The following is a 57,671-nucleotide window of genomic DNA, read 5'->3' on the forward strand; positions in this document are numbered from 1 at the left end:
GCAAGAGTTAGAAGTTTACGCAAAACAAAAAGGTGTTACCAATATTGTGTTTTTGGGTTTTAGAGATGATATACAAAATTACCTGGCTGCATTTGATTTGTTTGTAATATCATCCCAAAACGAAGGTATATGCTCAAGCATACTTCAGGCATTTTTATTTAAAATACCTGTTGTTGCAACAAATGCTGGTGGAGTAAGTGAGCTTATTGGTGATAACTATAGGGGTTTGTTGGTACCAATCAAAGATTCTCAAAAATTAGCTTTTGCAATTAAAAAATTGCTTTCAGAAAAAGATTTTTCGCAAACACTTGTTAATCGAGCATTCGATTTTGTAAAAGATTTTAACTATAAGATTACATCTAAAAATTATCTTAATATATACAAAATGCTTGTAAATAGAGTTTGATTTTAAAAGAAATTTTGTATAGAATGCCTTTTGGAGGAAAATTTGCTTATTGATGATTTAAAATTGCCTGTATCTTACTTTAAAAGCATAGAATTTACAATGCAAGTAGGGTGTTCTGTAGGATGTAACTTTTGTCCCCAAGGCGTGTTTGTAAAAAACTACAGATCAAATATAAAAAGCTTTACACTTGAGAGTTTCAAAAAGGCACTAAATAATATAAAAAATTCTACCATAGAAGAAATAAAGTTTAGTGGCTTTAGTGAACCTTTGGAAAATGCATATATTTATGATTGTATCTTAGAAGCTTACAAAGAAGGATTTCGTGTTGAGTTAATAACAACATTAAAAAACTTTTCCAAGGCAGGCTTTGAAACAATCAAGAATTTGCCTATAAAATGTCACATAAGTATTCAGCCTCCCAATTTAAACAACAGGAAGGGTCTAAGCGATGCGACAGCGTGGAATAATGTAGAGCAATTATTGTCTTTGGACCCAAAATGCTATCTTGTATTTGGGTGTTTGGATAACGGACTGACACAATCAATGAAAAATGACTTAAAAAGCATTGAAAATAAATTCAATATATCAATAAAATATGAAAGATACACAACAAGAGCAGGATACATGGGCTCTATTTTGAAGACAAATCCACATAAAAAGCTTATTTGTAAACACAATTTAGGTCAAGTTGCTCTGCCAAATGGTGATTTAGCTTTATGCTGTATGGATTTTGGCTTAAAACATATTGTTGGAAATATCTTTGAGGAGCATTATTTAAATATTTTAAACGGCGAAAAACTCAAGGAAATACTACTTATAATGCTTGGTCAAAAAGAAGGCGAAATTTTGTGCCAAACCTGCGAGTATGCAAAAGCAATACCAGGCTTCTTAAGTCCTAAATGCTATGTAAACGCGCGAGAGACTTTTAAAAATCTCCGCGATAAACTTGTACCCAAAAATAGTTCAACCAGAAAAAAGCTTGATGCGCTATTTAGATAATTAAACCAGATTTAAAGAGGCTTTTGCATCTATTAAATCAAAATCAAATGTGGCAAGATCCATCCTGAATTGAGCAGCTTTTGCTATCATCAAAGCATTATCAGTACAAAGACTAATTGAAGGCAAATATAAATTTAAATTATTTTCCGTGGCAAGTTGACTCATCTGTTGTCTAAGTAATGAATTTGCACTAACACCACCTGCCAATACAAGTCTACTTATTTTATATTTTTTTAATGCTAAAAGTGTTTTTTCACACAATACATCAACACAAGCCTTTTGAAACGAAGCTGCTACATCGCATATAAAAGTTTTTGACAGGTCTTTTGATTTTTCGACAAGGTTTTTGACATATGTCTTAACACCACTAAAGCTAAAATTAAGCGTGTTCTTTTGAGACAAACCCTTTGGAATTCTGAAACTATAAGGGTTGCCATTTTTTGACAATTTGTCAATTATTGGGCCACCAGGATAGCCAAGCCCAAGAATCCTTGCTACTTTATCAAAGGCCTCCCCGACCGCATCATCTAAGGTTTTCCCAAGTAACTTGTATTTACCAAAATTTTCTACTAAAAAAAGATGCGTATGCGCACCAGAAACAACAAGAACAATAAATGGAAAGTCTATATCATTTTCTATAAAGTTTGCAAAAATATGACCTTCTATGTGATTTATCGGTATTATGGGCAAATGGTACCTATAAGCTAAACCTTTTGCATAACTTACACCTACAAGTAATGATGGCAAAAGCCCAGGCCCAATCGTAACTGCAATAAAATCTATATCTTTTATATTACACTGAGCTTGCTTTAAAGCTTCCTTTGTAGCCTGGTCAATATTTTCAAAATGGGTTCTAGCAGCCTGTTCGGGCATTATGCCCCCATATGCTTCGTGGACAAAATTTTGCGATATAACTATGTTTGATTTTTTGCCTTCACCCAAAATTGCACAAGATGTATCATCGCAAGATGTATCAAACGCCAAAATTATCGACATTGAATCAAATTCTCCTTAATATCTTTAAGGTATGGCTTGAGCCTAGCTTTTAAATGAACAATAGCTTCATAATCAACAATATTGTCATGTCCAATAACTATAACATTTCTACCTTGTTTTGCAAGATTAATAGCTGTAAGTAAATTTCGCTTTACATAATTGAAACGTTTCTTATTATCAATAAAAATATATCGCACTGCGTAAGGCACTTTATAATCACAAGCAAGCTTGTAGCCTACACTATTGGGTGTTGTTAGACTATCCACAAAAAAAAGGTTATGTTGTTTCAAAAACTCCATAACATCACTCATTTTAGCTGTGCTTTGTAAGAATTTCGAGCCCATATGGTTATTAAAACCGCTTGCACAAGGGATATTGCGCATAGCCTTGTCTAATTGTTCAAATATATCTTTTTTTGAGTCAGTCACTCTTAGAAAAAGTGGATAATTTGTATTTAAATGCTTATCGATAGACTCACTTGGCATATGTAGCATTACAGTATAGCCTTTTTTACAAAAATCACTTGACATATGCACAAAAGGCGTATCCGGTATAAAAGCAAAGGCTAAGGGTAAATTAATGTCTAAAAATTTTTGCATAACATAATGATCATAGCCCATATCGTCGATAATTATAGAAATACTGCCATTTGCAAAAGAAAGTTTAGGAAATAATAAAAAGCTTAGAAAGAGCCATAAAACCAAGCTCTTTCTAAGTAAAATATTTATTTTTTGGGCCATTCTGCAATCTGGGCTTTAAGTATATTGATAGCTGTCAAAAGCTGGAAGTCTTGTGTTGTTTTGGGTTCTTGGATAACTTCCTGTGGTTTTGATTGTTCTGTTTCGTTGCTTGTTAGATGATTAATCAGGTTTTCTTCTCTTAGGGCATAGCCAAAATCTTCTTGTTCTACCTTTGCTGGTTTTACTTCAACATTTGGTACAATTCCAACAGCCTGTATGCTGTGGCCATCTGGTGTGTAGTATTTGGCCGTAGTAAGTCTTAAAGCATAACCATCTTCAAGAGGTATAATGCTTTGAACGCTACCTTTTCCAAAACTCCTTGTACCTACAAGGACAGCCGTTTTATGATCTTTTAAACAGCCTGCTACAATTTCTGCGGCTGAAGCAGTCCCTGAGTTTATAAGAACCGCAATAGGCATATGCGGTACTTTTTCGTCTTTTGCATAAAATAGCTGATCGTCGCTTTTATTTCTGCCTTTAATTGATACAATTATACCCTTATTGACAAAAAGATTTGATACACCTATTGCTTCGGTTAATAAACCGCCTGGGTTGTCCCTTAAATCGATTACTAAACCTTTAATGCCTTTTTTCTCTAGCGTATCAAGTGCATTTTTTACAGCTTTTGTTGTACCTTCTTGAAATTGGATAATTCTAATGTAGCCTATGCCATCTAAATCTTTATAATCCACACTTTTTATGTGTATAATTTCTCGCTTGATATTAAAAATTAAAGGCTTTTTCTCGTTTTTTCTGCCAATAACAAGCCTTACTTCACTACCGGGTTTGCCTCTTAGTAATTTTACTGCTTCATCTAAACTCATACCCAAAGTACTTTTATTATTTATCTGTAATATGATATCTCCCGCTTTAATGCCTGCTTTGTAGGCTGGTGTTCCTTCAATAGGTGTAACTACTGTTATCAGTCCATCTTTTAGTGTAATTGATGTACCAATACCACCAAACTCTCCTGATGTAGATACCTGTAAATCTTTATATTCTTGTGGAGTCATAAATGCTGAGTGTGGATCAAGTGAGCTTACCATGCCTTTTGTGGCATTTATGATAAGCTCAGATGGACTTACTTTATCAACATATTGAGATTGTATTATAGCCAAAACCTGGGAAAACATTTTTAAATCGTTATATTGATTAGAAGTTGCTTCTGTTGGTGTAACACGAAAACTTAAGATGGCAGTAACAATAATAATTAAGCTAAAAACAATGCCTACTAAAAATAAAAAACGGTTTTTCATAAACCTAACCTCCTAAATATCTTCTATTGATAAAATTTAAAGGGTTTACTGGAACTGAACCTCTTCTTAGTTCAAAATGCAAAATATCACCACTTAAATGACCAATAATTTGACCTTCATTAACTACCTGACCTTTTGACACATTTGGATTAACATGCGCATAAATACTATAGTATCCATTTAGGTGATTTATAATGATAACACCACCCAAACCAGGAATTGTCCCGACATAATCTACTTGACCTTTTGCTATAGCCTTAATTGGTGAACCACTTTGAGCTTTTATGTCTATACCATCATTTCTGGTTTGCACATTAAAGACCGGGTTTGTTTTTACACCAAAATTATCAACTATTATACCTTCAACCGGTGGTCTAAGTCCTGTATGCAAATTTTCGAGCTTCATTCTGCTTTCTGCTTCTTCCTGCTGTTTTTTTAGCTCTTGAGCTTTTTTATATTGTTGTAACTTTAGTAGCCTTTGTCGTTCAAGTTCCCTTTGTCGTTTGAGTTCTTCTTGTCTTTTTATTTCTTCTTGTATTATTTTATTTAATACTGACTGCAAATAGTTTCTTTGCCTTTGAAGGTAAACTATATCATTAATGTAAGCTTGTTTCAACCGTGCTGCTTCTTGTGCCAATAAAGCTATTTTGTTTTTTTGCTGGGCAAGAGAATTTTTTTGTTCGTTTATTTTTTGAATCAATTTTAGCTGATTGTTTTTTTTGACTACAAGCTCTTGTTTTTGTTTGTTTAACAACACCTGATGTTGCATGTATGATATTATGCGCTCTTGCAGGTAATGTGCAATTTTTTTGTTCATATACTCAAAATAGAGACCTTGTGGAAAATATTTTTCAACATTATAAAAGTAATAATAAGCTTTAAGAGCCTTTGAGCTTTTGGCTTTTTCTTCGTTTAATTTTTTAGTTAACTCTTCTATACTTTTATTTAAACTCTCGATTTCTGCTGATAATTTTTTTAAATTTTCCTCGTTTTGCGCAAGTTTTTTTTCTAAAACCTGGACTTTAGCGTTAAGATCTTTTAATTGATTAGTATAGATTATATATTTTTTTTCTGCAAGATTGTAGTGATATTGCTTGTTTGAAATCGAAGTATTTATTTGCTTTATTCTATTTTCCAATTCCTGTTTTTGGCTTCCATAAGCTAAAACAGTACAAAGAATGGTTATTAAAACCACAAGAAGTGCATTAAATTTTTTCATCTTCAATAAAAAACACAAATAAACTTAAAACCATAAGTATTATAAATGAAAAAACTATATATAAACCTCCACTTGCACCAAAAGAAATAAGTATATCATTTTGATAAACAGGAACTAAATTTATATAGTTTATATATAAAAACATTATAATAGATCCCAAAATTACTGCGAGCAAGCTAGCAAAAAACCACGATAAAAAAATATGCTTTAGAAACATTAAAAAGATTTTTACCCTTTTTATACCAAGAAGCTTTAACTTATCGTAGCTATCACGCTTATGTTCATATGTAATTTTTAAAAGCAAGGCTAAAATTATAATTTCAAGTAATATAAAAACACCAATCAAAACATATGAAAATTCTTTAAAAGTTAATGTAGTTTGACTAATATTTGCAAATAAACCTTTTGGAATACGCACTTCATCAATTAAGCTATTTGACTTAAATGTTTTTTCTATTGAATTAATATTTGATGGTTCAGCTGCGAACTGAGGTTTTAAAAAAATTTCCAAAGAATAAGGTAGTGGGTTTTCACTGAATTGCTGTTGTGGTAAATTTAATTTTGACAATATATCTAATAAAGCTTGACTCTTATCTATAAATTTAACACTTTTAACACCTGGATGTGTTTTAAGTGAGTTTGCGTACAATAAAGCTTGCTCTTTTGATACATTATCTTTAAAAAAAACAAAAACTGGCACATTTGAACGTTTTGATTCAAGGTAGTTATTTACAGTATACAAAATAGACGTAGAAAGGCTAATAACTAATAAAAAAATCAACATTACAAATGTTATTACAAGTCTTGTTGAATCTTTCTTCATTGCTCACCCACATTACATGAATTAAAAATATCCAAGTGGTCAATACTCTCAATCGGCGCATAACTTGTAAAAATTATCGTCATCTTATAATTTTCATTGAGTGTTTTTAACATATTTATAAGCTCTTGTTTGTTTTTGTAATAAGAAAATGGCTCGTCTAAAAGTACCAAAGGGGTCCTTAAAGCTAAAATCCTAGCCAATGCCAGTCTATATTTTTCCGATAATGATAAATTAAATATTTTAGTATCAAGAAGATTTTGCAGACTAAAAAAATCTATAGCTTCTTCTAAATACTGTTTTCTTTTTAATAATTTTGTTACTAAATACAAATAAGCTTTTACGCTTAAATTTTCTATAAGTCCAAAATCATCAAATACTACACCCATATGGCGCCTAAGATGCATCAATCTTGAATACTTTATACGACTTAACGGTTCGCCAAATATCTTAACATCTCCAGATGTAGGTTTTTCAAGCCTACAAATAAGTTTTAAAAGTGTGGTTTTACCGCAGGCAAAACCACCACTTACTTGGACAAGCTGGCCTTCTTTTACATAAAAATTAATATCTTTAAAAACACACCTATCTTTATAAAACTTGCTAACATCAACAAATTCAATCATCTTCTAAACTCTTTTTTATTTTACTTGCTATATTTTCCACACTAAAGCCATACTCGCAAAATAAATCTGCCGATGTTCCAGATTGACCAAATTTATCATTAATCCCAATCCTTTTAATGCGCTTTGGTAAATTTTCTCCCAAAAACTCACAAATAGCACTTCCAAGACCACCAATAATAGAATGTTCTTCTAATGTAAAAACATGTCCAACATTTTTTGCAGTATTGTAAATCGTATCTGTATCCAATGGTTTTACTGTGCTAATATCAACTACACAAACGCTTATTTTTTCTTTATCAAGCTCCTGCGCAGCTTTAAGTGCAAATTCGATCACTGGGCCACATGCAAATATACAGGCATGTATGCCTTGTCTTAGAATGTGAGCTTTTCCTATTTCGAAATCATGCGTGGTAAAATTAAGCGATTTTTCTCTTGAGGTTCTTAAATAAAAAGGGCCTTTGTTTTTATGTAAAGCCAAAACAGCTCTATATGTTTCATTGTAATCTGCTGGCACAATTACCTGCATATTTGGTAAGCTTCTCATTAATGATATATCACATATTGCCTGGTGTGATCCCCCATCCTCACCTACGCTTATGCCCGCGTGAGAACCACATAGCACTACATCTAAATTTTGGTAACAGATAGATTGTCTTACACCTTCAAAAGCTCTACCTGTAATAAAAACTGCAAAGCTTGATGCAAACACCTTAAAACCTTCGAGTGCAAAACCAGCTGCAATATCTACCATATTCAGCTCTGCTATACCTATATTAAAAAAACGCTCTGGGTATGCTTTTCTAAATTCTGCAGACTTTGTAGAAGAAGAAAGGTCTGCATCAAGCACAACGATATTTTTATCAATACCTATTTCTACAAGAGCTTTACCATACGCATCCCTTGTTGCTTTATATTCCATTTTCTACTCCTAACTCCAAAAGTGCTTTATCAAGCTCTTCATCTGTTGGTGGTTTACCGTGGTATTCGTATTTGTTTTCCATAAAACTTACGCCTTTTCCTTTTATTGTATGTGCAATTAGTGCAAATGGTTTAGAATTCTTTGTATTTTTAAATCGCTCAAATGCATCAAGCAATTGATCATAGTTGTGACCATCTACTTCGTATGTTAAAAAACCAAACGCTTCGAATTTTTCTTTAACAGGACTTATATTCATAACATCGCTAATCGCCCCATCAATCTGCAAACCATTAAAATCCAAAATAACGCATAGATTGTCTAATTTATAATGACTTGCACACATTAAAGCTTCATAAACAAGGCCTTCTTGCATTTCTCCATCGCCAATTAAACAATATACATTTGCAGGACTATTTTTAAGTTTCAGCGCAAGCGCCATACCTACTGCCTGAGATAATCCGTGTCCCAAAGATCCAGTCGAGGCACATACACCGCTTAACTTTTTAGAATCAGGATGACCCTGCAGCGGACTTCCAAGCTTTCTTAAAGTATACAATAAATCCTTATTAAAAAAGCCTTTATAAGCAAGGCACACATAAAGTGCTGGTGCTGCATGTCCTTTTGATAAAACAAACCTATCCTGATTATCATTTCTTGGGTTATTTGGATCTATATTTAAAACACCACCAAAATAGAGTGTATTTAGGATATCGATCGAGCTTAAACTACCACCGCTGTGTCCACTTTTGGCGGCATTGAGAGAAACTAGTATTGCTTTTCTTAGTGTTTTAGAAAACTCTTCTAATTCTTTTGTTTTCAATTTAAATCCTCCAATAATTTAAACATTGCAGGTATTGTAAACTCATGTGGTATTATACAAGAATATCCAATTTTTTCTACTGCTTTTTGCGTAGTGGTACCAATACAGATAATATTTTTTTTAACACGCCCAGGGTAGTCTTTAAAAGTATCTATTAAATACTTAAAAGCAAGTGGGCTGCTGATCAGTGCAAAATCAAAATCACAATCATAAGTATAATAGTCAATATCTTTTGCCATAAGTGTTTGATATACTTCAAGCACTATCGCTTTTTCATCATAGACTCCATGTTCTTTTGGACAAACAACAAGCGTATCTTTTAAATCAAGCTCGCTTGATGTGTAAATTAATGGATGTTTCACGCTAAAGCCAAAGTTTTTTATGTATTCTGCCGTTTGCTTGCCCACTGCAAGCAGTTCTTTGCCACACAAAAAACTCATACCAGCTTTTTTAACAAAAAAGTCAAAAGCTCTTTTGCTTGAAAAAAACACACGCTTTGTGCTAATTTTTGGTAAATCAAAATCAAGCGCAACAAAATCGAATACATTTACAGGACACATATTGTATATATTTTCATATTGAATTGTATATTTAATTAAATCATCTTTATTTGCGCAAAACAGTATTTTTGGAGCATTAGAAAAATTAGTCACTTCGCTTTGCTTATAATGGCATCTTACAATAACCTCAGCTTTATTTATATCTTTTGTTTTATTGTGCGCTTTTAATAAAAACTTTTTTGGCATATTACTTTCAAAATAAGCTAATTTGTAAATATCCGGGAAAAACTCTAAACCAATACTACAATCTATATATAAACTAATTTGTTCTTTGTGTATTCTATACATTCTTTTAAAACCTGTTGTGGCAAACCACACTTAAAACAATCAATTTTTTTAAAGGTTTTTGGGTCTGCGTACATTGTTTTTAAGCAAAATTGATCATTTTCGCTAAAATAAGCATAAGCTCCAATTGGAAAATTGCATGAAGCGTTTAGGGCTTTAACAAATTTCCTTTCTATACTAACACATAAGTGCGTTTGGCTATCATCTAAAAAATTAAGCTCATCAAATTCGTCTAAGCGCGTTTGCACGCCAATTACACCCTGTCCTGCGGAACTTACTATATCCAAATCAAAACAGTATGCGCTATCGTATAAACCAAGTCTTTTTAAACCTGATTTTGATACAACTATAGCATCAACCACACCTTTTTTAAGCTTTTCTAGTCTCGTATCAAGATTGCCTCTAAAATCAACAAATTCTAAATCATTCCTTATGTGTTTTAAACAAACACGCCTTCTTAGAGAAGTCGTGCCAATAAAAGCACCATGTGGTAATTTGTCAATAGGACCTTTAAAGCTAACAAGGCAATCTTGATGGTAGTCTCTTTTTAGTATAAACTTTAATGGTAGCTGATCATTTTCAATAACACTTACATCTTTAACACTATGCACAGCTATATCTATTGTTTTACTTAAAAGTGCTTCTTCTAGTGCGCCCGTAAACAAACCTTTGCCACCAAAATCATACAAAGGTTTTTCTATTTTATCGCCAAGTGTTGTAATACCAATAATTTCGCATATATAGCCATGACTATTTAGCAAGCTTTCCACATATTTTGCCTGCCACATAGCTAATTTTGATTTTCTTGTGCCAATTTTAATTGTTCTTTCCATCTGGATTTTCAGAAAAAAAGCAATTTACAGGTTTGTTTTCGATACTAATATTAAAAAGCCGCCTAATTAATTCAACATACATATCACCTTCTGGTTCTTTGATAAATTGTCTGATTTTTGAAGTAGGCTCATGAAGTGTTTTGTTTAGTATTGAACGAGTTAACTTATCTATAGCATCAAATAATTTTTCATCTATTTTGTATTTTTTTTGAAATTTTTTTAACTCTATTTTTCTTATACGGTCTGCATATTGCCTTAGTGTATCAATTGTTTTATTGTAATCAAGAGCGCTATTTTCTTCTATAAATGCATTTAAATTTTCATCTATAATTTGCTTTGATAATTCAATACTATTTTGTTTTGATAATACTATATCGTTATACATATTTTTTAAATCATCTAAATTAAAAAGAATAATATTTGGATTTTCCTTTACTTTTAAGCTAATTGAAGAAGGCACAGAAAGATCCATAATTAGTAATTTTTTTTCTACCTTAATGTTTTCAATAACAGGTTTTGGTGTATAAATACACGAAACAACAATATCTACTTCAAAAACTTTGTTTTTCAAATCTTCTAAACTTACAATTTTAGCATTGAAATTTTGTGCAAAATCAACAGTTTCACTTCGCCTATTTGCTATGTAGGCAATTTGTGCTCCTTTATCAGAAAAATACTTAGCGCTCAAGCGAGCCATATCACCACTACCAATAATAATTACTTTTTTACTATCAAGACCAAAATGCTCTAAGGCTACGTGACTTGCAAGGCTTGCAATAGATAGATGTCCTTTTTGTATATTTGTCTGACTCCTTACTATTTTTGCAATAGTAAAGGCTTTACGCATAATCCTATTTAGTATAGCACCACTTAGGTTGTATACTACAGTTGTGCGATATGCATCTTTGAGCTGACTCAAAATCTGTGTTTCACCTACAACTTGTGAATCAAGTCCGCTTGAAAGTTCAAATATATGTCGTAGTGCTTCTATAGATTGTTTTTTGTATATATATTTTTTGGCTTGATTCAACTCATACTTTGCATAATCGGATAGATACTTTATTAAAGACTCGCAAGGATCATAATACGAAACTGCTATGATTTCTGTTCTATTACACGTTGAAATTATCATAATTTCTGCTATATCAAATGCTTCTTTGATGTCTTTTGCACGCTCATGAATAGAAGTGTTTTCAAATACAAAAGCTTCTCTCACATTTAACGGTGCAGTTTTCCAGTTTAAACCGACGATATAGACATTATCAATGCTTAAATTTAAATTATGTGTCATTTATTTCTTTCCACAGCATAATCAGCTAAAAATACAAGAATATCTTTATAAATGGAGCCCGGGAGATGTTGTATATTTTGTTTTGCAATTAAAGCCTTTTGTTTTGCTATCTCAAAAGCATCATTAACCCCAAAAGTTTTACAAGCTTGTATACAATAATTTTTATGTTCCTGGTTTTTTGTTTTAAAATATTCAAGAAGGTGGTATTTAACACCTGGATCTTTTTCTAATGTCAAAATTAACGGTAGTGTAACTTTACCTTCGTTTATGTCATTATACGTATCTTTGCCTATATCTGTATTTGAATAATCCATTAAATCATCTTTTATCTGAAAAGCCAAACCAAGATTTTTACCATACTGCCTAAAATGTTCAATTTCATCAGTTTTATTTGAAAGCAAACAACCACTTACACACGCACTTTCTATTAAGCTCGCCGTTTTTTTATAAATTATATCAAAGTAAGTATTTTTATCGATTATATTAAAAAAATTCTCTATTTCTATAATTTCACCTAATGCCAAATTGTAAGCAGCTTTTGATATTTCTTTTGCTACATCCACGCTTACATCCAAAACTTTATTATAAGCTAAAGAATATAAATAATCTCCACTCATTATAGCGACTCTGTTTCCATATGCTTCATTAACGCTTTGTTTGCCTCTTCGCATTTTTGCCTCATCAATGACGTCATCATGAAGCAAACTTGCTATATGTATATATTCGACAATACATGCTGTTAAATGCAGAATTTCTTCATTATCATAGCCTAAGCTTCTTGCGCTTGCAACTACAAGTATTGGTCTTAATCGCTTACCACCCGATATATGCTCAATAACTTTATCAAGTAGCAGACTTTCACTTTTAATATTTAGCAAAAGTGTATCAATATTTTTAATAATACTTTGTATATTAGATATCGCAATATTGGTCTTTTGTAACATTTACTTTTACCACAGAATCATCGCTTTCAAGTTCTATAGCTTTAACACCATAAGCGTACCTTGACATCTCTCTAAATTGATTAGAATCAATTCTAATTAATTTACCCAGTTTTGTTGTAATTAAAATCTCGCTATTATCCTGGAGTCTTTCTGCGTCAACAAGTCTATCTTCACCTTTTAATTTAATAATTTTTACACCTTTTGCGCCCCGAGATACTTTTCTTATAGAATCTGCCAAAATAACTTTTGCTATACCGTTTTGTGTAATAAGTACAATTTTTTCTTCTTTATTTTGAAGCTTGAATCCAGACACAACATAATCATTATCTGCTAGACTAATGCCTTTTACACCATAGGCGTTTCTACCCATCTTGCGAACTTGTTCTATACCAAATCTTACAGATTGACCCAAAGACGTACATATTATAATTTCGTCTTTTTCAGATACATTTGGGATAACACAAACAAGCTGATCATCGTTTAACAAATTAATAATTGTTCTACCATTACTTTTAATGTCTGAAAAATTATCTGAAGATATTCTTTTTATTATCCCTTTTTGAGTAATTAACACGTAATCATTTCCAGGTTTATATGCATTTATTGTTTTTATTTGCTCGTTATTTTTCAAATTCAGAAGATTTACTATTGCTTTTCCTTTTGTATAATTACTTGATTTTGGTATCTCGTAAGCTTTTATGGAATAAATTCTACCATTGTTTGAGAACATTAATACAACATCTAGACTATCTAAAACCAAACAATCTAAAATGTAATCATCTTCCGAATAAACTGCTGCTATTCTACCTTTGCCACCTCGCGATTGAACATTGTAAAATGATAAAGGTATGGATTTTATATAACCTTTATTAGAAAAAGTTATTAAAAGTTTTTCTTGTTTTACCAGGTCTTCTTTGTTTATTTCTTCAAGTTTTGTTACAATTTGCGTTCTTCTTCTGTCAGAGTAATTTTCTTTGATATATATAAGCTCGCTTTTTACTATTGATACTAGCTCATCGTAATTACCCAGAATTTTTTCGTAATTTTTTATCTTTTCTAATATTTCATTGTATTCTTTTTCTAATTTTTCTATTTCCAAACCTGTTAATCGTGATAACCTCATCTCTAAAATAGCGTTTGTTTGTTTGTCACTTAGATTAAATCGTTCTTTGAGTCTATCTTTTGCAATCTGGGGTGTTTGTGATTTTTTTATTATGCTTATTACTTCGTCAATATTTTGCACCGCAATTTTTAAGCCTTCTAGTATATGAATACGTTCTTTTGCAATATTTAATAGGTAAATGGTTCGTCTTTTAATTACCTGTTCTCTAAAATCTAAAAATACATTAAAATATTCTTTTAAAGACAAAACTTTTGGCACATTATCCACAAGGCATAAATTATTTATACTGAAGCTAACTTCTAAGTTACTCATTTTGTAGAGGTTGTTTAAAATGATTTCTGGCTGCTCATTAGACTTAACTTCAATTACAATTCTTATACCTTCTTTGTTTGACTCATCTCTTAAATCACTTATACCTTCAATTTGCTTATCTTTTACAAGTTGCGCTATATCTTTTACAAGATTTGCTTTATTTACCTGATATGGTATTTCTTCTATTATAATTGCATGCTTATTACCAATTTTTTCAATTTTTGCTAATGAGCGTATTTTTATTTTTCCCAGACCTTTTTCATATATTTCTTCTAAAGAATCGCACATTACAATGGCACCGGTTGGAAAATCAGGTCCTTTGATAAAATTAAGTAATTCTTTTGTTTGGGCAGTTCTTTTACTATCTATATAATAAATTAATGCATCTATGACTTCACCTAAATTATGAGGTGCGATGTTTGTTGCCATGCCAACAGCTATACCAGATGAACCATTTACTAAAAGATTTGGTATTAGACTTGGCAAAACTGTTGGTTCTTTTAAGCTTTCATCATAGTTAGGCTGAAAATCCACAGTATCTTTATCAAGGTCTTTTAAAAGCTCTTCAGCAATTTTTGATAATCTAACTTCAGTATATCTCATGGCCGCAGGGCTATCACCGTCAATTGATCCAAAATTTCCCTGACCATCTATTAGAGGGTATCTCATTGTAAATTCTTGACTCATCCTCACCATCGCATCATAAACGCTTGTATCGCCATGTGGATGATACTTACCAATAACATCACCTACTACACGAGCACTTTTTTTGTAAGGTTTATTGTGTAACAAATCAAGCTCACTAGCAGCATATAGTATTCTTCTATGTACTGGTTTTAGGCCATCTCTTGCATCTGGTAGGGCTCTTCCTACAATAACACTCATAGAGTAGTCAATGTAGGATTTTTTCATTGTATCTATAATATTTGTTTTGATAACTCTTTCGAATAAATCTTTCATACTACACATCCAAGTTCGCTAATTTTGCATTTTCTTCAATAAATTTTCTTCTTGGTTCAACTTTATCTCCCATAAGTAGTTCAAATATTTCTTTAGTTTGATTAAAATCGTCAATAGTAACAAGGTGCATTGTACGTGTGGCAGGGTTCATTGTAGTTTCCCATAATTGAGTAGGGTTCATTTCTCCTAAACCTTTATAGCGTTGTATTTCTATATTTTTTTTGGAAATTTCATCTATGTAATTAAATAGTTGTCTTAAATTATTAAATTCAAGTTTATTCTTGTCTTTATCTTCTTGTTTTGTTTGATTTAAAGCTATTATTGGAAATTTAATTTTAGATTCAAGAGTGTAAAGCTCATGTAGCTTTGTGTAAAATTTACTTGAAAATATTGATTTGTCTATATAAAACTCTTTAAGCTGCCTATCTTGGATATAAGAACATTTGATATTTGTATCAAATTCTTCAATTTTTTCTAAATTTAAAGCTTCTTTTATTTTATCCAGGTTATTAGAAAGATTTTGTGCGTCTATCCCATTTGTAATTGTATAGTGTAAAAATTTTTCCTGTTTTTCTTCTTTTTCAAATTGTTCAAAAATGCTTGATAAATTTGCAAAACGCAACAATATATCTTTTAAATTAAAATCTACATCAAAAGAAACTTTTTTTAATGCTCTATCTATTAAAAATGATCTTAAATCAATATCATCTTTAAAATATTTACTTTGAGTATCATACCTTACTCTATAAAGTGGTGGTTGCGCAATATATAAGTAGCCTTTTTCGATAATTGGACGTAAGAAATTATAAAAAAATGTTAAAAGCAATGTTTGTATATGACTTCCATCCACATCTGCATCAGTCATAATAATGATTTTATGGTATCTTATCTCATCTATATTGAAATTTTTATCTATATTACAGCCAATTGCTGCAACAATGCTCTTTATTTCTTCATTTGATAGGATTTTATGCAAGTTTGATTTTTCTGTATTTAAGATTTTACCTTTAATCGGTAAAATTGCCTGAAACTTTCTATCTCTAGCCTGTTTTGCACTGCCCCCTGCAGAATCGCCTTCAACGATAAATATTTCTGTTTTTTCAGGATCTTTTTCTTGACAATCAGCTAACTTTCCGGGCAAATTTTTTGTTTCAAAAACAGTTTTTCTACGAACAAGTTCTCGTGCACTTTTTGCCGCTTCTCTAGCATTGTAAGCTAGTATTGCTTTTTCTAGTATTAATTTGATCACATTTGGATGTTCTTCAAAATAATCACTTATTTTATCGTAAAGCAAACTCTGTAATTGACCTTTTATGTCTAAGTTTCCTAACTTTGTTTTGGTTTGACCTTCAAATTCTGGGTTTGGTAGTTTGATCGAAACTATACCAATTAAACCTTCTCTACAGTCTTCACCACTTAGAGTTATATTTTTGAGTAAGTTATTTTTTTTGGCATAATTATTAATTGCTTTTGTAAGCACAGTTTTAAATATAGAAAGATGCGTTCCTCCTTCTTGAGTTAGTATAGAATTTGCAAACGATAAAATGTTTGATTCATAATTCTTTGTATATACAAAAGCACACTCAAGTTGAGTGTTTTCATAAGTAATATTTATTAAAATTGGATTTTCAAATAAAGGTTCTTTGTTTTTACATAAGTAGTTTATAAAATCTACGATTCCATTTTCATAGCAGAATGTATTTTTTTTACCTGTCCTTTCGTCAGTTAAACTTATAGTTACATTTTTGTTTAAAAAAGCAAGTTCTTGTAATCTTTTTTCAAGTATTTCGTAGTTAAATACAGTTGTGCTAAAAATTAACTCGTCTGGCTTAAATGTAACAATTGTACCTGTATCATTACAAGTATTGACAGTCTTTAAATCATTTATAGCAATGCCTCGTTCAAATTCTTGCTCAAAAATAAAACCATTCCTGTGAATTTCAACTTTTAAGTACGACGATAGAGCATTTACAACACTTATACCAACACCGTGTAGGCCTCCTGAGACTCTATAGCTTTTGTTATCAAACTTACCACCAGAGTGTAATGTGGTTAAAACTAAAGTTACTGCTGGAATGTTTTCTTCTTTGTGTATTTCGGTTGGAATACCTCTTCCATTGTCTTTTACTGTAACAGAATTGTCTTTGTGTATCGTAACTTCAATTTTATCGCAAAAACCTGCCATAGATTCATCTATGGAGTTATCTACTATTTCGTAAATCAGATGGTGAAGACCCTCTGTAGATGTATTTCCGATATACATTGCAGGCCTTTTTCTAACACCATCTAATCCTTTTAATATTTTTATAGATTCTGCTGTATAGTTAGCTGTCATATTGCCTCGCTTAAATTTATTGTATTTGCATTTTTAATATTTATATTGCCAATTGTAGTTATAAATACTTGGTTGTTTAATGTATTTATCATTGAGATCATTTTTTCAAGGTTCGTATTGGATATATCCCCTTCTAAATCATCTATTAATATAATTGGTGATTTATTTAAAGAATTGTAATGTTTAATTAAAGACATTATCAAAGAAAACAAAACCATTTTTTTTTCACCTAATGAAGAATAGCTAAAAATATTGTTTTCGTCAAGAAGTATCTCGATTGTGTCTTTGTATAGCGTAAATATATTATGGTTTGATTGTATTTCAAGGTTGATTATTTTTTCATCAAAAATTAGAGGTTTGTAACTTAATTTTATATTTTTGTTTATTAAGTTTTGGTCTTTGAGGTATAGGTTTATTTTTTGTAAAGATTGTTTTCTATTTTCTTGGATAATTTCTACATTTTTTAGTATGTTTTTATTTATTATTTTAACTGTATTGATGTCTTTCTTTTCAAGTAGGATACGTTTAAGTTTGAGATGTTTTGCTGTGTTTAAAATAATTTGTATTATGTTTGGGTTTTCTATAAATGAAAATTTGTCGATTAGTGATAGTATGTATTTTTTTTCATTGAAGTTTAAAAAATCTTTTATGGAAAATATTATGCTTGGGAACAATATTTTGAAGTCTTTTAGCCCATAAGGTTTTGAGTTTATTAATGATTTTTTGTTCTTTCCTAAGTGTATTGTTATATTGTATGTTATATCTTTTTTTATGGTACCTTTTATTGTAGATTGTTCAATTTTGTTCATGTAATTTTTTCTTATAAAGCTATGTGAATTTAGTAATATATATATTGAGTCAAGTAAATTTGTTTTTCCTGTTGCATTTTCTCCTTTTATTATATTTTTTTGTGGACTGAATGTTTTTGTAAAGTTTTTATAGTTTCTGAAGTTCAGTATTGAAATGTTTTCTAGATACATTGTTTGATTAGTATAAATTTTTTTCTCCTAAATAGTTTAAATAAAAAAATAGCAATAATAATAAAATGTGTTTATTTGTTTAAAATATATTTTTTGTTTATTGTAGTAGTCTAATATTTTATATTTGTTTGTTAAAAACCCTGTTAATAATGTTAAAAAGTATATTGGTTTTGTTTTGAATGTTAAATTTGTATGTGAATTATTGACATATTTTGAAAAATTTTTAGACATTTTTTATATTTTTTTCAATTTTTTCTATTATTTCTTTGAGTTGTGGGGATTTTTCTATTTCTTTTTCAATTTTTGAGCATGCATTTATTATTGTTGCATGAGATTTCATATTAAATTTGGTTTTTATTTCGGATAATGAATGTTGTGTGAGTTTTCTTGATAAAAAAATTGCAATTTCTCTTGGAAGTATGATGTGTTTATCTCTTTTTCCTGACAACATAGTGTCTTTTGTAATATTAAAGTGTTTTGCAACAACTTCTTGTATGTTTTCTATATTAAGCGTGTTTTGTTTTCTTTCTATAACATCTTGGAGTATAGTTTCTACAAATTCTATATCTATTTTTTGTTTAAATAAAGATGAGTATGCATTAATTTTTACTATAATACCTTCAATTTCTCTTACATTTGATTCGAAGTTTTTGGCTAAAAATTCCACTATATCATCTGTCAAAGATAAATTGTAATTTTCAGCTTTTTTCTTAATTATGGCAATTCTTGTTTCTAATTCTGGAGGTTGTATATCTACTATTAATCCCCAACTAAAACGTGATTTTAGTCTTTCTTCTATTTCTCTAATATCACTTGGTGGTTTATCTGAAGTTATAACTATTTGCTTTTGATTTTCATAAAGCGTATTGAATGTATGAAAAAACTCTTCTTCCGTACGCTCTTTTTTTGATATAAATTGTATATCATCTATAAGCAAACAATCAAGTTCTCTAAATTTATTTCTAAATTGTGTCATTTTTTTGTATTGGATTGAATTTATGAGTTCATTTGTAAATTCTTCGCTTGAGATATATAAAACTTTTATTTTTGAACTTTTTTCTTTTATATGGTTTCCTATTGCATGTAATATATGTGTTTTACCAAGTCCCACGCCTCCATATATAAATAGCGGGTTATATGCTTTACCGAGGCTTTCTGCTACTGCATAACTTGCTGCGTATGTTAACTGATTATTTGGACCAACAACAAAATTGGAAAACTTATATCTTGGGTTTAGGTTTGATTTAAACTCTTTTTTTATTATAAACTCAATTTTTGGTGGTTTTTCAAATAATTGTTCTATTGTTTCTTTGAATTCTTTGCGGTATTTCATTTTTAAAAGATGACGTGCTTCTTCGTTTGGTATTATAAGAGATATTAATTCGCTATTAAAACTATTGGCTTCAATTAAAGATATTGTTTCAATATCTTCGATGTCTAATTTTTTTTTAAATGAGTCTAGAAATATATCCCACACAAACTAGATTATATTTTAGATATTTTAAAAAGTCAATGTTGTGATTGAACAGTTGTAAAATTAGTTTTTTTCAAATCTTTCTTGCAAATTTACTCTCGCTTTTTGGCTATAACCTCTATCTTCCCAATAACCATAAGGTTTATCATCCGTAAACTCGATTTTTTCTAAATATTTTACCCATTTGTAAGCATATAAGTTAGGTGCCACAAATCGCATAGGATAGCCTCTTGGTTTGCTTAGAGGTTTCCCATTTATTTTTAGACAAATAAAACTATTAATAATTGAATCATCATTAAATACAAAGCTTTTATAACCACCACTTGATTGCAAAGCGATATACTTAAAATTTACTGCATTTACTAAATAGGCAATTGTATTTATACTTATCCCTTCAAATTCATTATTTGCTACACTCCATCCATCTACACAGTGCATATCAAGAATAACTTTTGTGTCAATTAAATTTAATAGTTCATTGTATGATAGAGTTTTTTTAATATCTTTGTAAATTATTTCAAGCTCGTTTAATTCAGGTATGTTTTTTTCTATTGTTATGTCTATAAAGTCTTTTATTAAATACTGTCCTTTAGGCAAAGGCATCCTGTAGCCATTCTATTTTATTGTTTTCTATTGTAATAACATCAAATCTTATATTATAATCGTTTTCGTTTAAGTTGTTTTTTAACATAAATAATTTTGAGCCTTCTATTATTCTTTTTTGTTTGTTTTGATCAACTGCTTCTTTTGCGCTTCCAAAAGATAGATTACGCCTACCTTTTACCTCTACAAAAATTAAAACATTACCTTTTTTTGCTATTATGTCTATTTCTCCGCCTTTATATTTGAAATTGCGCAAAAGTACTACATACCCTTGCGCTTTCAAATAACTGACAGCTCTATGTTCACAATTTTGGCCAAAAACCAAATTAAGTAATTTTCTTTTTGATTCTTGCAGATTTACCTCTTCTTTCTCTTAAGTAATATAGTTTAGCTCTTCTTACCACACCACGGGATACTATTTCAATTTTTTCAATAGAAGGCGAATACAAAGGAAAAATTTTTTCTACGCCCACGCCATACGATTCTTTTCTAACAGTAAAAGTTTTGTTTATACCAGAACCTCTCCTTGATATAACTATACCGCTAAAAACCTGGATCCTTTCTCTTTTACCTTCTGTTATTTTTATGTGAACATTTACAGTATCGCCTGGCCTTAAGTTTGGTACTTCTTTTTGATTGATTTGTTCTTGCTCAAATAGTCTTAATTTATCCATCACTAACCTCTCTTGTAGTTATTTTTTGCGAATTTTCTTTGCGCCATTTTGCTATCATAGCGTGATTTCCAGAAAGCAACACATCCGGTACTTTTAAACCTCTAAACTCAGCTGGTCTTGTGTATTGAGGATACTCTAAAAAGCCACTTTCAAAACTTTCTTCTTTTAAAGACTCTTTATTGCCAAGCACACCAGGCAAAAGTCTAACAATTGCATCTACCATTATGCTTGCAGCTAACTCTCCCCTACTAATTATAAATTGACCTATAGAGATTTTTTCATCAGCAAGTAATTTAACCCTTTCATCAAACCCTTCGTATCTACCACAAATAAAAGCAATTGATTTTTTCTGGCTATATTCTTTTGCTTTTTGCTGGTTAAATAGCTTTCCTTCAGGTGTTAGTACAACTGTAAATACGTCATTGTCTTTTGATTTAACATAATCAAGTGCCTTATAGATGGGCTCTGGTTTTAATAGCATACCAGGCCCACCACCATAAACACAATCATCAACAGTTCTATGCTTATCGTTTGTAAAATCTCTTATATTGACAAACTCAAATTCTGCTAAATGCATTTTTTTGGCTTTTTTTAAAATCCCATCATCAAATATAGACTCGAATACCTTCGGGTAAATACTCAACAGATAAATCCTCATTTTTTATTCTAAGATTTCTAAAACCGCCTTTTTGCCCATTTTTGTAGAAACTGCATTAAGAAGCGTTCTCATGGCTCTAGCTGTTTTGCCTTGTTTGCCAATTACCTTGCCAAGATCTGAATGATCTACTCTAAGCTCAATAACTGTGGTTTTTTCACCATCAATTTGTTTTACATCAACCTTGTCCGGGTTGTCAACTAAGCGTTTTGCGATGCATGAAATTAGTTCTTTCATTTTGTCACCTCTTTAGTGATTTTACTAAATTTTCAACTGCGGGTGTGGGTATCGCACCTTTTTGAATCCATGCATTATATTTTTCTAAATCAAGTTTAACTTTGTCTTCAGTCTTTAATGGGTCGTAATACCCTAAAATATCCAAGGCACTGCCATCTCTTTTTTTTCTAGAATCCATAGCTACGATTCTAAAGAATGCTCGTTTTTTTCGGCCGAGTCGAGTTAATCTAACAACTACCACTGTTTTACCTCCATTTACATTCTACCAAGATTTTTCATTATATGCAAAGCTTTGTTTTTATCAAGCCCTTTCATCATTTTATTCATTTCTTCAAATTGTTTAAGTAATTTATTCACGCTTTGAACATCTGTACCGCTACCTTTTGCTATGCGCCTTTTTCTGCTTGCATCTATAATTTTATAGTTTTCTTTTTCTTTTTTTGTCATTGATTGTATAATTGCAGTAATTCTTTTAAGCTCAATATCGAATTCATTTGTATCTGCCATTTTAATTTTGTTTAGTCCGGGTATCATTTTTATAATGCTTGTAATTGAACCCATTTTTTGAATTTTTTTAAGCTGGTTTAAAAAATCATCCAGTGTAAATTGATTTTTTTTAAGCTTTTTTTGTAGTTGTTTTTGTTCTTTTTCGTCAATCTGGTTTTTCGCCTGTTCAATAAGCGTTAAGATATCACCCATACCAAGAATTCTAGAAGCTATGCGATCAGGGTAAAATTGCTCTAAATCTGATATTTTTTCTCCAACGCCAATAAATTTTATAGGTTTTCCTACAATGCGTTTTATGGATAAAAGCGCACCACCCCTTGCGTCTGCATCCATTTTAGTGAATATAAGACCACTTATACCTACATTTTCGTCAAATTTTTTAGCAATATTAACGGCTTCCTGGCCTATCATGCTATCTACTACAAGCAAGACTTCGTTTGGCTTTATAGCTTCTTTCATTTCAACTAACTCTTGCATAAGTTGCGTGTCAACTTGAAGCCTTCCAGCTGTATCTACAATAACTATATCGCGACCGTTTGCTTTTGCATACTGTAAACTTTCAAGCGCGATGTCTTGCGGTTTTGTGTTTTCTTTTGAAAATACGGGTATATCAAGCTGTTTACCTAGCGTTTGTAATTGTTTAACCGCAGCCGGCCTGTAAATATCGCAAGCAACAAGTAAAACTTGCCTACCTTTGCTTTTTAAGAGCCTTGCAAGCTTTGCACAGGTGGTTGTTTTGCCACTTCCCTGTATACCAACAAGCATAACAACAAAAGGTTTGGAATTTATAATTAAATTGGAAGATTCATCGCCCAATATTTGAGTTAATTCTTTATGTATGATATCAACTATGGTTTGAAATGGTGTAAGATTTTTTTCGATTTGTTTGCCTATAAGTTTATCTTTTAGTTCTTGTTCAATATCTTTTACTACCTTGTAGTTTACATCAGCTTCAAGTAGCGCAAACTTTATGTTTTTAAGAACTTCAAGCGCGTCTTGCTCAGTAATTAACGCTTGACCTTTGATTTTTTTTAACGCATTTGCTAATTTTGCTTCCAGATCTTCAAACATAAAAACCTCGCCTATAATGTATTGATTTTTTTTGACAATGTCAACATAAAATTAAAAGTAAAAGCGATTTTTTTAAAAAAAGCAATATCTTGACTAAATGCTTATTTGCAATATAATTGTTGCAACAATTTATGCCGAAGTGGCGAAATTGGTATACGCGCTAGATTCAGGGTCTAGTGGAAGCAATTCCATAGGGGTTCGAGTCCCCTCTTCGGCACCAAACAAAAGGAGTGGGTATGAAAAATTCTTTTTATTTTACCTCAGAATCAGTAACAGAAGGACATCCGGATAAATTAGCTGACCAAATATCAGATGCAATCTTAGATGCTATTATTGAAAAGGATAAAAACTGCAGAGTAGCTTGCGAAACGCTTTTAACAACGGGTTTGGTATTGTGTGCAGGTGAGATTACAACAGAAAGTTATGTGGAAATACCCGATGTTGTACGCGATACGATTAAAGAAATAGGATACGTTAATGCTGATTATGGTTTGGATTACAAATCATGCGCTGTAATTACATCAATTCACAGGCAATCACCCGATATTGCAATTGGTGTGACAAAAAAGGGTGGCAGGGTAGGAGCAGGCGACCAAGGTATGATGTTTGGTTATGCATGCAACGAAACTGCGGATTTTATGCCATTAACATTGAGTTTGGCACATAAATTATCAAAAAGATTAGCCGATGTTAGAAAACAAGGTATTTTGCCTTACTTAAGACCAGATGGCAAAACACAAGTTACTGTACGCTACGATGATGGCGTGCCAACAAAGGTTACAGCAGTTGTTGTTTCTGCTCAGCATGAGCCTTATGTAGAGCTTGAGCGATTTAGAAAAGACATTGTAGAAAGCGTTATCGAACATGTTATACCAAAAGACTTATGGGATAAAGATATTAATTTTTATATAAATCCCACAGGAAGGTTTGTTATAGGTGGCCCACAGGGTGACACAGGCTTAACCGGAAGAAAAATTATTGTTGATACATACGGTGGCGCAGCACCCCATGGAGGTGGTGCTTTTAGCGGCAAGGACCCAACAAAAGTTGACAGAAGCGCATCATACATGGCACGCTATATTGCCAAAAATATAGTTGCAAGCAATATAGCTCAAAAATGTCTTGTACAGCTTGCATACGCAATTGGCGTGGAAGAGCCAGTTAGCGTAATGGTGCAAACATACGGTACAAGTAAACTACCAGAATCTTTAATTCAAAAAGCAATTTTAGAAAACCTTGATTTGACTCCAAAGGGAATTATTGATACACTAGATTTATTGCGACCAATATACAAAAAAACTGCAAGCTACGGTCATTTTGGAAGAAAAGAAAAGGAATTTAGCTGGGAAAAAACAGACTTGGTTGAAAAATTTAAAAAATATTTGTGAGGCAATAATGTTTGATGTTAAAGATTTATCATTAGCCGACAAAGGCAAACAGCGCATAGAGTGGGCACGCCAATCAATGCCTGTGCTTAGTTTGATACAAGAAGAGTTTTCCAAAACAAAGCCATTTGAAGGCTTGACAATAGGCGCATGTTTGCATGTTACAACAGAAACAGCAAACCTTATGATTGCACTAAAAGAAGGGGGCGCAAATGTTGCATTGTGTGCCTCAAATCCGCTTTCTACGCAAGATGATGTGGCAGCAAGCCTTGTGGTGCATCACAATATACCAACTTTTGCCATAAAAGGTGAAGACAACAAAACCTATTATTCTCATATCAATGCTGTTTTGGATCACAAACCCAATATAACAATGGATGATGGGGCAGATTTGGTTTCAACTATTCATTCTACACGCAAAGATTTAGCTGCAAATATTTTGGGCTCAACTGAAGAGACCACAACCGGCGTCATTCGCTTAAAGAGTATGGAGCGTGATGGCGTATTGCTGTTTCCTGTTATTGCAGTAAATGATGCTGACACAAAGCATTTATTTGATAACCGCTATGGTACAGGCCAATCTACAATTGACGGCATTATTAGAGCCACAAATAGAATGATAGCAGGCAGCGTGTTTGTGGTAGCAGGATATGGTTGGTGTGGAAAAGGCTTGGCTGAGCGTGCTCGTGGTATGGGTGCAAATGTTATTGTGTGCGAGGTTGACCCAATAAAAGCGCTTGAAGCTGTAATGGATGGCTTTAGAGTTATGCCTATGATTGAAGCCGCAAAGATAGGAGATTTTTTTTGCACAGTAACTGGTGATATTAATGTGATAAGGCTTGAGCACTTTGAAGTAATGAAACAAGGTGCCATTGTTGCAAACTCGGGCCATTTTGATGTAGAGCTTGATGTAAAAAGCTTAGAAGAAGCTGCAATAGAAAAGCGCTACATAAGAGACTATGTGTGTGAGTATACATTGAAAAATACAAAAATTTATGTATTGGCACAAGGCAGGCTTGTAAATTTATCTGCAGCAGAAGGCCACCCAAGTGCAGTTATGGATATGAGTTTTGCAAATCAAGCTTTAAGCGCAAAATTTATTGTTGATAATAAAGGCATCTTAAATAAAAAAGTCTATAAAATACCAGCTGATATTGATAGCCGCATTGCTGCACTAAAACTTAAATCAATGGGTATAAAGTACGATACACTAACGCAAGAGCAGATTGAGTATCTAAAAAGCTGGTCTTTTGGTACTTAAAAAAGGAGGCAATTTCATGATAGATAAGATAAAAGAAGAGCTGAATAAGGTTTTTTATCCGGGAAAAACAAACAGTGTCATAAAAGAAGGTGTAATTGGAAATATTACCACAGAAGACGGTGTTGTAAGCATTGAGCTTTTAATGAAAGAAGACAACCCAAATGTAATACAGTTATTGCAAAAAAGCATACCCAATGCTGTAAAAAAAATTGAAGGCGTAAAGGATGTAAATTTAATTATCAATTTGCCAAAACACGATGAAGAACCACCAAAACTGCAAAATATACGCTACATACTTGCAACCACAAGTGGCAAAGGTGGTGTAGGTAAATCCACAGTAAGCGTTAATCTGGCAATTAGCTTATCTAAGTTTGGATATAAGGTAGGTTTACTTGATGCTGATATTTATGGACCCAATATCCCGCGCATGATGGGTATAGACGGCATCCCTGTTGCACTTGATCCAAAAAATAAAGATAAAATCCTGCCCATTGTAAAATATGGCATAAAGATAATATCAATTGGTAGCATGATACCAAAAGATGCAGCTGTAATCTGGAGAGGTCCATTAATAAACCAGGTAATAAAACAGTTTTTAAACGATGTTACATGGGGTGAGTTAGACTTTTTAATTGTTGATTTACCACCTGGCACAGGTGACGCCCAGCTTACACTTGCCCAAGAAGCAAAGGTAAGTGGCGGTATAATTGTAACTACACCTCAAAATGTTGCTTTGGATGATGCTGCAAAAGCTTATGATTTTTTTGTTAAACTGAAAGTTCCAGTTGTCGGTGTAATCGAAAATATGAGCTACTTTGTGTGCCCAAAATGTGGCTATAGGTCAGATATCTTCTCACACGGTGGCGGAGAGGCTTTTGCTAAAAAGACTAAAATACCATTTTTAGGCGAGATACCAATAGACATACAGATAAGAGAAGGCGGAGACGAAGGAAGTCCAGTTAGTATATCAGCTCCAGACTCAGTTGTAGCAAAAGCTTTTGCAGATGCCGCAAGAAGTATTATAGAAACATTAAAGAATGCATGATAGCTGCAATTGATATAGGTACAAATACAATAAGATTAGCTATTGCTGATGAAAGAACGTGCAAATTAGTTTTGCGCTTGAGCAAGATTGCCCGATTGGGCAAAGGCAGTAATGGCTATTTACAAGAAGAAAATATACAAAAAGCGCTTTATATATTATCCTATTATGAAAATTTAATGAAAAGTTACAATTGTACAGACTACAAAGCTGTAGCAACAAGCGCTATAAGAGAAGCAAAAAACAAAGATGACTTTTTGAATAAAACGCATTTGAATATTGAAGTAATTGATGGTTTAAAAGAAGCATACTTATCTCAAAAAGGTATTTTATATGCGCTTGATTACTTAAAAAACAAACGATGGGTGGGTTTTGATTTAGGCGGTGGAAGCTGTGAGTTTATGTTTTGTGAAAATGAGCGAATTGTTAAATCATTTAGTGTTAAATTAGGCGTTGTTAAATTGCTTGAGCAATTTTGTAAAACTGATCCACCTTCTAAAAAAAACCTGTTTGATGCAGGTTTGGCTTTTAAAGACGAGCTTTTGAAACACAAAGTAACTTTTGATTTTGAATATCTTATAGGTAATGCAGGAACGGTTACAAGTCTTGCTGCTATGGATTTAAACCTTAAAACATACGATTATGAAAAATGTGAAAACTACAAATTAACGCAAAAAAGCATTGAAAAATTATTAAACGAAATGATTTTAATGGATAAAAAATCACGCTTAAAACACTACCCTGTTTTGGAAGAGGGTAGAGAAGATGTAATTGTGGTTGGAGCACAAGTAGTATTGTCCATAATGGAAGTTTTTGGTAAAGACTGCGTTTACACAACAAATGGCAGTTTGCTTGAAGGTTTAATTGTTGAAAATTTTTGTTAATTTCATATTTTTTTTATTGTTTTTTGCCACTTTTTTGAAGCCGGATTCAGTACAGGCTTCATCGTGGCAAATACAATGCAGTCAAAACGTATGTAGCGCTAATTATCTTCATATGAAATTATCGTGGAAAATGAGCGATTCTGTATTAAATGGTACGCTTTTAAGCGTTGAAGGGCTGCCTATAGATAACGAAGAATTTAATCTGGCAATCGAAAAGATAAATTCTACAGAAAACCTTAATATACCAAAAGGTAACTATTTGAATAAATTTATACAATGGCTTGGTGACATAGGATATGCTTCATATAAGAAAAACATAAAGCGCTATCTAGCTGCAGCTGTTCAAACACTTAACATTTATGAACAAAATCAGACGGATGATTATATTTGTGCGTTTTTGGCATACAATTTTCCACAAGAAATATCAAAGTTAGATTTTGATATTAACCCTCCAAATAAAGTAGATGAAACTCTAATGTTTATAAAATATTTAAGTTTTATGGATAAATCAAGCGATTCCACTACACGCTACAAGCAAGCTTCCAAAGCATTTATTTACCTTTTACAAAACCAGAATGAGTTTGATGAGTATTTTGCTAATTTTAAAAATTTTGTTTTGAATTATACGGCAAATCTTTATTATCAATCACTTGTTACTAATTTGAATTTACAGCTTCAAGCGCAAAAACAAGCACTAATGTATAAAAAAATAGCAAGACAACTTCCATTGTTTACAGGACTGCTTGTTATTGTATGGATAATTATAATTGGCTATATAATAATTGACAAAAAAAGAAAAAAAGATTAGTATAACTAATATATAAGGTTAGAATTTTTAATTCGAAAAAATGTTTTTTAAAGATAAATTTTAAGGCGCTATGGCAAAAAGGTTGTTTTTAGTTTTATTATTTTTATGTATACCTGCTTTTTCTTATGCAAATACAATAGCGCAGTGTATAAAACAATTAAAAGAAGGCCGCATTTCTCAAGCAATTGAGCTAGGCAAATTAGCTGTAGTGTTGCATTCGGATAATCCTGTTTCGTATATGTGTCTTGCTGGTGCATATGCAAAAGATGGTAAATATAACTTTGCCAAAGTTGAACTCCAACAAGCTTTAATCCTTGCCAAATCCAATAAATTAAAAAACGATATCGATAAAATGTTAATTTCTATAGATAATTTTAGCTCTACAACAAAGCAACATACAATAGACAATAATCCTGAAAATAGTACTGACAATAGTACTAACTCTGGTTTATAAAATTTTTAAAATACCTCAATAGGCCTTCGAAATTCATATCATCTGGGTTTGCAAGCTTATATAGTTCTCTTACGCTTTGTTTAGAAAAAAAAGAATCAATAAATAAGAGAAATTCTTTATAGTTTTGGTTGCTTTGTATAAAATTTTCGTATTTTTTAATCTGAGAAATAAGTGTATCAAAGTGAGTATCATCCTTAAAGCAACCAAAATGTGTAGGGCAAATAAACTGAGGTGTATATTTTTTTAATTTTTCAATTGACAATACCCACTCTTTTAGATTGATATCCGGTGGTGGCATAGGTGGCATTGTGGGTCCATCTAAAATTCGAATACCACCTGCATCACCCACAAACATATGATCATTTACAAAAAAACATGCATGGTGTTTAGCGTGGCCTGGTGTAAATATAGGCAAAATTTTTTGACCAGATATATTAATTTCTTTTTGATCATCTAAAACAACTACTTTATCTTTATCAATTGGCATAATATTGCCAAAAAGTGTTTTTAATTTATCTTTGTAAACAATTTGTGCTGAAGCTAGAAGACGGGATGGATCAATTAAATGTTTTGCACCAGCTGGATGGACATAAATTTTTGCGTTTGCTTTAGCAAAGCACCAAGCAGCGCCTGAATGATCTAGGTGAATATGTGTTACAAATACATGTTTTATGTCATTTATACTTAAGCCAAGTTCTTTTAATTTGTAAGTTAGATGTTCGAATGTAGATTCAGGGCCTGTTTCAATAAGAATAGGCTCTTTGGCGTCTATTAAAAAACTTGCAATAATATTTTGTGTATTTTGAAAATTTAAATCAATAATTTTCATAAAATTTTCTCCTTAAAGTTTTTTTCTTTGTAAGTTTATTTTTGTTTCGTCAAAATTGTCCATTTTATATATGCGTACCATATGGCTTCTTGGAAACTCAACCCGTTCTGTTGTTTTTAGTGCAGATTTTACATCATCGAGATTATTTAAATATACATCCATATTCCTGAAACCATTTTCAATGAATCTATAAGAATTTTTTAGTTTTACAATTAAAATACTACGGTTTCTTTTGTAACTTCTAATATCTAAATACTCTCCTTCTTTTAAACTTTGTAATTTTTGATATACAATTTTTTTAAAATTTTCTTTTTCTATCATAGATAGTAATTTAACAGCTTTCTTTTTAGATTTCAAGCAATTGCATTGAAATCTAAAAAAACGCCTGTATAATGTAAAGTATTTATGAAAGTCGTTGATTTTTTGATAAAAGTTAGAGATATACTTTATATAAATAAAATTTCGTCATACATTTTCAGTTTGTTTATGAGATTAGTATTGTTTGTATCTATTGTATCTATAATGGTATATAAAGGTGCAAAGATCCTGGGATATAACATAATAAAACCATTTTTTACTACAATTGAGATATTTACTATTTCGGTTATCGCTTTAGAATTTATTATAAATTATACTACTTTTTTTGCAGTTTTAATAAAAAAGAAAGAATATTCTTTTAAAGCTTTTCTAAATCAGGCTTTAAATACACTTTTTTTAGCTAATATTGTTGCTATGATACCTTTTTATGTTTTGCCATACCCTTATACTTTGCTTGTTGTACTGGCAAGGCTTTTGCAATTTGGTAGATTTAGCAAAAAAATAATGGAACTTTTGAATGTGATAAAGAGCAGTTTTTATGAGTTGACCTGGTTTTTTGCAATTTTTGCATTTTTTTTGTTTGTTTCATCAATCAGTATTTACATGGCAGAAAGTCCTTATAATCCTGCTTTTCGATCTTTATTTAATGCCTTTTGGTGGTCTATTGTTACAGCTACAACTGTAGGCTATGGTGATATAGTACCAATTACGCAAACGGGTAAAATAATAGCCTCGTTTTTGATGATATTTGGTATTGTTAGTATTGCAATGCTTACAAGTATTATAACTTCTGCTTTTACACGCAGAATTATAGAGTCAAAATTAGATAAGGAGGCACTTGTGCAAAAAAAGATAGACGAACTTGTTAATCACTATATCATTTGTGGTTTTGGCAAAATTACAAGTCTAGTTGCACAGCAGCTTAGATCAAACAATTTAAGTTTTGTTATAATAGAAAAGGATAGGGATAAAGCAAATGAAGCCATAAAGGAAGGTTATTTAACAATAAATGCAGATGCTGCAGACGAAAAGGTGCTTTTGCAAGCAGGAATTATGCGTGCCAAAGGCCTTGCTATTTTAACAAATTCTGATGCTGAAAATCTATATATTCTTATTTCTGCAAAAGAACTAAACAAGGAAATTTTTTCCATAGCAAGGGTAAATGCTAGAGAAAACGAAGAAGAAGCCATTAAGAGATTTAAAAGACTTGGGGCAACAACTATTTCGCCATATCATACATCTGCTACCAGAGTTGCAAGAATGATTTTAGCACCTAACGCTGCTGATGCGTTATTTAGTATTGCAGGTGCAAAAGAAGCCATAGAGATTGACGAAATTAGGATACCAAAAAACAGCCCCTACGATGGGAAAATGATAAAACAAACAAATATAAGATCATTTTATAATTTAATGATTATAGCTTTAGTAAAAGAATTTTTTAATAAAAATGAGCAAAAAATAGAAAAAAAATTGAAATTTAATCCAAGTGGTGATGACATAATAAGCTCATCTACTATTTTAATTTGTGTGGGTTTAACTCAAGATTTACAAAGATTTAAAAGAGATTTAGGCTCAAGCTGAGCCTAAATCTTAGTATCCTTTGTGAGCAGCAGGACTTGGTATTGCTCTTTGTGCAGGTATTGTTCCAGCGGGTGTATGTATTGCAGGGCGAGCCGGTGTTGCTGCATTGTAGTTTGCCCTTCTGTGTACCAGTCTGTGGTTTTCATGTCGATAAAACTTGTGGTTATAAGCTTTGTGATGATAAATTGCGTGGTTATTTGGATGGTGGATCTTTGGTGGTTTATGCGGTGGTTGTGCAAATGCATTTACACAAAAAGCTAGCAAAAGTGTACTTGTAAGAAGAAATTTTTTTACCATAACATACCTCCTTTATTTATTTTTTAAATTATCACAAGACACAGTAAAATTAAAGTCAATTTTTGTTATATACATTTGAATTTTGAAATTTTTTTTGTTATTATAAAAATAAATAGAAAAGGAGGGTACACAATGAAATTTATAAAGTGGCTAGATGAAGTATCAATGAGTGATGTTGGTTTGGTTGGCGGCAAAAACGCATCTTTGGGTGAAATGATTAGAGAATTAAAAAGCGAAGGCGTAAATGTGCCTTATGGTTTTGCTTTAACTGCCCAATCATATTGGTATCTTTTGGAAAGCTCTAAGATTAAAGATAAAATACAATCAACTCTGGAAAATTTAAATACGCATGATATTAATGATTTACGCTCAAAATGTGCTTTAGTTAGGCAAATGATAGAACAAGCCCCGCTACCTGATGATTTATTAAAAGAAATAAAAGAAGCTTACATAAAATTATCGAGTATGTATTCTACTCAAAATACAGATGTTGCAGTAAGGTCATCTGCAACAGCAGAAGACTTGCCAGATGCCTCATTTGCAGGCCAGCAAGATACATACCTTAATGTAAAAGGCTTAGACGATGTTGTAAAGTATGTCAAAAAATGCTATGCATCTATTTTTACAGATAGAGCTACATCTTATAGGCACGATAAAGGTTTTAACCATTTTGATATAGCTTTATCCGTTACTGTCCAAAAAATGGTTCGCTCAGATAAAGCCGCAAGCGGTGTTATGTTTAGTATTGATACAGAAAGTGGTTTTGATAAAGTAGTTATTATAAATGCAAGCTACGGTCTTGGAGAATTGATTGTAGGAGGTAAAGTTAATCCTGATGAATTTATGGTTTTTAAACCAACATTTGAAAAAGGTTACAAGTCAATTATTAAAAAGAATTTAGGTTCAAAACTATTAAAAGCTGTATATGACGAAAATGGTGGCATAAAAGAGATAGAAACCACAAGCCAAGAAAGATTATCATACTCTTTAAGTGATGATGATATTCTAAAATTAGCTTCATGGGCTATCAAAATTGAAAATCACTATACAAATAAACGTGGTGTTTATTCACCTATGGATATAGAGTGGGCAAAAGATGGCGAACTTAATGAATTATTTATTGTTCAGGCACGACCGGAAACGGTACACTCACAGAAAAATTTAAGCATTATGGAAACTTACAAACTTAAAGAAAAAGGCGAAATTATAACAAAAGGCGTAGCAGTTGGAAATAAAATTGCAAGTGGTGTAGCTCGCGTACTATTAGATGCAAGCAAAATATCTGAGTTTAAAGAAGGAGAAGTGCTTGTAACGGATATGACAGATCCAGATTGGGAACCAATAATGAAAAAAGCTAAAGCAATTGTAACAAACCGTGGTGGCAGGACATGCCATGCTGCAATTATTTCTAGAGAGTTAGGCGTACCTGCTATTGTTGGTTGTGCAAATGCAACAAGCACTATTAAAACGGGCGATTATATTACAGTTTCATGCGCAGAAGGTGATGAAGGTTATGTTTACAAAGGAAAGCTTGAGTTTGAAGTAGAAACACTTGACTTATCATCACTACAAAGGCCAAAAACGCAGATTAAGCTTAATTTGGGAAATCCAGCTTTGGCCCTATCATCTGCAAATATACCAAACGATGGCATTGGTCTTGCAAGGATGGAATTTATCATAAGCTCATTTATACAGGTTCATCCCCTTGCCTTAATACATTTTGATAAGTTAAAAGATGAACAAGCAAAGAAAACCATTGAAGAGCTAACGCAAGGCTATAGCTTTAAACCCGACTACTTTGTTGACAAATTGGCGCAAGGTGTTGCACTTTTGGCTGCAAGTGTTTATCCAAAACCTATACTTGTTAGGATGAGTGATTTTAAAACAAATGAATATGCTAATTTAATTGGCGGCTCTGAATTCGAGCCTGAAGAAGAAAATCCAATGATTGGCTGGAGAGGCGCTTCAAGATATTATTCGGACAATTATAAAGAAGGTTTTGCACTTGAGTGCCTTGCTATGAAAAAAGCTCGCGATGAGTTTGGACTTACGAATATCCAGCTTATGATACCATTTTGCAGGACGCCAGAAGAAGGTAAAAAGGTTATTGAAGAAATGAAAAAAAATGGTTTAGTTCAAGGCGAAAATGGACTTGAAATATACGTTATGGCTGAAATTCCAAGTAATGTTATTTGTGCCGATGAGTATGCGCAAATTTTTGATGGTTTTTCAATTGGCTCAAACGATTTAACTCAGCTTACATTAGGAATTGATAGGGATTCGGGCCTAATTGCTCATCTTTTTGATGAAAGACATATTGCAGTAAAGCGAATGATTTCAATGCTTATAAAAACTGCCCATAAATATAACAAAAGTGTAGGTATATGTGGTCAAGCCCCAAGTGATTTTCCTGATTTTGCCGAATTTTTAGTAGAAGAAGGCATTGATTCAATGAGTTTGAATCCAGATAGTATAATGTCAACTACACTTAAAGTACTTGAAGTAGAAAAAAGGTTGGGTAGATAAATGTACGAAGACTCCTTTAGATTGTTTAAAGGTTCTGATTTTGATTTTTTTGATATTTATTTAGAAGAGTCATTTACACGCACTATAGAATCTAAAAACAAACAAATAGAAAACGTTAATTTTAGTACAGACAAAGGTGTAGGCATAAGAGGTGTGAAAGGCTTTTCTGTACTGTTTGCATCAACCAATGATATTTCAGAAAAAAGTGTTTACGAAAAAACAAAGTTTATATGCGATACTGCAAACCCTAAAGAAGGCATTAATATAATAGAAATGCCACAGATGAGCATTTATTCTTATAAAGGGTATCCTGTAGATCTTGATTTAATAAAAAACATAATTGACTCAGTAAACAAGACAGCCTATAAAAGCCCTTACATTGTTCAAGCAAGCGTTACTTATTCAGATAAACTAAAACAGATTTCTATTTTAAATGAAGAAGGAGATCTCTTGCAAGAAAAGCGTACTTATACACTTTTATACATTGAACTCGTTGCAAAGCTTGATGATATATTGCAAACGGTCAGGAAACCTCTTTCTGCTATGGGTGGTTTTGAGTTTTTAGAAGGTATTAATTTTGAAAGCTTAACGCAAGAAATGGTAGAAAAAGTGGAAGAATTACTTAAAAGCCCCCGACTTGAACCACAGGTTATGAGTGTTGTGCTAGATTCAAGTGCAGGTGGTACAATGATACACGAAGCGGTTGGCCATGGTTTAGAAGCTGATCTTGTATTTGAATCAATGAGTGTTTATAAATCTAAGTTAGGCACAAAAGTTGCAAATGAAAAGATCAATGTAGTTGATGATGCATGTGTTGAAAAAGCCAGAGGTTCGTTTGTTTATGATGATGAAGGTACACGCGGTATGAGAAAAATGCTTATAAAAAATGGCATTTTAAATGACTATATGTTTGATAAAATGTATGCAAAGGCTAATAATAGGCTTTCAAATGGAAGCGCAAGAAGGCAATCTTATGCTTACGTGCCAATACCACGTATGTCAAACACATACATTCTGCCAGGAAACGACAATAAAGAAACAATTATAAACAGTGTAGATTACGGATTGCTTGTAAAAAAGATGGGTGGTGGGCAAGTTAACCCAGTAACCGGAGATTTTGTTTTTGAAGTATCAGAAGGTTACTTGATAGAAAAAGGTAAAATCAAGCATATGGTTAGAGGAGCTACGCTTATTGGCAATGGCCCAAAGATTTTGCAGGAAATTGATATGGTTGGCGATGATTTTGGAACAGAAGTAGGGACATGCGGCAAAAATTCCCAAGGCGTACCAGTGACAGATGGTGAGCCCACTCTTCGAATACCAAAAATTATGGTAGGGGGTTAATATATTCGCTATAAACTGAAGGTTTCATACGATGGCACGAATTATTTTGGGATGCAAAGGCAAAGTGACAAGCCTACTATTCAACAAAGCCTTGAAGATATACTAAATAAACTTTTTTGTGCTAATATTCATATAAACTATGCGGGTAGAACAGATAGGGGTGTTCATGCATTATCTCAGGTAGTAGATTTTGAAGCTTTAAAATTATTTGATTTAGAAGTACTAAAACGAGCTTTAAATGCATTATTGCCAGCAGATATTCGTGTTTTAAAAGCGTATTTAGTCGATGATAATTTTCATTCTCGTTATAGTTGTATTTTCAGAGATTATGTGTATATTATCAATACTGCGGATGTGTGTATGCCATTTTTAAAAAATTATGTTTGGCATGTCCCAAAATTAAATATTTCACGACTTAAGGAAATAAAAGATTTGTTTGTAGGCAAGAAGGATTTTGCTGTATTTTCAAAAACTTCAACTGGCAGAGCTACAAATCGTTTTGTCAAATATATAAGGATAAAGCAAAAAGGATTTATTGTAGCAATTTTTATCAGATCCAATGCCTTTTTGCGTGGAATGGTTAGGTTAATAGTAGGCACTATGGTTTCTTATGCAAAAGAAAAAACTACTAAAGATGAAATCATTCGAAGCTTTAATGGTGGTAAATTGCCTTTGTCCTTACTTAAAGCACCTGCGTGTGGTTTATATTTTAAAAGAGCAATATATTAGAGGTGTTATAATGATTGATAAACAAGAGTTGAAAAAACTTGAAAAGCTTGCAAAATTAAAATTTGATGAAAGCGAACTAGAAAAATTTAATGATCAACTTAATGATATTTTAAATTACATGAAAGAGCTTGATGAGCTTGATTTATCGAACATTGAACCATTATCTAATATTCTTTCAAGTATAAATTTTTTTAGAGAAGATAAAGTTAAAAAAACTTTTGAAATAGGAGAAATTCTAAAAAATGCCCCTGAAGTTTTTGAGAGACAATTTGTTGTACCAAAAGTTATATAATGGAGCAAAAAATGATTGAAAAGCCATTGCACGAGTTGCTTGATCTTATCGAAAAAAAAGAAATAACGGCAAAAGAAGTATTTGAAGAACTATTAATCTATATTAAATCACATAATAAAAATATCAATGCATATATAAGTATTATTGATACTTTTGAGGAAAAAGGCTCTTTATTAAAAGGACTGCCTATTGCGGTAAAAGATAATATTATGCTTAAAGGTACAAAAACCACATGTGCTTCGAAAATGCTGTCAAATTTTGAAAGTATTTACGATGCCACAGTTATTGAAAAATTAAAATTAGCTGGTGCAAATTTTATCGGCAAAACAAATATGGATGAATTTGCGATGGGTTCATCGTGTGAAACATCATACTTTGGTCCAGTTAGAAACCCCTGGGACAAACAGCGTGTAAGTGGTGGCTCAAGTGGTGGCTCAGCTGCTAGCGTGGCATCAGGGCTTGCTATAGCTTCATTGGGTTCAGATACGGGTGGTTCTATTAGACAACCTGCAAGTTTTTGTGGTGTTGTTGGTTTAAAGCCTACATACGGCCGTGTATCAAGGTATGGCCTTGTAGCTTTTGCTTCTAGTTTAGATCAGATTGGACCAATTACACGAGATGTTAAAGATGCGTGTTTACTTTTAGGTATAATTTCTGGTTTTGACCCTAAAGATTCAACCTCTATTAATGTAGATGTGCCAAATTACACTGAGTTTTTAAGCCAGGATTTAAAAGGCATCAAAATTGGCGTTTATGAAGCGGCACTAAAATCTGTATCAGAAGATATTGCACAAAGCATAGAAAATGCTATTGATACATACAAAAAACTTGGTGCACAAATAGAAAATGTGGATTTGCCTCATATAAAATACTCAATTTCAGATTATTACATTTTAGCATGTGCTGAAGCTTCGAGCAATTTAGCTCGCTTTGATGGTGTAAAATATGGCTATAGAGCAAATGGCCAAACTCTTGAGGAAATGTATGTTAATACCAGAACCGAAGGTTTTGGTGCAGAAGTTAAGCGCAGGATAATGCTTGGCACGTATGTGTTATCAAGTGGCTACTATGATGCTTATTATATTCGATCGCTGCGCTTAAGAAACCTCATAAAGATGGATTTTGATAAAGCGTTTTCTAAAGTAGATGCAATTATTTTACCTACAACACCAACTGATGCATTTAAAATTGGAGAAGTTACAAAACCACTTGATATGTATTTATCCGATACATTTACAATTCCTGCAAATTTAGCTGGTCTTCCAGCAATTAGCGTACCTTGTGGTTTTAGCAAAAATCATTTGCCACTTGGTTTGCAGATCTTGTCAAATGCTTTTAGAGAGGATATATTATTAAAAGTTGCGTATGCTTTTGAACAGCAACATGACTTTCACAAAAAAATACCAATTATGGAGTAAAAAAATGAAAGATGTCTGGGTTAAAGTTGATCTAATTAACGGTGAAAGCTATATAGGCACTGTTGAAAATTTTGACAGTGAAGATTTGCTATCTTTTTTAGATGAGCAAAGCTATTTTGGTATAAAGTTGGAAAATGTCAATACTTATCAAGAAGTTGATGGAAAAATTATTATAAAGCCACTTGATGCTAAAGATTCAATGTATGATGGAAAACTTATTATAATGAGTCCAGAGCATATAGTTACAATAAAATTTTTAAAAAATGAAAGCGAAATATTCGATAAGTTTAATATCAAAAAAATAAAAACAAAGAAAAATAAGCGGAATGTTGTTCCTTTCAAACTTTTAAAAAAGGAGAACAAATGAAACTTTCGACAAAGGAGATTGTTAAAGCACTTGAAAATGTTTACGACCCTGAACTTGGCCTGGATATTGTTTCTTTGGGTTTTTTATACAACATTGTGGTAGATGATGATAATGTAGTTTTTGTTACAATAACACTTACTGTGCCTGGATGTCCGCTTCATATTCCGATTACTGAAGATATAAGAGAAAAAATAATGGAACTTGGCGCAAAAGATGTGTTTGTAGATGTTGTCTGGGATCCACCCTGGAATCCTTCTATGATGAGCCAAGAGGCTCGAAAGCGACTTTTGGGTGAGTAATGAGCATTGGATGCGCTATTATTACCTATAATGAAAAAGAAAACCTTGAGCGTACGTTAAAAAGTGTAGATTTTTGTGATGAAATTGTGATCGTTGATTCATACAGCACTGATGAAACGGTTGAGATTGCAAAAAAGTATACTGATAAAATATATTTAAATAAATTTATAAGTTATGGTGAGCAAAAGAATTTTGCTATTGAAAAACTTTCAACCGATTGGATATTGAGTATTGATGCAGATGAAGTTGTTAGTCCATCTTTAAAAACAGAAATATTAAATGCTATAAAAAATTCAAAATTTGATAGTTACTATATAAAAATTCAGCTTGTATTTTTAAATAAAGCTCTCAGGTTTGGAGGTGCCCAAAATTGGCATTTAAGGTTATTCAGAAAAGGTCTAATGTTTAGTAATTGTATAGTTCACGAAAAGGTTATATCAAAAAATGCTTCATATTTAAAAGGCAAGATTTTACACTATAGCTATAAAGATTTAAGTCACTACATTGAAAAACTAAATAAATATACTTCAATTTCTGCTACTTTAAATTTAAAAAAAAACCAGCATTTGCATCCAATTATTCGTTTTCAGTTAGAGCTTTTAAAAAGATTTATATTTAAAGGTGCTTTTCTTGATGGTTATGAAGGTATTTTATATGCACTTTTATCCAGTTTTTATCAGCTTGTAAAATATGCTAAAGCAAAAGAGCTAAATTAGTGTTTTTTTTTATTTTGGTTTGTTTTGTAATTGTTATTTTTTTGCTTAGATATAATTTTTTTCGTTTGCCAAAAAAGGGTCTTGTCATTTTATTGTATCATAGCATAGATAACACAAATCACCATACAAGTCTTGATAAGTTTACAATTTCAAAAGAAACATTTGAAAAACATATTAAGTTTTTAAGAAAATTGGGCTATTCATCTATTAGAGCTAGCGATATTTCATCTTTTTTGGATAATAAGCTTTACCTTAACTACAAGCGTGTTTTAATCACATTTGATGATGGTTATAAAAACAACTTAGAAGCTGCTAAAATTTTAAAAAAGTACGGCTTTAGTGGTCTTTTTTTTATATCAAGCGCCTATATAGGTAAAACACTTGATAATATGCAAATGCTAGATGAAAATGATATTAAACTATTAATTGAATTAGGTATGGAAATTGGCTCTCACTCTCATTTTCACTTAAAACTTTCTGAATTATCTAAAAATGACATTTTAGAAAATGTGACTCGATCAAAAGAAATATTATCTCAATTTACAAATGTAGAAGATTTTGCATATCCTTTTGGTAATTATAGTCAAGATGTTATTGAAGTTTTAAAAAAAAGTGGTTTTAAACGAGCTTATATAATTGGGCAATCTATAAATACAACAAAATATAATCCATATGTTCTTAGGCGCTCAATAATTCGTAGTTCCACTAATTATTTAGATTTATACTTAATATTAACACGCGGTCGTTCTAGAATATAAATTTAATTAATTTTTTCACTTGACATTTACATAAATTTAATATATTTTATATTTAAATAAATTTTACTTGGGAGGTTCTATATGGCTGATGGGAAAATGTCTAACCCGGGTGCAGTAGGGTTGGGAGCGTTTGCTTTAACTACGTTTGTTCTAAATTTAGCTAATGCTGGTTTGGTTCCAGCAGCGTTGTTTGCTGTGCTTCCTTTAGGTTTGTTCTATGGTGGTTTGACACAGTTAATAGCTGGTTTTTTTGAGTTTAAGACGGGTAACACATTTGGTATGACAGCTTTTAGTGCATATGGAGCATTCTGGATTGCACTTGCTTTTTTAATTTATATGGGACCAATTTGGCATTGGATTCCTGATGAAGCTTTTGGGGCAGCATTAGGTGTAACACTTATCGCATGGACTATCTTTACAGTAATTATGACTGTGCTTGTATTTAATACTAAACACACTACCGTTATAACGATTTTTGTTTTATTGCTTATTTTGTTCATATTGCTTGATATTGGCCACTATACAGGAAGCAAAGCAATAACTACCTTTGCTGGTTATGAAGGAATCATTACAGCTTTGGCTGCGTGGTATGGTATGTATGAGGCTATTAAGGCTCAATTTGATTTAACCACATAATTAATTAGATTTTGCTTGATTAAAATAGCAAGAAGTAGTATAATGCTTCTTGCTATTTAGTTTAGGAGGTATTGGTAAAGATGGAAATGTCAGAAAAAATAAAAGCTCAAAGAAAAAAGAAAGGCTTAACCCTCAAAGCTTTAGCAGAAAAAGTGGGTTGTACAGATGCGTATATATCACAAATAGAAACCGGTAAGGCTATGCCTTCTATTAGTATTTTAAAAAAATTAGCCGAAAGTTTAGATATTGAAGTAAAAGACTTACTCAGTGATGAAAAACAACAGGATAAAATATTCTTAACTAAAAATGAGCGCACACAGATTATTTATCCTGGAAGTCATATTAAAGCAGAATTGCTTGTTTCTAAAATTTCGAATAAGATGATGGAGCCTTTGTATAAAATAGTGCCTGTAGGTTGTGATTCCCAAGGTGAACATAGACATAACGGTGAAGAATTTGGTTATATATTAAAAGGTAAACTTGAATTGAGAGTTGGCGGTCAAAGTGCAGTTCTTGAAGCTGGTGATAGTTTTTATTTTTCTTCGCTTTTACCTCATTACTATAAAAATGTAGGGGATGTTGATGTAGAAACTATATGGGTTGTTGCTCCGCCTGTTCTTTGATATATACATGAATATGTTTATTGTTTTTTGAAAACGAATGTAATAGTTTGAAGTATTTTAAATGTGGTGCTGGATAAGTCCATATGACTAGTTTTCCTTTATTAGTTAGTAAGAGACTGTGTATTTTTGTTTGCATTTTACAATTGCATTTTAATCCTCTAAGAGTAACAAAGCTAAATTTTGTTTCAGTTGGAACTTCCAAAATATTTGTATTGAGCACTTTTGCGTCAATTTGGAGCTTGTATATTGTGTCTCTTAAAAATGCACTTTTTTTTATATTTTGCTCGACCATAGTAACATTTAGCTTATTACTTAAAATCGCTATTATTATTGCCGGGAAACCATTTCCTGAGCCGATATCTATTAAATTACCGCTTGGATTTTTAATAACTTCAAAAAACATTAAGCTGTCTTGAATATGTTTTATAGCCTCAAAATTTTTAGACGTTAGGTTTATTACTTTATTCCACTTAGTTAGATTTTCTATGTAAATTTCTAATTTCTTTAATTTTTCATAGTCCTTAATATTTATTTTTTCCAATAATATTTCAAGCTGGTTTCGATTGTACATGTTTTTTGTGTATGAATATACTTATGATTTGTATAGCAACTGGTGTCATGCCGGGTATTCTCATTGCTTGACCTAATGTTTTTGGCATAATCTCTTTTAATCTTGTTCTTATTTCTGCCGATAAACCGGCTACTTTGTCGTAATCAAAATCTTCTGGAATAACTATACTTTCTAATTTTTTAAATTTTTCTATTTGTTGTTTTTGTAAATTAATATAACCTTCGTATTTTATTTCTATTTCAGTTTGTTGCATCTGAATTTTATTAAGTAATGGTAAATCAGGCACTATAGTTTGTAATAAACTATAGTTAATTTCTGGTCTTGCAAGGATTTTTGATAAACTGACTTTTGTTTTGATGGGTTTTGTGTTAATTGACTCAAGTCTTTTGTTAAAATCAATACTCGGCATAGCGTAAGTTGTTTTAAGAATATTTATTGCTTCATTTACTTTTTTTATGTGTTCTTGGATTTCTTCATAATGAACTTTGTCAATTAAACCATATTCATATGATTTTTCCGCCAATCGCAAATGCGTGTTGTCTTCTCTTAGTAACAACCTGTATTCGGCTCTTGATGTAAATATTCGATAAGGTTCTTTAACCCCTTTTGTGACAAGATCGTCTATCATAACGCCCGTATAGGCTTCGTCTCTTGCCAATATAAATGGAGGTTTTTCTAATAAATACATTGCTGCATTAATTCCAGCTACCATACCCTGAGCTGCTGCTTCTTCATAGCCGCTGGTTCCATTTATTTGTCCTGCCAAAAATAAGCCCCTTATTTTTTTTGTTTCTAATGTATGTTTTAATTGGATAGGGTTTACAAAATCGTACTCTATTGCGTAGCCTGGCCTTATAATTTCTACTTTTTCCAAACCTTTTATTGTTCTTAGATACTTTACCTGAACTTCATAATCAAGCGATGTGTTTAGACCATCAGCGTATATTTCATTTGAATTTGCATCTTGAGGTTCTAAAAAAATCTGATGCCTTTCTCTGTCGGGAAACTTTACTACTTTGTCTTCAATTGATGGACAATACCTTGTGCCAATACCATGTATCATACCACTGTAAAGTGGAGATTTGTCCAGATTTTCTCTAATAACTTCATGCGTTTTTGTGTTTGTGTATGTAAGGTAACATGGATAATTTGGAGGGTTGAAGTTTTTGGTTTTAAATGAGAACGGTATAGGCTCATCATCTCCCATTTGAGGCTCTAAAGCATCAAAATCTATTGTTCTGCCATCTAATCTTGGTGTTGTGCCTGTTTTTAGTCTTCCAATAACAAGTCCTGCTTTTGCAAGACTTTCTGATAGTTTATCGGCTGGTGGTTCCCATGCTCTGCCTGCATGGAACTCGTTTAAACCTATAAATATTTTGCCTTTTAAAAATGTGCCAGTTGCAATAATGAGAGCATCGCATAAAAACTCATTACCAATATGAGTTATAACACCTTTGATTTTTCCATCTTCTATTACTATTTCTTCAACATTTGCTTGCTTTACATCAAGATAATCTTGATGTTCAAGTGTATGTTTCATTCTTAATCGATAAGCAGGCATATCTGCTTGAGCTCTTGATGACCAAACGGCTGGACCCTTGCTTTTGTTTAATATTTTAAATTGTAATCCAGTTTCATCTATGTTTCTTGCCATTTCACCGCCAAAGATATCTACCTCTTTGACTAAATGACCTTTTGCTAGCCCCCCTATAGCTGGATTGCAGCTCATGGCTCCTATTGTGTCAACAGATATAGTTATAAGTAAAGTGTTTAATTTTAGCCTTGCACATATTAATGCTGCTTCACAGCCAGCATGACCGCCACCTATTACTATGCAATCGTACTTTTTAGGATAAATATACATTTTTTTACCTCTGGTGATGTTTCACGTGAAACATTTTTATTTTCCCACACAAAAATTTTTAAAGACATTATCAAGTATATCCTCATTTTCAATTTTGCCAATTATCTGTTCAATATAATCTGCTAATTGTTGCAAATCAATGCTTATTAATGCTGGATCTAAAGAATCTATATAAGCTTTTTTAATCTTTTTTGCATGTTTTAGAGCAGATTTTAATGCAATTATTTGACTTGTATTTAATGAAACGACTTCGCTTTCGTTATAATCTTCAATTAACATATTATATAAACGAGATTTAAGTGTATTAATACCTGTTTTCTTTGTACATGAAATTTCTATTGGATCAATATTTAAAGGCAGTAAAAGCTTTCTTTTTAAATCAGATTTATTTAAAACAATAAGTACGTTTTTTTTATTTTTGATGATATTTAAAATGTCTTCATCGTTTTTATCTAAAATACGGCTAGAATCAAATACGGCAATTATAATATCAGCTTCGTCTATAGCTTCATGCGATTTTTTAATACCTAAATATTCAATCTTATTTGAATGTTTTCTTATACCAGCTGTATCTAAAATTTTAATAGGAATGCCGTTTAAATTTAAGGTTTCAGAAACAATATCAGTTGTTGTGCCAGGAATGTCTGTAACGATAGCTCTATTGTGACCAGTTAACTCATTTAATAAACTTGATTTTCCTACATTTGGTTTACCAATTATTGCAACATTTACTCCTTCAAAAAAGTACTTACCTTTTTCAGAAAATTTAAGCAGTTTTTGTATTAATTTTGTGATTTCATTTAGTATTAAAAGTCGTTTATTTAAATCAACATCACTTAAATCTTCCTCAGGATGATCTATCAACACTTCATTTTCTGCCATTAAAAAAATGATTTTTTCTCTAAGCTCTTCAATGATGGTTGTATTTTTTTTTAATAACTGTCCAAAAGCTATATCAAGCGCCTTTTGCGTTTTTGCTTTAATTAAGTTAACTATAGCATTTGCTTGAAGCAGATCAATTTTGTCATTTAAAAAAGCTCTTTTTGTAAATTCACCTGGAAGCGCAAGGCGTGCTCCATTTTTTAAAACAAGATCAAGCACATTTTGCATAATAAGCAATCCACCATGGCAATTAATTTCAAATGAGTCTTCTCCAGTGTACGAATGAGGTGATTTAAAAACACTTACCAAGACTTCATCTACTATTTTTTGATTTGAATCTTTTAAAAAGCCATGATAAATTTTATAAGGCTCAAAAGTATTTTTTTTTGGATAAAATATTTTTTTTAGTAATTCAATAGAATTTTTACCACTTACCCTAATAATGCCTATAGCAGACTCAACATAACCACTTGCAATGGCAGCTATAATTCCATCGTCAATCATTTTGATTTAGCAGTTATAATCTTTGTATCAATTAATTGTTGAATAATTGTAAACACATTATTAGCAATCCAGTAAATTACAAGTCCCGAAGGAAAACCCATAAACATTATTGTAAAAATTATAGGTAAAAATAACATAATTTTTGACTGCACAGGATCAAGTGTAGAAGGTGAAAGTTTTTGCTGAATATACATAGTTATACCCATTATAATAGGCGAAATATAATATGGATCTTTGCTTGATAAATCAGTAATCCACCATATAAATGGCGCATGTCTAAGCTCAATTGCATTTAGTAAAACATTGTATAAAGCAATAAAAACAGGAATTTGAATGAGAATAGGTAAACAACCACCAAGTGGATTAACTTTGTGTTTTTTGTATAATTCCATAGTAGCCTTGTTAAGTAATTCGGGCTTTCCTTTATATTTAAGCTGTAATTCTTTTAATTGTGGCTGAAGATTTGCCATTTGTTTCATTGATTTAAAAGATTTGTAGGTTAGAGGATAAAAAACAAGCCTGATAAGAAACGTCAATAGGATAATAGCTAAACCGTAATTGCCTACAAGCGAATACAAATACTTCAAAACATATAATAGTGGTTTTCCAATGAAACCAAAAGTTCCAAATCTAACAATCCTATCAAGCTTTGGATCATAAGTAGAAATTATTGAAGTTGACTTAGGTCCGGCGTAGGCATTTATAGACTTTTGAGTATTTAAATTCACATAAATGTATTTATTTGAATCAATTTGTTTAAAGCCACCACTTAATAAAGAATTATTGTATAATGCAATACAAAAGTACTTGTCTTCCAGAGCAATCCATGATAATTTATCACTTTGACCTATATCGCTATCGGTTTTGATTTTATCATTTATTAAAGCCACAGCACCAACATGTGTATCTTTGGTTGAAGTTCCAAAGTTTTCGCCTAGTAAAACAAGATAATTTGTATTTACAGGCTCGTTATTTTTGTAAACTTTTGTAACAAAATTAATACCATAATTGTCTATTTTGTAAATTTTAACAATTTTTATATTTCCATCATTTTTAGTTAAGGTTACAATATATTTACCATTTTCATTTTTTATATCGGTACTGTATGAACCATTTTGTGATATTTTTTGAAGCATTTGATCTTCAAATTGTGTATAAAACAAACCAATTTTGGAATTTGGGTTGGCTAAATTAATGTATTTATGATCTTGTGTGTATGTTTTTAAAAAAAGATTTTTTATTGTCCCATCTATTTTAGAAATTTCAACGTTAAGGTAATTGGAATTGATGTTAACGATAGAGTTTTTTAAAGTCTGATGACTTGTAGGTTCAATATTGCTTATATTTGGTAAAAATTTAGTTTTTTCAGTAGAATTAGTAGAAACAACAGTAGTTTTTGGCATAAAAAAATAATCATAAAAAACAATAATTAAAACTGTTAGTAAAACAGCAATTAAAATTCTTTTTTCGTTTTCTTGCATAATCTATTCCTCTTAAATAATGGTTTTGGCGGGTCAACCCCCCCTTGGCTCCATGGTCCACATCTTAAGATACGCCAGATAGATAATAAAAAACCTTCAAAAAAACCAAAATTTTTTACAGCTTCTATTGCATAATTCGAACATGTTGGATAAAACCGACAACTATTAGGAAATATGGGAGAGATAAGTAATTGATAAAATCTGACAATCTTAATAAATATCCAACTAAGAGTTTTGTTTATATTCATATGCATAGAACTTTTCAAGCAAATTTTGAAAAGTTTTGATTAACAAACTAAATTTAGCAGTTAACAAAGGTTTTCTGGCAACCATAATGATACTTGTGCCAGGTTTGATATAATTTTTTGATAGCCTAATTACTTCACGCATTCTGCGTTTTGCCCTGTTCCTTAAAACAGCATTACCAATTTTTTTGCTTGCAACTACTGCAACCTTTCTAACATTAGTGCCATTATATGCTAAAAAAATAACAAAAAAGACGCTTACATACCTACACCCATTGTTGTATAGGTATGTAAATTCTTGTGATTTATTGATACGCTCAAAATCAAATTTTAAATTGCCAATCTTTTTCTACCCTTAGCCCTTCGTCTTGAAAGTACTTTCCTACCATTTGCTGTTTTCATTCTAGCCCTAAAACCGTGAGTTCTTTTTCTTGGTGTATTGTGTGGTTGAAATGTCCTTTTCATGTAACCTCCTATAAACCCTGCATCATTATAAACAATAAAAGTTTAAAAATCAAATATTAGTTTTTGACAAAATTATATGGATATGTTAAATAAAAAGTTATGTTAAATTATGTCAAAACAATTTTTTTAAAGATAAACAATAAAAAAAGAGGGGTTTATTTTTGTCAAAAACTATGTCAATTTTAATCAAAAAATGAAAAAACTTTTATGCTAAACTGGCTAAATTTACTTGATTCTATAGGCACAATGGCATTTGCTGCATCTGGCGCGCTTGCTGGTGTCAAAAAGCAAATGGACTTATTTGGTGTAATTGTACTTGGTCTTGTAACAGCAATTGGTGGTGGTATAGTAAGAGATGTGATTTTAAATAGCCTGCCACCATACGTGTTTGTGCATAATCTAGATATAATAATAGCTATTTTAACATCCATAATTGTATTCATTGCTCCAAAAAGTATTGAAAAAAGACGAATATTTTTTTATTTTGATGCGCTAGGCCTTGGTGTATTTAGTGCAATTGGTGTATCTAAAGCGATAGACTATCATATGAGTTTTATTGGTTCTATAATATTAGGTACAATTACAGCAGTATTTGGTGGCATGATAAGGGATGTATTGCAAGCAGAAATTCCTTTGGTATTAAGAAAAGAAATATACGCTTCAGCATGCATTATTGGTACATCACTTTTTTATGTTTTACATCTGTTAAAACTCAACGTATCCATTAATTTATTTTTGTGTACAATTATAATATTTACGCTTAGAATAATTGCTTTTTCAAAAAATTGGCAATTACCACGAAAGATGTTGTAGTTTACAATATTTTTTGTATACTTTTCAAAAGTAATTCTTGAGAACCAATGCTTGTATTATCTAGATGAGGTTTTTTGTATGTATATTTAACTAATTCCCAGGCGGTTTTATCACTTAGGTTTATATTAAGTATAGATTTTAAAAATTTTTTGGCTTTAAAATTGTGGATTTCGTATAAAATTTCAATACGTTTATCAAAATTTCTTACCATCCAATCAGCTGTAGATATAAACATTCTTTCGTTGCCATTATCATAAAAGTACAAAATACGAGCATGCTCTAAAAACCTGCCAATTATGCTTTTAACAGTTATATTTTCACTCATATTTTTTACTTTAGGTACAACTGAACACAAACCTCTAACAATCAGATCTATTTTGACACCAGCTAATGATGCTTCATATAATTTATCCGAAATTTGTTTGTCGTATAAAGAATTTAATTTTGCTATAATACGACCTTTTTTGCCTTTTTTGGTGTTTTTTATTTCATTGTCAATTAAATTAATTATTGAATCTCTTAAGTTTTTTGGTGATATTTTAATGCGTTGCCACTCAAATATATCAGAATATCCCATCATATAGTTAAATAAATTAATAATTTCCTGACCTGTTAACTCATCTTTTGTTAAATAATCTATGTCAGTGTATACAAGGGCAGTTTTTTCATTATAGTTACCAGTAGAAATGTGAGTATAACGAACAAGTTTGTTTGCTTCTTTTCTCACAACAAGCATGCATTTAGCATGTATTTTTAAGTCCAAAAAGCCGTATGTAACAATACATCCAGCGTTTTCAAGTCTTTTTGCCCATTCAACATTTTTTTCTTCGTCAAAGCGCGCTTTAAGTTCAATTACAACACTTACATGTTTGCCGTTTTTTGCAGCTTTTTCTAAAAGTTCAATAATTTTTGAATCGTCATTTGTACGGTAAAGTGTTATTTTTAAAGAAAGAACGTTTTTATCCAATACTGCTTCTTCTAAAAACTTTATAATGAGTTTAAAGTCATGATAAGGTCTGATGAAAAAAATATCATTGGATTTTAATACTTCAAAGAAACTTCTTTTTTCAATCTTTTGAAGCCACAAAGGAACAGCTGGCTTAAAGCTTTCGTAATAAAGCGATTTTTTTGTTTCTTGCATATTAAAAATAAAACTAAAATCAATAAGACCGTTTGTAATATAAATGTCGTTTTGTTCTATATCGAAATATTCGATCATTTTATCAATAAAATACCTGTCAACTTCTCTGTCAATTTCCAAGCGGACAACATTGCTTTTTTTTCTCATATCAAGATAATGTTCGATAGCTTCAAGTAAGTCTTCAGATAGTTCCTGGTGAATGGGCAAGTCGGCATTTCGTGTAAGTCTAAATAAAAAATATCGCTTAATATTATAATTTGTGTATACTTTGTTTAAAAATTTTTCTACGATATAGTTTGTAGTGTAATATACTGATTGCTTTTTGTATTTGATTTTAAATGATTTTGGAAGAACACCAGGTATAATTAAAATTGAATAAAATAATTTAGAATCTTTTTCAAGTTCAACAAAAAAAACAGATGTCAAATTTTGTATAAAAGGTATTTTATTGATATTGTTTAGTGCCACTGGTGTCAAAACAGGAAGTATTTCTAGATAAAAAATTTCTTCAACTTGAGATAAGTATTCTTTGGGATTTATAAGTATCCTTTTGGATTTCAACTGAGGTTTTAAATGATTCTCAAATATATCGTTTCTAGTTTTTACTTGAGATGATACTTTAGTTGAAATTTCTTCCAATTGTTGCTTTGGGGTTCTCATTGAAATATCAGCTACATCGTAGCCTGCATCTACCTGATCTTTTAAGCCAGCAACTCTAACCATGAAAAACTCGTCTAAATTTGATGCATGTATTGCAACAAACTTCAATTTTTCAAGTAAAGGTACAGTAGGATTTATTGCTTGTTTAAGCACTCTATAATTAAAATCTAACCAACTAAGCTCTCGATTATTGTAAATGAAATTACTCATGTTTTAACTTTATGTATAGTTTTGGCTCTATACCAAACGTTTCTAGAAAATCTGTAGATTTATTTTTAAAGGTGAGTTCTTCTAAAAATGGTATTTTTAAGGCTATAGCAGTAATTTTAACTTGATTTTCACTTACTTCTATATCAATATCTTCAATGATTTGCATATGGCTTGCATCAAGAGCATCTGCTATCTTTAAAAGTGAAATAATTTTTTTTAAAGATAAAATTTTTTCTATTGGTGCGCTTAACAATTCATCTTCGGATTCGATTTTTGCTTTATTCCTGTGGAAAAGTACGCTTGCTGCAACATAGTCTATAATTTCTTTGTCAATACCTGGAATATTAATAGACTTTGCAATGTAATATGAATGTTGATGATGGTTGTTTACACCAATGTAATAGCCGACATCATGTAATACACATGCGCAATCTAAAATCATCTTTTCTTTTTGTGACATTGAATGAATGTTTTTTAACTGATTATAAAGTCTATTTGCAAAATGTAATACTTTTTTAGCGTGTTTTAAATCGTTATTATATTTTTTTGAGTATGCAACAACTTGATTAAGAATTTTTTTATTTACCGATTTTTCTTTAAAACTTTTTGAATAATAATTCATCAGTTGATTTGGAAATGTAGCATTCGAAAATAAAAAACCATCTAAGTTTAACATTTTTAATAAATAAGAAAAACTACAAACAATAGGTACTATTATATTTCCATCGTTTAAAGATATACTATACATCTGAGAGATTGCTTGAGGTTCGCTGGATTTAATAGATTTATATAGTGTATTTAGGGCTTTGTAAGTTATTTTATTACTTTTTGGTTTTAATACTTTTACTAAAAGATTAATAGAGCTTCCGCAACCAACCATATGTTTTATCTTGCTTAATTCATTGCAATTTTGCTTTAGTGTGCTAATGATTTTTCCCATTTGTTCTTCATAGGCTTTAAATCTTATACTTGAATTTATGTCTTTAAAAAGTAAATACTGCCTGAGTGAACCAGAATTGAACACAGAATTAAATAAATCGACATCGCCAGCTTTAATGCTTAAAGATAGGCTGCCACTTGATAAATAAGCTAAAAGTAAACCTTCTTGAGAAAGCTTGTCAAAATTTTTTATGTCATGCATTATACCGAGGTATTTTATATACATCTCATGTGTTTCTTCTATTATTTCAATATCAAGCTGCGTTTTTGCATTAATGTAATTTATAAAAAAATATTTATTTTGAGCATCCCTTACAGCACTTGTACAGATAGCTTTGTAATTGCCCCAAATTTTATATTCATCTAATTTTTTTGCGAACTTTGATAATATTTGAGCAGTTTCTTTTGCTTTTTCCAAACTAATATAACCTTTTTCAAACGTATCAAGACCAAGTGCAATAGGTGTAACAATACTTTCTAAAATTCTTTCTTTTGAGTTTTTAAACTCACTAATTTGCATGCGAATGGCGCTTGAACCAATATTTATTATGCCAAATATACCGTTTTTCATATAATTGAAACCTTTTTGCCAGTAACTTTTTCTAAAAGATTCTTTTTTGCATTTGCTGCTTTCATTTCCAAAAAAGTATCTTCGCTTGATATAGCTACAATTTTTATATTATCCTTTTCAATACTAACCTTGATGTCTTTTACAAAGCTTCTGTGACTTCTATCAAGACCATCTGCTATTCTTAAAATTGCAGCAAGTTTTTTTATTTTGTCCTTCTTTTTTTTTGAAAATGATTGGTAAAATTTATGCGATTTGTTTGGTAGACTGCCTCTGTGAAAGTAAGCAATTGTTGCTATCATGTTTTTTTGCTTAACACTAAAGCCTGTTAGATCTGAATTTGTAATGAGATAATACGAATGCATATGGTGTTTTGAAAATGATATATATGTGCCAATATCGTGCAAAATGCAAGCGGCTTCGAGTAAAGCAAAATCTTTATCTTGAAGATTAAGCGTTTGTTTTAGCTGTTCAAAAAGCTTTTTGGCGAGGTCATTTACGCAAAGAGCATGTGGTTCTTCAAAGTTAAATTTATTGCCAAGCTCTATTAATCTAGAAAACTTTAAGTCGCTATCTAAAGTTTGAAATGGAAATGATAGACCAATTTTATTTAATGTGTCAATTAAAAGACCTGTTCTTAAGCCACCCATAAAAGTGTAGAAGCCTTCAACGTTATAAAAATTCATTATGCTTTCTATTACCATACAAGCAGGTAAAATTATATCTGCACGTTTTTCTTCTACACCTTTTATTTTTTTAATATCGTCAATTTTCATCCTACGCAATGTATTAATGAGACTTTTGACATATGATCTTGGCACATACTTTGCATATGATGTAGATTTTTTGTTTTGTGACATATAATACATGATTGCAATATTATTTAGTGTACCGCCTGTTGCAACAATAGTGTCAATATTTATATCATCGAGATTTTGTAGCGTTTCTTCTATAAAATCTTTCATGGCATAAATAGACGATTGTGATGGCGGATCTTTTTTTAAAAATTCATGTTTTAGTCTTGTACAACCAAGCAGCGTACTGTAAGAATCTACAAGTTCACCTTTTTGTGATATTACAATTTCGCTGCTTCCACCACCTATGTCTATTGTTAGAGCATTCATGTTTTTTATGTCAAAATTATAAAGTACAGCTAAAAAATTATAATAAGCTTCTTCTTTGCCACTGATTATTTCAATATCTATACCAAAGCGCTCTTTTGTCGTTTTAACAATTTCATATGCGTTTTGTGCATCTCTAAGTGCTGCTGTACCAACAGCTCTTATAATTGTTGCTTTATGGTTCTGGATAAGATTATTTATTACTTCCATGTTTTTATAAAATAAATCAGCAGTTTGTCCATCAATGTAGCCTTTGGAAAATACACAGTCGCCGAGTCTTAAAATTTCTCTATAATCCTGAATTATGCGATAGCTTTTTTCCAGACTTTGTGCAACTTGAAGCCTTATTGAGTTTGAACCAATGTCAATGATTGCTATGATAGGATAATCAGGCATATTCACCCCAGTTTATTTCAAAAAATCTTAAAAAAGATAGTAAAAAAATAACTTTTTTTCTTTTTTGTTTTAAATTACTTTTAAAAGTTTCAATAAGTGCTTGAATAGCATTAATTGAATTTGGCAATATTGTTTTAAGTGATTTTAGATACTCAATATGGACACTTAAGTCTTGAACATAGCCTAATTTATCCTGGAGTTGTCTTAGTTGAATAAGGCGTTCTTGAATTTTTTGGTTTTGAACCTGAGTTTTTTGTAGAATTTCTAAAATGTACCTGTATTTTTTGTACTCAATACGTAATTTATGCAAATTTTTTTTAGCAGGCTTAATTTTTTTAATTTTTTTAGCTTGCGCGTTAAGTGATAAAAAGGTTATTGTTTCAAACTTAAAGTCAAAAAAACCGTCTTTTCTGTAGCTTTTTTGTACAATTGTCTGGTTTATTTTTATTAAAAAATCATCAAAACTTAGACTAAGAATATTGTAAAAATTGGATTTTTGTATACCGTATTCTTTTTCTAAATAGGTTTTTAGTTCTTTTAGATCGTTTTCGAATATGTCCAGTTGATTTATTTTTTCAATCAAAATTTGGGTATCTCTGGCTATATTTGATGATTTTAAAAAAAATTTTAGCGTATTTAATAATTGTGTATCTGTATTTAAATACTTTTTAAAAACTAAAAAATAAGATAAAAGACGTCTTATAGCCACTCGCAAATCATGCAGAGCTTCATCTTTAGTATAAAACACTTTAAAATTGGACTCAATCTCAGATACCTGATTGATTATGATTTCTTCAAAAACATCGTAAAATAGCATAATTTAACTATTAGATAAAAAACTTTTTGTATACATAAAAACTATATTTGGATCAAAATTTAATACTTTTTCGTTTTTATCTTTATAATCATTGTTGAGTAAAAAATGTTTGATCAAATTGAGACGTGCTTTGTGTTTGTCATTTGCTTTAACAATTATCCACGGTGAGCGTGGTGTGTGGGTTCTCTCAAACATTTCATCCCTTGCTTTAGTGTAATCGTCAAAATGCTTTAAAGCAGCATCATCTACTGGGCTTTCCTTCCATTGCTTGAGCGGATCAGTTTTTCTTGATTTTAACCTTTTTTCCTGTTCTTTTTTGTCAATATCCAGATAATACTTAAACATCTTAATGCCTGCATTTATAAGGAGGTTTTCAAAGTATACTACATCTTCAAAAAATTGTTCGTACTCTTTTTTAGTACAAAAACCCATTACACGTTCCACTCCTGACCTATTATACCAGCTTCTATTAAACAATACGAACTCAGACGGTGCAGGCAAATGCGGTACAAATCTCTGGAAATACCATTCTTTTGCTTCTTTATCTGTTGGTTTCGAAACTGCAAAGATACGTGTTTCTCTTGGACTCAAATGCCTTGTTATGGTTCTTATCATGCCATCTTTACCAGCAGAATCTCTACCTTCAAGGATTATTAACACCTTCTCTTCTTTTTTTATAAGAGTGTTTTGAAATTTTACAAGCTCTACCCATAGCTTATAAAGCTCACGCTTATATTCATCTTTATCCTTTGACATAAAATACCCCCTATGTTTGTTAAATTATACACCTCATTTGACAAAAAACAAGCCATAGTGTTTTTAAATGAATAAAAATGAAGATTTCTATGCTATTATCGAGACTTTTATTCTAAAATTCCAAAGTGTCAACTAAGCTAGCATATCAAAAAGCAAGGTACTTTTGACACACTAGATTTCTAGTAATTAAAAAATGTTGTTATTGTGCGTAAAATGCTTTGGTTTAGTTTTTTTGCAAAGTTTTTTCATTTTATGTAATAATTTATTGACAATCGCGTTCAAATATGTATATTTAATAAAGATTTTGTGGGTCGTTAGCTCAGGCGGTAGAGCAGTAGCCTTTTAAGCTATTGGCCGCAGGTTCGACTCCTGCACGACCCACCAAAAGTCCCCATCGTCTAGTCGGCCAAGGACATCGCCCTTTCACGGCGAAAACGTGGGTTCGAATCCCGCTGGGGACGCCAAGCTGATGGAGGTTTTTGTATGACAAAAGCTGATTTAATTGAAAAAGTTGCTTCTGCTACACAGATGAAAAAAACGGATGTAAAGAAAGTAGTTGATGCTATTATTGATGAGACTATGAGCGCAGTTTCAAAAGGTGGCAAAGTAAGTTTAACAGGTTTTGGTACATTTTATTTGAGTCAAAGGAAAGAACGCTCAGGCAGAAACCCGCGCACGGGCGAAAAAATTACCATTAAAGGTTTTAATTTACCAGCATTTAAAGTTGGAAAAGTTTTTAAAGAATTGGCAAACAAGTAATTTGTTTAAAATATGGGCGCATAGCTCAGCTGGAAGAGCACCTGCCTTACAAGCAGGGGGTCGTAGGTTCAAGTCCTGCTGCGCCCACCATTTTTCTCGGAGCCGTAGTTCAGCTGGTTAGAACGCTGGCCTGTCACGCCAGAGGTCGCGAGTTCGAGTCTCGTCGGCTCCGCCATTTTTTATGCAAAGTTCTGTTTTTGGTATAGGAAAAGAATTAATATCTGCACAGATTAAAGATAATAATGCGTATTACATATCAAAAAGATTAAACGAAATAGGTGTTGAAAATCGCTTTATTGTTTTTTTGGATGATAGTCTTGACGACATTGTCCAAACGATTAATTATTTTTTAACCAAAACCAAACTTATTATAACAACAGGCGGTCTTGGTCCAACATTTGACGATTTAACACTACAGGCTGTAGCTTTAGCTATAAATGATGAACTGATTTTAAGCCAAGAATGTTTGTCTGAAATTGAGCTTTTTTATAAAAAACTATACGAAGAAGGCAAAATTGCAGAAAAACATTTAAATGTTAACAGGCAAAAAATGGCCTATGTTCCAAAAAGTGCTATATTACTTAAAAATAGTGTAGGTGCCGCCTGTGGTGTTTATGTTAAAAAAGATGACTTTCATATATTTTGTCTACCAGGTGTACCTGCAGAGATGCAAACAATGTTTGAAACCCAGGTAGAGCCAATTTTAAGATCAATTTGCATACCTAATATTACACAAACACAAACTATAGAGTGCGATATTAATGATGAAAGTTTACTTGGTTTTATATCCCAGGAAGTTACGCAAAAAACACATGTTTATGTAAAGACGCTACCACAGGGTTTTTCATCTAATACGATGAGCGTAAGATTTAGCGTCAATGCCCCCACAAAAGATCAAGCTCAAAAAGAACTAGAAACAGCAATATCATTATTTAATGAACTTTTATCTAGATTTCAATCTAGCAAACTCTAGCATCATTTGGCTAAACACTTTTTTGTTTGAAAACACGACATCAAAAGCTACATTTTTAATATCACTACCTTGTAATCCCACCATGCCAAATTTTTTGTTTATTAATGACTGAACAGCTTTAATACCCAGTCGCATACCAAGCGTCCTATCAAAGACACTTGGGTTGCCGCCTCTTTGAATATGCCCAAGTATTGTAACTCTTGTGTCAAAACCTACTTCTTTTTTGAGTTTTTCTGTAACTTCCTGGGTTTTTTTAACACCTTCCGCTACAACAACTATGCTGTATTTTCTACC

Annotated in this window: 62 protein-coding genes and 5 tRNA genes (1 of these 67 running past the window's edge); 28 read left to right on the forward strand and 39 right to left on the reverse strand. The window is 31.5% G+C overall.

Annotation, left to right across the window (positions count from 1 at the left end):
• On the forward strand, positions 1 to 406 hold a 406-nt coding region (locus BLQ93_RS05240; RefSeq protein ID WP_143338703.1), incomplete at its 5' end, for a glycosyltransferase family 4 protein.
• 42 nt (positions 407 to 448) lie between these two features.
• Positions 449 to 1,405, forward strand: a complete 957-nt coding sequence (locus BLQ93_RS05245) for a radical SAM/SPASM domain-containing protein (RefSeq protein WP_092128710.1) — start codon at positions 449 to 451, stop codon at positions 1,403 to 1,405.
• Here BLQ93_RS05245 and tsaD read toward each other — a convergent pair whose 3' ends face one another.
• The 23 genes from tsaD to ffh form a co-directional block, all read right to left on the reverse strand.
• Complete coding sequence (tsaD, locus tag BLQ93_RS05250; RefSeq protein ID WP_245670446.1) at positions 1,406 to 2,401, reverse strand: tRNA (adenosine(37)-N6)-threonylcarbamoyltransferase complex transferase subunit TsaD; 996 nt, start codon at positions 2,399 to 2,401, stop codon at positions 1,406 to 1,408. It lies immediately after the preceding gene.
• Positions 2,392 to 3,141, reverse strand: coding sequence for a divergent polysaccharide deacetylase family protein (locus tag BLQ93_RS05255; protein WP_092128712.1), 750 nt, complete (start codon positions 3,139 to 3,141; stop codon positions 2,392 to 2,394). The genes tsaD and BLQ93_RS05255 overlap by 10 nt, the downstream gene beginning before the upstream one ends.
• Complete coding sequence (locus BLQ93_RS05260; RefSeq protein WP_092128714.1) at positions 3,126 to 4,397, reverse strand: S41 family peptidase; 1,272 nt, start codon at positions 4,395 to 4,397, stop codon at positions 3,126 to 3,128. The genes BLQ93_RS05255 and BLQ93_RS05260 overlap by 16 nt, the downstream gene beginning before the upstream one ends.
• A 4-nt stretch (positions 4,398 to 4,401) precedes the next feature.
• A complete protein-coding gene (locus BLQ93_RS05265) occupies positions 4,402 to 5,616 on the reverse strand; it encodes a murein hydrolase activator EnvC family protein (protein WP_092128716.1) in 1,215 nt (404 codons plus the stop codon).
• Positions 5,603 to 6,439, reverse strand: coding sequence for a cell division protein FtsX (locus tag BLQ93_RS05270; protein WP_025391122.1), 837 nt, complete (start codon positions 6,437 to 6,439; stop codon positions 5,603 to 5,605). Before BLQ93_RS05270 ends, BLQ93_RS05265 begins: the two co-directional genes overlap by 14 nt.
• Positions 6,436 to 7,062: an ATP-binding cassette domain-containing protein gene (locus tag BLQ93_RS05275; RefSeq protein ID WP_092128718.1), complete on the reverse strand. Its 627-nt coding sequence runs from the start codon at positions 7,060 to 7,062 to the stop codon at positions 6,436 to 6,438. Before BLQ93_RS05275 ends, BLQ93_RS05270 begins: the two co-directional genes overlap by 4 nt.
• A complete protein-coding gene (locus tag BLQ93_RS05280; protein ID WP_092128720.1) occupies positions 7,055 to 7,981 on the reverse strand; it encodes a transketolase family protein in 927 nt (308 codons plus the stop codon). Before BLQ93_RS05280 ends, BLQ93_RS05275 begins: the two co-directional genes overlap by 8 nt.
• Positions 7,971 to 8,801: a transketolase gene (locus BLQ93_RS05285; protein ID WP_092128722.1), complete on the reverse strand. Its 831-nt coding sequence runs from the start codon at positions 8,799 to 8,801 to the stop codon at positions 7,971 to 7,973. Before BLQ93_RS05285 ends, BLQ93_RS05280 begins: the two co-directional genes overlap by 11 nt.
• Entirely contained in the window at positions 8,798 to 9,649 is an 852-nt protein-coding gene (locus BLQ93_RS05290; RefSeq protein ID WP_092128724.1) for a uroporphyrinogen-III synthase, read from the reverse strand. Before BLQ93_RS05290 ends, BLQ93_RS05285 begins: the two co-directional genes overlap by 4 nt.
• A complete protein-coding gene (hemC, locus tag BLQ93_RS05295; protein WP_092128725.1) occupies positions 9,610 to 10,479 on the reverse strand; it encodes a hydroxymethylbilane synthase in 870 nt (289 codons plus the stop codon). Before hemC ends, BLQ93_RS05290 begins: the two co-directional genes overlap by 40 nt.
• Complete coding sequence (hemA, locus tag BLQ93_RS05300) at positions 10,463 to 11,770, reverse strand: glutamyl-tRNA reductase (RefSeq protein ID WP_092128727.1); 1,308 nt, start codon at positions 11,768 to 11,770, stop codon at positions 10,463 to 10,465. Before hemA ends, hemC begins: the two co-directional genes overlap by 17 nt.
• Positions 11,767 to 12,714: a polyprenyl synthetase family protein gene (locus tag BLQ93_RS05305; protein WP_092128728.1), complete on the reverse strand. Its 948-nt coding sequence runs from the start codon at positions 12,712 to 12,714 to the stop codon at positions 11,767 to 11,769. Before BLQ93_RS05305 ends, hemA begins: the two co-directional genes overlap by 4 nt.
• The gene (gene gyrA / locus BLQ93_RS05310) at positions 12,683 to 15,109 is read right to left on the reverse strand and encodes a DNA gyrase subunit A (RefSeq protein ID WP_092128730.1); all 2,427 of its coding nucleotides are present in this window, start codon (positions 15,107 to 15,109) and stop codon (positions 12,683 to 12,685) included. The genes BLQ93_RS05305 and gyrA overlap by 32 nt, the downstream gene beginning before the upstream one ends.
• 1 nt (position 15,110) lies before the next feature.
• Positions 15,111 to 17,444, reverse strand: a complete 2,334-nt coding sequence (gene gyrB, locus BLQ93_RS05315; protein WP_092128731.1) for a DNA topoisomerase (ATP-hydrolyzing) subunit B — start codon at positions 17,442 to 17,444, stop codon at positions 15,111 to 15,113.
• Positions 17,441 to 18,424: a DUF2813 domain-containing protein gene (locus BLQ93_RS05320; protein ID WP_092128733.1), complete on the reverse strand. Its 984-nt coding sequence runs from the start codon at positions 18,422 to 18,424 to the stop codon at positions 17,441 to 17,443. Before BLQ93_RS05320 ends, gyrB begins: the two co-directional genes overlap by 4 nt.
• Positions 18,425 to 18,647: 223 nt before the next feature.
• Positions 18,648 to 19,901 (reverse strand): chromosomal replication initiator protein DnaA, encoded by a 1,254-nt coding sequence (gene dnaA / locus BLQ93_RS05325; protein ID WP_092128735.1) that lies wholly within the window; start codon positions 19,899 to 19,901, stop codon positions 18,648 to 18,650.
• 60 nt (positions 19,902 to 19,961) lie between these two features.
• A complete protein-coding gene (locus BLQ93_RS05330; protein WP_084323684.1) occupies positions 19,962 to 20,501 on the reverse strand; it encodes a molybdopterin-dependent oxidoreductase in 540 nt (179 codons plus the stop codon).
• On the reverse strand, positions 20,488 to 20,826 hold the full coding sequence (locus tag BLQ93_RS05335; RefSeq protein WP_092128736.1) for a YraN family protein: 339 nt from the start codon (positions 20,824 to 20,826) through the stop codon (positions 20,488 to 20,490). Before BLQ93_RS05335 ends, BLQ93_RS05330 begins: the two co-directional genes overlap by 14 nt.
• Before the next feature lies 1 nt (position 20,827).
• Complete coding sequence (rplS, locus tag BLQ93_RS05340) at positions 20,828 to 21,175, reverse strand: 50S ribosomal protein L19 (protein ID WP_025392878.1); 348 nt, start codon at positions 21,173 to 21,175, stop codon at positions 20,828 to 20,830.
• Entirely contained in the window at positions 21,168 to 21,833 is a 666-nt protein-coding gene (trmD, locus tag BLQ93_RS05345) for a tRNA (guanosine(37)-N1)-methyltransferase TrmD (RefSeq protein ID WP_092128738.1), read from the reverse strand. The genes rplS and trmD overlap by 8 nt, the downstream gene beginning before the upstream one ends.
• Before the next feature lie 3 nt (positions 21,834 to 21,836).
• Positions 21,837 to 22,067 (reverse strand): KH domain-containing protein, encoded by a 231-nt coding sequence (locus tag BLQ93_RS05350; protein ID WP_025392876.1) that lies wholly within the window; start codon positions 22,065 to 22,067, stop codon positions 21,837 to 21,839.
• A 4-nt stretch (positions 22,068 to 22,071) separates the two neighbouring features.
• Positions 22,072 to 22,308, reverse strand: a complete 237-nt coding sequence (rpsP, locus tag BLQ93_RS05355; protein ID WP_092128740.1) for a 30S ribosomal protein S16 — start codon at positions 22,306 to 22,308, stop codon at positions 22,072 to 22,074.
• A gap of 14 nt (positions 22,309 to 22,322) precedes the next feature.
• Entirely contained in the window at positions 22,323 to 23,645 is a 1,323-nt protein-coding gene (ffh, locus tag BLQ93_RS05360; RefSeq protein WP_092128742.1) for a signal recognition particle protein, read from the reverse strand.
• Between the two features lie 133 nt (positions 23,646 to 23,778).
• Between ffh and BLQ93_RS05365 the strand changes: the two genes are divergently transcribed.
• The 7 genes from BLQ93_RS05365 to BLQ93_RS05395 all read left to right on the forward strand — a co-directional run bounded on the left by BLQ93_RS05365 (position 23,779) and on the right by BLQ93_RS05395 (position 29,479).
• A tRNA-Leu gene (locus tag BLQ93_RS05365) sits at positions 23,779 to 23,865 on the forward strand.
• A 16-nt stretch (positions 23,866 to 23,881) separates the two neighbouring features.
• Positions 23,882 to 25,033 carry a methionine adenosyltransferase gene (gene metK, locus BLQ93_RS05370; protein ID WP_092128744.1) on the forward strand — a complete coding sequence of 384 codons (1,152 nt, stop codon included), beginning with the start codon at positions 23,882 to 23,884 and terminating at the stop codon, positions 25,031 to 25,033.
• Between the two features lie 4 nt (positions 25,034 to 25,037).
• Positions 25,038 to 26,291, forward strand: a complete 1,254-nt coding sequence (gene ahcY, locus BLQ93_RS05375) for an adenosylhomocysteinase (RefSeq protein WP_092128913.1) — start codon at positions 25,038 to 25,040, stop codon at positions 26,289 to 26,291.
• A 16-nt stretch (positions 26,292 to 26,307) separates the two neighbouring features.
• Entirely contained in the window at positions 26,308 to 27,336 is a 1,029-nt protein-coding gene (locus BLQ93_RS05380) for an Mrp/NBP35 family ATP-binding protein (RefSeq protein ID WP_092128746.1), read from the forward strand.
• Positions 27,333 to 28,217: a Ppx/GppA phosphatase family protein gene (locus BLQ93_RS05385; protein ID WP_092128747.1), complete on the forward strand. Its 885-nt coding sequence runs from the start codon at positions 27,333 to 27,335 to the stop codon at positions 28,215 to 28,217. Before BLQ93_RS05380 ends, BLQ93_RS05385 begins: the two co-directional genes overlap by 4 nt.
• Positions 28,218 to 28,329: 112 nt before the next feature.
• The gene (locus BLQ93_RS05390; RefSeq protein WP_143338705.1) at positions 28,330 to 29,025 is read left to right on the forward strand and encodes a hypothetical protein; all 696 of its coding nucleotides are present in this window, start codon (positions 28,330 to 28,332) and stop codon (positions 29,023 to 29,025) included.
• Positions 29,026 to 29,095: 70 nt separating this feature from the next.
• Positions 29,096 to 29,479: a tetratricopeptide repeat protein gene (locus BLQ93_RS05395; protein ID WP_092128751.1), complete on the forward strand. Its 384-nt coding sequence runs from the start codon at positions 29,096 to 29,098 to the stop codon at positions 29,477 to 29,479.
• On the opposite strand, the gene BLQ93_RS05400 is transcribed toward BLQ93_RS05395, so the two are convergent.
• Complete coding sequence (locus BLQ93_RS05400; protein WP_092128752.1) at positions 29,463 to 30,308, reverse strand: MBL fold metallo-hydrolase; 846 nt, start codon at positions 30,306 to 30,308, stop codon at positions 29,463 to 29,465. The genes BLQ93_RS05395 and BLQ93_RS05400 overlap by 17 nt on opposite strands.
• Before the next feature lie 12 nt (positions 30,309 to 30,320).
• Positions 30,321 to 30,629, reverse strand: a complete 309-nt coding sequence (locus BLQ93_RS05405; protein WP_143338707.1) for a hypothetical protein — start codon at positions 30,627 to 30,629, stop codon at positions 30,321 to 30,323.
• An 84-nt stretch (positions 30,630 to 30,713) separates the two neighbouring features.
• Between BLQ93_RS05405 and BLQ93_RS05410 the strand changes: the two genes are divergently transcribed.
• On the forward strand, positions 30,714 to 32,207 hold the full coding sequence (locus BLQ93_RS05410) for a potassium channel protein (RefSeq protein ID WP_092128756.1): 1,494 nt from the start codon (positions 30,714 to 30,716) through the stop codon (positions 32,205 to 32,207).
• Between the two features lie 9 nt (positions 32,208 to 32,216).
• Here the strand turns inward: BLQ93_RS05410 and BLQ93_RS05415 are convergent, their stop codons facing one another.
• Positions 32,217 to 32,504: a hypothetical protein gene (locus tag BLQ93_RS05415; RefSeq protein ID WP_025392865.1), complete on the reverse strand. Its 288-nt coding sequence runs from the start codon at positions 32,502 to 32,504 to the stop codon at positions 32,217 to 32,219.
• A gap of 132 nt (positions 32,505 to 32,636) precedes the next feature.
• On the opposite strand from BLQ93_RS05415, the gene ppsA reads away from it, so the two are divergent.
• The 11 genes from ppsA (at position 32,637) to BLQ93_RS05470 (ending at position 42,212) form a co-directional block, all read left to right on the forward strand.
• Positions 32,637 to 35,030, forward strand: a complete 2,394-nt coding sequence (gene ppsA, locus BLQ93_RS05420; protein WP_092128758.1) for a phosphoenolpyruvate synthase — start codon at positions 32,637 to 32,639, stop codon at positions 35,028 to 35,030.
• Entirely contained in the window at positions 35,031 to 36,374 is a 1,344-nt protein-coding gene (locus BLQ93_RS05425; RefSeq protein WP_092128760.1) for a TldD/PmbA family protein, read from the forward strand.
• Positions 36,375 to 36,389: 15 nt separating this feature from the next.
• Complete coding sequence (gene truA / locus BLQ93_RS05430) at positions 36,390 to 37,103, forward strand: tRNA pseudouridine(38-40) synthase TruA (RefSeq protein ID WP_281182330.1); 714 nt, start codon at positions 36,390 to 36,392, stop codon at positions 37,101 to 37,103.
• 10 nt (positions 37,104 to 37,113) lie between these two features.
• Complete coding sequence (gene gatC / locus BLQ93_RS05435) at positions 37,114 to 37,395, forward strand: Asp-tRNA(Asn)/Glu-tRNA(Gln) amidotransferase subunit GatC (RefSeq protein ID WP_216818744.1); 282 nt, start codon at positions 37,114 to 37,116, stop codon at positions 37,393 to 37,395.
• An 11-nt stretch (positions 37,396 to 37,406) separates the two neighbouring features.
• Entirely contained in the window at positions 37,407 to 38,813 is a 1,407-nt protein-coding gene (gene gatA, locus BLQ93_RS05440; protein WP_092128915.1) for an Asp-tRNA(Asn)/Glu-tRNA(Gln) amidotransferase subunit GatA, read from the forward strand.
• Between the two features lie 4 nt (positions 38,814 to 38,817).
• Entirely contained in the window at positions 38,818 to 39,180 is a 363-nt protein-coding gene (locus BLQ93_RS05445; RefSeq protein ID WP_025392859.1) for a hypothetical protein, read from the forward strand.
• Positions 39,177 to 39,479: a metal-sulfur cluster assembly factor gene (locus BLQ93_RS05450; protein ID WP_025392858.1), complete on the forward strand. Its 303-nt coding sequence runs from the start codon at positions 39,177 to 39,179 to the stop codon at positions 39,477 to 39,479. The genes BLQ93_RS05445 and BLQ93_RS05450 overlap by 4 nt, the downstream gene beginning before the upstream one ends.
• Complete coding sequence (locus tag BLQ93_RS05455; RefSeq protein WP_092128764.1) at positions 39,479 to 40,195, forward strand: glycosyltransferase family 2 protein; 717 nt, start codon at positions 39,479 to 39,481, stop codon at positions 40,193 to 40,195. Before BLQ93_RS05450 ends, BLQ93_RS05455 begins: the two co-directional genes overlap by 1 nt.
• Before the next feature lie 92 nt (positions 40,196 to 40,287).
• Positions 40,288 to 40,953, forward strand: a complete 666-nt coding sequence (locus BLQ93_RS05460; protein ID WP_159427503.1) for a polysaccharide deacetylase family protein — start codon at positions 40,288 to 40,290, stop codon at positions 40,951 to 40,953.
• Between the two features lie 81 nt (positions 40,954 to 41,034).
• Positions 41,035 to 41,589, forward strand: coding sequence for an acetate uptake transporter (locus tag BLQ93_RS05465; protein WP_092128768.1), 555 nt, complete (start codon positions 41,035 to 41,037; stop codon positions 41,587 to 41,589).
• Between the two features lie 80 nt (positions 41,590 to 41,669).
• Positions 41,670 to 42,212 carry a helix-turn-helix domain-containing protein gene (locus tag BLQ93_RS05470; RefSeq protein ID WP_092128770.1) on the forward strand — a complete coding sequence of 181 codons (543 nt, stop codon included), beginning with the start codon at positions 41,670 to 41,672 and terminating at the stop codon, positions 42,210 to 42,212.
• On the opposite strand, the gene rsmG is transcribed toward BLQ93_RS05470, so the two are convergent.
• Genes rsmG through rpmH form a run of 7 tightly spaced genes read right to left on the reverse strand, consistent with a single transcriptional unit; the run spans position 42,181 to position 48,224 of the window.
• Positions 42,181 to 42,753, reverse strand: a complete 573-nt coding sequence (gene rsmG / locus BLQ93_RS05475; protein WP_025392853.1) for a 16S rRNA (guanine(527)-N(7))-methyltransferase RsmG — start codon at positions 42,751 to 42,753, stop codon at positions 42,181 to 42,183. The two genes, BLQ93_RS05470 and rsmG, sit on opposite strands and share 32 nt — an antisense overlap.
• 7 nt (positions 42,754 to 42,760) lie before the next feature.
• Positions 42,761 to 44,647, reverse strand: coding sequence for a tRNA uridine-5-carboxymethylaminomethyl(34) synthesis enzyme MnmG (gene mnmG / locus BLQ93_RS05480; protein WP_025392852.1), 1,887 nt, complete (start codon positions 44,645 to 44,647; stop codon positions 42,761 to 42,763).
• A 36-nt stretch (positions 44,648 to 44,683) separates the two neighbouring features.
• A complete protein-coding gene (mnmE, locus tag BLQ93_RS05485) occupies positions 44,684 to 46,033 on the reverse strand; it encodes a tRNA uridine-5-carboxymethylaminomethyl(34) synthesis GTPase MnmE (RefSeq protein WP_092128772.1) in 1,350 nt (449 codons plus the stop codon).
• Entirely contained in the window at positions 46,030 to 47,514 is a 1,485-nt protein-coding gene (gene yidC, locus BLQ93_RS05490; RefSeq protein WP_092128774.1) for a membrane protein insertase YidC, read from the reverse strand. The genes mnmE and yidC overlap by 4 nt, the downstream gene beginning before the upstream one ends.
• Positions 47,487 to 47,768, reverse strand: a complete 282-nt coding sequence (gene yidD / locus BLQ93_RS05495; protein WP_425389229.1) for a membrane protein insertion efficiency factor YidD — start codon at positions 47,766 to 47,768, stop codon at positions 47,487 to 47,489. Before yidD ends, yidC begins: the two co-directional genes overlap by 28 nt.
• Complete coding sequence (gene rnpA / locus BLQ93_RS05500; RefSeq protein WP_084323678.1) at positions 47,740 to 48,102, reverse strand: ribonuclease P protein component; 363 nt, start codon at positions 48,100 to 48,102, stop codon at positions 47,740 to 47,742. Before rnpA ends, yidD begins: the two co-directional genes overlap by 29 nt.
• Entirely contained in the window at positions 48,090 to 48,224 is a 135-nt protein-coding gene (gene rpmH, locus BLQ93_RS05505; RefSeq protein WP_025392848.1) for a 50S ribosomal protein L34, read from the reverse strand. Before rpmH ends, rnpA begins: the two co-directional genes overlap by 13 nt.
• Positions 48,225 to 48,431: 207 nt before the next feature.
• Here rpmH and BLQ93_RS05510 point away from each other — a divergent pair, with 207 nt between their 5' ends.
• Positions 48,432 to 49,037, forward strand: a complete 606-nt coding sequence (locus BLQ93_RS05510; protein ID WP_025392847.1) for a trimeric intracellular cation channel family protein — start codon at positions 48,432 to 48,434, stop codon at positions 49,035 to 49,037.
• 1 nt (position 49,038) lies between these two features.
• On the opposite strand, the gene ppk1 is transcribed toward BLQ93_RS05510, so the two are convergent.
• Genes ppk1 through ppk2 form a run of 5 tightly spaced genes read right to left on the reverse strand, consistent with a single transcriptional unit; the run spans position 49,039 to position 55,645 of the window.
• Positions 49,039 to 51,048 carry a polyphosphate kinase 1 gene (ppk1, locus tag BLQ93_RS05515; RefSeq protein WP_092128779.1) on the reverse strand — a complete coding sequence of 670 codons (2,010 nt, stop codon included), beginning with the start codon at positions 51,046 to 51,048 and terminating at the stop codon, positions 49,039 to 49,041.
• Complete coding sequence (locus BLQ93_RS05520) at positions 51,041 to 52,558, reverse strand: Ppx/GppA phosphatase family protein (RefSeq protein ID WP_092128781.1); 1,518 nt, start codon at positions 52,556 to 52,558, stop codon at positions 51,041 to 51,043. Before BLQ93_RS05520 ends, ppk1 begins: the two co-directional genes overlap by 8 nt.
• Entirely contained in the window at positions 52,555 to 54,072 is a 1,518-nt protein-coding gene (locus BLQ93_RS05525; RefSeq protein WP_092128783.1) for a Ppx/GppA phosphatase family protein, read from the reverse strand. Before BLQ93_RS05525 ends, BLQ93_RS05520 begins: the two co-directional genes overlap by 4 nt.
• Positions 54,065 to 54,889, reverse strand: coding sequence for a CHAD domain-containing protein (locus BLQ93_RS05530; protein WP_092128785.1), 825 nt, complete (start codon positions 54,887 to 54,889; stop codon positions 54,065 to 54,067). The genes BLQ93_RS05525 and BLQ93_RS05530 overlap by 8 nt, the downstream gene beginning before the upstream one ends.
• A 3-nt stretch (positions 54,890 to 54,892) precedes the next feature.
• On the reverse strand, positions 54,893 to 55,645 hold the full coding sequence (gene ppk2, locus BLQ93_RS05535) for a polyphosphate kinase 2 (protein WP_092128787.1): 753 nt from the start codon (positions 55,643 to 55,645) through the stop codon (positions 54,893 to 54,895).
• A gap of 308 nt (positions 55,646 to 55,953) precedes the next feature.
• Between ppk2 and BLQ93_RS05540 the strand changes: the two genes are divergently transcribed.
• From BLQ93_RS05540 to BLQ93_RS05565, 6 genes are all read left to right on the forward strand, one after another.
• Positions 55,954 to 56,029: transfer RNA gene (locus BLQ93_RS05540), tRNA-Lys, on the forward strand.
• Between the two features lie 3 nt (positions 56,030 to 56,032).
• Positions 56,033 to 56,109: transfer RNA gene (locus BLQ93_RS05545), tRNA-Glu, on the forward strand.
• A gap of 19 nt (positions 56,110 to 56,128) precedes the next feature.
• A complete protein-coding gene (locus BLQ93_RS05550; protein WP_025392841.1) occupies positions 56,129 to 56,404 on the forward strand; it encodes an HU family DNA-binding protein in 276 nt (91 codons plus the stop codon).
• A 14-nt stretch (positions 56,405 to 56,418) separates the two neighbouring features.
• Positions 56,419 to 56,494 (forward strand) — tRNA-Val (locus tag BLQ93_RS05555).
• Between the two features lie 8 nt (positions 56,495 to 56,502).
• Positions 56,503 to 56,579: transfer RNA gene (locus BLQ93_RS05560), tRNA-Asp, on the forward strand.
• A gap of 6 nt (positions 56,580 to 56,585) precedes the next feature.
• Entirely contained in the window at positions 56,586 to 57,377 is a 792-nt protein-coding gene (locus BLQ93_RS05565) for a competence/damage-inducible protein A (RefSeq protein ID WP_092128789.1), read from the forward strand.
• Here the strand turns inward: BLQ93_RS05565 and BLQ93_RS05570 are convergent.
• Positions 57,348 to 57,671, reverse strand: the end of a protein-coding gene (locus BLQ93_RS05570; RefSeq protein ID WP_025392839.1) for an ATP-dependent 6-phosphofructokinase. It continues 633 nt past the right edge of the window; only the last 324 of its 957 coding nucleotides appear in the window; its start codon lies off the right edge, out of view — the gene reads right to left on this strand; it ends in the stop codon at positions 57,348 to 57,350. The two genes, BLQ93_RS05565 and BLQ93_RS05570, sit on opposite strands and share 30 nt — an antisense overlap.

This window comes from Desulfurella multipotens (genome assembly GCF_900101285.1).
GTDB classification, from domain to species: domain Bacteria; phylum Campylobacterota_A; class Desulfurellia; order Desulfurellales; family Desulfurellaceae; genus Desulfurella; species Desulfurella acetivorans.

What these genes read in the sequence shown, in the direction of transcription:
- gatC (WP_216818744.1), top strand. Translation starts at nt 37,114, where the DNA reads ATGATTGATAAACAAGAGTTGAAAAAACTTGAAAAGCTTGCAAAATTA.
- BLQ93_RS05510 (WP_025392847.1), top strand. Translation starts at nt 48,432, where the DNA reads ATGCTAAACTGGCTAAATTTACTTGATTCTATAGGCACAATGGCATTT.
- yidC (WP_092128774.1), bottom strand. Translation starts at nt 47,514, where the DNA reads ATGCAAGAAAACGAAAAAAGAATTTTAATTGCTGTTTTACTAACAGTT.
- BLQ93_RS05530 (WP_092128785.1), bottom strand. Translation starts at nt 54,889, where the DNA reads ATGCTATTTTACGATGTTTTTGAAGAAATCATAATCAATCAGGTATCT.
- BLQ93_RS05385 (WP_092128747.1), top strand. Translation starts at nt 27,333, where the DNA reads ATGATAGCTGCAATTGATATAGGTACAAATACAATAAGATTAGCTATT.
- BLQ93_RS05380 (WP_092128746.1), top strand. Translation starts at nt 26,308, where the DNA reads ATGATAGATAAGATAAAAGAAGAGCTGAATAAGGTTTTTTATCCGGGA.
- mnmE (WP_092128772.1), bottom strand. Translation starts at nt 46,033, where the DNA reads ATGATTGACGATGGAATTATAGCTGCCATTGCAAGTGGTTATGTTGAG.
- BLQ93_RS05400 (WP_092128752.1), bottom strand. Translation starts at nt 30,308, where the DNA reads ATGAAAATTATTGATTTAAATTTTCAAAATACACAAAATATTATTGCA.
- ppsA (WP_092128758.1), top strand. Translation starts at nt 32,637, where the DNA reads ATGAAATTTATAAAGTGGCTAGATGAAGTATCAATGAGTGATGTTGGT.
- metK (WP_092128744.1), top strand. Translation starts at nt 23,882, where the DNA reads ATGAAAAATTCTTTTTATTTTACCTCAGAATCAGTAACAGAAGGACAT.
- BLQ93_RS05305 (WP_092128728.1), bottom strand. Translation starts at nt 12,714, where the DNA reads ATGTTACAAAAGACCAATATTGCGATATCTAATATACAAAGTATTATT.
- BLQ93_RS05525 (WP_092128783.1), bottom strand. Translation starts at nt 54,072, where the DNA reads ATGCCTGATTATCCTATCATAGCAATCATTGACATTGGTTCAAACTCA.
- BLQ93_RS05270 (WP_025391122.1), bottom strand. Translation starts at nt 6,439, where the DNA reads ATGAAGAAAGATTCAACAAGACTTGTAATAACATTTGTAATGTTGATT.
- BLQ93_RS05350 (WP_025392876.1), bottom strand. Translation starts at nt 22,067, where the DNA reads ATGAAAGAACTAATTTCATGCATCGCAAAACGCTTAGTTGACAACCCG.
- BLQ93_RS05330 (WP_084323684.1), bottom strand. Translation starts at nt 20,501, where the DNA reads ATGCCTTTGCCTAAAGGACAGTATTTAATAAAAGACTTTATAGACATA.
- ppk1 (WP_092128779.1), bottom strand. Translation starts at nt 51,048, where the DNA reads ATGAGTAATTTCATTTACAATAATCGAGAGCTTAGTTGGTTAGATTTT.
- gatA (WP_092128915.1), top strand. Translation starts at nt 37,407, where the DNA reads ATGATTGAAAAGCCATTGCACGAGTTGCTTGATCTTATCGAAAAAAAA.
- hemA (WP_092128727.1), bottom strand. Translation starts at nt 11,770, where the DNA reads ATGACACATAATTTAAATTTAAGCATTGATAATGTCTATATCGTCGGT.
- BLQ93_RS05290 (WP_092128724.1), bottom strand. Translation starts at nt 9,649, where the DNA reads ATGTATAGAATACACAAAGAACAAATTAGTTTATATATAGATTGTAGT.
- rpmH (WP_025392848.1), bottom strand. Translation starts at nt 48,224, where the DNA reads ATGAAAAGGACATTTCAACCACACAATACACCAAGAAAAAGAACTCAC.
- BLQ93_RS05415 (WP_025392865.1), bottom strand. Translation starts at nt 32,504, where the DNA reads ATGGTAAAAAAATTTCTTCTTACAAGTACACTTTTGCTAGCTTTTTGT.
- BLQ93_RS05565 (WP_092128789.1), top strand. Translation starts at nt 56,586, where the DNA reads ATGCAAAGTTCTGTTTTTGGTATAGGAAAAGAATTAATATCTGCACAG.
- BLQ93_RS05470 (WP_092128770.1), top strand. Translation starts at nt 41,670, where the DNA reads ATGGAAATGTCAGAAAAAATAAAAGCTCAAAGAAAAAAGAAAGGCTTA.
- BLQ93_RS05390 (WP_143338705.1), top strand. Translation starts at nt 28,330, where the DNA reads ATGAAATTATCGTGGAAAATGAGCGATTCTGTATTAAATGGTACGCTT.
- BLQ93_RS05445 (WP_025392859.1), top strand. Translation starts at nt 38,818, where the DNA reads ATGAAAGATGTCTGGGTTAAAGTTGATCTAATTAACGGTGAAAGCTAT.
- BLQ93_RS05455 (WP_092128764.1), top strand. Translation starts at nt 39,479, where the DNA reads ATGAGCATTGGATGCGCTATTATTACCTATAATGAAAAAGAAAACCTT.
- gyrB (WP_092128731.1), bottom strand. Translation starts at nt 17,444, where the DNA reads ATGACAGCTAACTATACAGCAGAATCTATAAAAATATTAAAAGGATTA.
- BLQ93_RS05550 (WP_025392841.1), top strand. Translation starts at nt 56,129, where the DNA reads ATGACAAAAGCTGATTTAATTGAAAAAGTTGCTTCTGCTACACAGATG.
- BLQ93_RS05410 (WP_092128756.1), top strand. Translation starts at nt 30,714, where the DNA reads ATGAAAGTCGTTGATTTTTTGATAAAAGTTAGAGATATACTTTATATA.
- BLQ93_RS05395 (WP_092128751.1), top strand. Translation starts at nt 29,096, where the DNA reads ATGGCAAAAAGGTTGTTTTTAGTTTTATTATTTTTATGTATACCTGCT.
- BLQ93_RS05265 (WP_092128716.1), bottom strand. Translation starts at nt 5,616, where the DNA reads ATGAAAAAATTTAATGCACTTCTTGTGGTTTTAATAACCATTCTTTGT.
- BLQ93_RS05450 (WP_025392858.1), top strand. Translation starts at nt 39,177, where the DNA reads ATGAAACTTTCGACAAAGGAGATTGTTAAAGCACTTGAAAATGTTTAC.
- BLQ93_RS05275 (WP_092128718.1), bottom strand. Translation starts at nt 7,062, where the DNA reads ATGATTGAATTTGTTGATGTTAGCAAGTTTTATAAAGATAGGTGTGTT.
- mnmG (WP_025392852.1), bottom strand. Translation starts at nt 44,647, where the DNA reads ATGTATATTTATCCTAAAAAGTACGATTGCATAGTAATAGGTGGCGGT.
- BLQ93_RS05320 (WP_092128733.1), bottom strand. Translation starts at nt 18,424, where the DNA reads ATGTATCTAGAAAACATTTCAATACTGAACTTCAGAAACTATAAAAAC.
- yidD (WP_425389229.1), bottom strand. Translation starts at nt 47,768, where the DNA reads ATGCATATGAATATAAACAAAACTCTTAGTTGGATATTTATTAAGATT.
- trmD (WP_092128738.1), bottom strand. Translation starts at nt 21,833, where the DNA reads ATGAGGATTTATCTGTTGAGTATTTACCCGAAGGTATTCGAGTCTATA.
- rplS (WP_025392878.1), bottom strand. Translation starts at nt 21,175, where the DNA reads ATGGATAAATTAAGACTATTTGAGCAAGAACAAATCAATCAAAAAGAA.
- tsaD (WP_245670446.1), bottom strand. Translation starts at nt 2,401, where the DNA reads ATGTCGATAATTTTGGCGTTTGATACATCTTGCGATGATACATCTTGT.
- BLQ93_RS05520 (WP_092128781.1), bottom strand. Translation starts at nt 52,558, where the DNA reads ATGAAAAACGGTATATTTGGCATAATAAATATTGGTTCAAGCGCCATT.
- ffh (WP_092128742.1), bottom strand. Translation starts at nt 23,645, where the DNA reads ATGTTTGAAGATCTGGAAGCAAAATTAGCAAATGCGTTAAAAAAAATC.
- BLQ93_RS05260 (WP_092128714.1), bottom strand. Translation starts at nt 4,397, where the DNA reads ATGAAAAACCGTTTTTTATTTTTAGTAGGCATTGTTTTTAGCTTAATT.
- BLQ93_RS05405 (WP_143338707.1), bottom strand. Translation starts at nt 30,629, where the DNA reads ATGATAGAAAAAGAAAATTTTAAAAAAATTGTATATCAAAAATTACAA.
- ppk2 (WP_092128787.1), bottom strand. Translation starts at nt 55,645, where the DNA reads ATGTCAAAGGATAAAGATGAATATAAGCGTGAGCTTTATAAGCTATGG.
- BLQ93_RS05425 (WP_092128760.1), top strand. Translation starts at nt 35,031, where the DNA reads ATGTACGAAGACTCCTTTAGATTGTTTAAAGGTTCTGATTTTGATTTT.
- hemC (WP_092128725.1), bottom strand. Translation starts at nt 10,479, where the DNA reads ATGGAAAGAACAATTAAAATTGGCACAAGAAAATCAAAATTAGCTATG.
- gyrA (WP_092128730.1), bottom strand. Translation starts at nt 15,109, where the DNA reads ATGAAAGATTTATTCGAAAGAGTTATCAAAACAAATATTATAGATACA.
- BLQ93_RS05280 (WP_092128720.1), bottom strand. Translation starts at nt 7,981, where the DNA reads ATGGAATATAAAGCAACAAGGGATGCGTATGGTAAAGCTCTTGTAGAA.
- BLQ93_RS05255 (WP_092128712.1), bottom strand. Translation starts at nt 3,141, where the DNA reads ATGGCCCAAAAAATAAATATTTTACTTAGAAAGAGCTTGGTTTTATGG.
- BLQ93_RS05465 (WP_092128768.1), top strand. Translation starts at nt 41,035, where the DNA reads ATGGCTGATGGGAAAATGTCTAACCCGGGTGCAGTAGGGTTGGGAGCG.